We start from the raw sequence: 55,114 nt of genomic DNA, 5'->3' as shown, positions 1-55,114 counted from the left end.
AACGCCGTCCGTGATCGACTGAACGCGGCGAGCGAGTAAAGACAGGGCGACCGCTGCCGGTGCGTCAACACCGGCGGCGGTCACCGCACCCACTGATGCGACCAGTGAGCCCGACCAAGGCCCTGCCACCTTCCTAGGAGGCGGGCGAATCATATCAAAAAGTGAAAGGCTCACCACAATGGCAACACCAATCATCCCGTGGATCGGCGGCAAGCGCCGCCTGGCGGATACGCTGCTTTCGCGCTTCCCGGCGCACGAGTGCTACGTCGAGGTCTTCGCCGGCGGCGCGGCGCTGTTCTTCATGCGCCCGCCCGCCAAGGTCGAGGTGATCAACGACATCAACGGCGAGCTGGTCAACCTGTATCGCGTCGTGCAGCATCACCTTGAGGAGTTCGTGCGCCAGTTCAAGTGGGCGCTTACGAGTCGCCAGGTGTTCGACTGGCTCAAGGCGACGGCGCCGGCGACGCTCACCGACATCCAGCGCGCCGCACGCTTCTACTACCTGCAGCAGAACTGCTTTGGCGGCAAGGTGTCGGGCCAGACCTTCGGCACGGCCACCACCACGCCGCCGGGGCTGAACCTGCTGCGCCTCGAGGAGACACTGTCGGCCGCGCACCTGCGCCTGGCCGGCGCCTTCGTGGAGCACCTCGACTGGGCCGCGTGCCTGGCGCGCTATGACCGGCCGCACACGCTGTTTTACCTGGACCCGCCTTACTGGGAAACCGAGGGCTATGGCGTGGACTTCCCGCTCGCTGAGTACGAGCGCATGGCCTCGCTGTTGCGCTCGCTCAAGGGCAAGGCCATTGTCAGCCTGAATGACCACCCGGAGATTCGCCGCGTGTTCGCCGGCTTCGAGATGGAGTCGCTTGCCATCGACTACACCGTCGGTGGTGGCAAGGGCGTGGCCAGTCGCGAGGTGATCATCTACAGCTGGGATCGAAGTGCAGAACCAGGGGGACTGTTCTAGTTCGGGTGTCCATGCCGATTGGAGCAGTTATCGGCATGAACGGAGCCGGCGAAAGAGCCGCCCGCGGGCGGCCCTGTCGTGGAACTTGTCGCTTTGTCTATGGTCGCTTGATCATGGCTTGGGCGAACACTATGCTCGCTACCTCCTGCCCGTCTCGCTGGCCTATTCCCGCAGTGCAAATGCCGCCCTGCGGTTCCCAGCCATTCTGAATGTTTTCGTTAACAATCCCTTGAAGATTATCGAAGGCGGTTCTCATGTCGTGACCGGTTCCCCATGTGATCATGTATTCCATATACACCTCCCGATGTGTAAGAGTGAGTCACTATATTCATTGCCGCGAAGTCCGCATCCCCGCGCTAGGGGGGATGCGTTGCGTATTGTGGCGGTCAGCGCAGAATCGCGGAGCGCACAAGGCGCATTCGCTACATTTGGTCTGTCATTCCTGCAAGGTTCAGCGGGCTGCTTTTCGTGCGAGGCGGTAGCGGCGCTGGCTCGGCCATCATCTGGTCAGCCGGCAGCAGCCGAAGGAAGGTCCGTGCGCGCTCTGGGTCACGGCAGGCCAGCCACTCGGCACAAGATTCGCAGCAATTTTCAGGTGTGTCCGAACATAAACAATTGGCAATGGCGGTCGCATTTGCCAGGAGTAACATACTCGTCCTGCTTCTCCTTGGTGAGCCACGCGCCCTTAATTAGCAACTGATCCGGGATTGGACATCGCACCCCTTGGAGTGCGGCGGAGTGGCGATCGTAGTCATCATTGAAGCTGCCAGCCTTGAGGGCTATAGCAATATCAAGCCAATCGTTCTGCAATTCGGTTTTAGAAAGCGTTGAGTCCCCGTCGCGAATGAGCCTCTTTCCTGCTACCGTCGTCTCCGAGATCCATGCTTTTGCCGACGGCCTGGATAAGGATCTCTCCAGCCAAGTCTTCGATACCGAACAGTTCGTATCCAAAGCTAGCTCAACAAGCCGACTCCGAAGGGTGGAAAGTAGCAGGTGGTTCATGCGTAGCCCATGGTAGGGGCATCTGTAGTACTGCGCTCGAATGCCCATCCGGCCGTTAAAGAACTGGTCTAAGAGCTTTGGCGCCATCAGAATACGCCACGATGGGCGCTCGCAACTCAATCGCTTGAGGAGAGGGTCCTCACACTTGCCGTCCTCAGGGTCTATACAAAAGATCACGGATGACTGCTCAATCCCCGATAACACTTCTCGCAGCTCTTTCACAAGGGATTCGAATGAGTCGTCTTGTTTCAAGTAGTCACGGCCGATGACAGCATCTCCGTAGGCCCAAGGTTTGCGGGTGATCATAGGATTGATACGCGTGTTTGGAGCGAGCTTGTGGACGTGGGGCACCGAAGAAGTCTTGGCATTACAGATATTAATATGGACGGGCATGGGGGGCGTCTGGCGACTCCTGCGGCACGATTCTGCCAGTCCATGCCGTGCGGCTTATCCGGGGCTCGACGAGGAAGATATCGCGCATGACTTGGCGTTGGGCGGGGTGTAGCTGACGCACATCGGCTATCTTCTCGAGCGCGCTCGCGCTTGGCGCTCGGCGATTCTCGCGTTGCTGGCGCGCAGCATCTCGGCGAATCTTTCTTCATGTTCCGGCGGCCGTACCTCGCCCCCGTGGCCGCGGCTCCCGGGTACCAGGCTGCCGTAGTCCAGTTCGAATGCCTCAATCACGCATGGCTCGCTCATCAAGTGTCGGACCCAGCACTCGTACTCGAGGTTTCCCGAGAGCTTGTTCTGGAATCGCTCCGCATGGTGATGGGAGTGAAGCACGACATTCCGCAGCCGGGCAATCTCCCACAGCAAGTCGCGGACGTCGGGCGACCTGTTCCGCGTCCAAATATCCCGAAACTCGTCGCGGGCGAGTGGGGGGTGACTTGGGCCTACGAACTTTCCAAGCATGACGCGACTCAGGCTGGCGTAACCCGCACGGCGTGCTGACGGTCAATGTCAATTCGTGCTGTATAGCCATAGGCACGTAGGCGGCGGATGTCCTCGCGGGCCGACGCTGGGATGTCCTGGCGGCAGCGCAGCGCGACGCTGCTGATGTGAAATGAGCCGCACGAGGGACAGGTATAGCGGTAGCCACGTGGGGCGGCGCGGACGCGCTCGGCGGCTGCAGAGCAGAGAGGGCAGTCGGCGGGCTGGGGCTGGGCAATCATTTCGCGCTCCTTGGATTACTGTATTTATATACAGTACATACCAATTTGTGAGCGACGTGGAATGTCCGAGTTAACTGTATGGATATACAGTGTTAGCTGTGCAGTACCTGCGCGGGAACCTGAGTGAATGGTATGGAAATACAGCCCTGTATAGCGACTGGATATTAGGCAGGCGGGGCCACCGAATTAGGCATGCCGTTAGGGGAATGAAAAAACGGCCTAGACATTTCTGTCTAAGCCGTTGATTCATCAAGCCAAAACTGGTCGGAGCGATAGGATTCGAACCTACGACCCTCTGATCCCAAAGCAGATGCGCAGCTGTCAGAGTGGCATGAGCCGTTAGCGTAGGTTTTAGCGTAGGTTTGGTATCAAAGCCTTATCTGGTACCGCACATGCGCTGCTGCATCATCGGAGTGTGTTTCTCCGCAAGGGGCTTCGCAACTTCCTGATTCAATTCGATTTTCTCCTGCATTCCCTTGTCTGGCGTGGCCTTGCGGCGTAGCCGGCAGCGTGGCCCGCACGACGTTGCGGGTCGTTGCCGTCTCTTCGCCGGCATGTGATTCCGCAGCGTGCGGATGCACGCCCGGATTGTGTCCGGGCGGCCAAAGCAGGGAGTCTACCGCAGGCGGGCTTGTGGCCGCAGCGGCTGTGGTCGGGAAATCTTGGAGAAGACCGGCACAGCGGCCGCTATGCCGGTCGTGGTCACGCGGAGGAGGGGCGGCGAAGGCGCCCCGACGACATCAGCGGAACACGAGCACCGGAATCGTGCTGTGGGTCAGTACCTTCTGGGTCTCGCTGCCGAGCAGCAGGCCTGCGATGCCGCTGCGGCCGTGCGATGCCATGAAGATGACGTCGCAGGCGCGATCCTCTGCGGCATTGATGATCCCGCGGAACGGCGCCGCTGCCGTGGAGACGTGCCCGGTGCAAGGCACGCCCGCCAGGGCCGCGGCGGCTTCGACGCGGGACAGTTCCTGCCTGGCGGCGGCTTCCATGCGTTGCTGGAACACGTCTCGCTTTTCATGGCTGGAATCGGTCGACAGCACGTAGGGATACTCTTCCACGGACATATAGGGTGTCAGCCTGGCGCCGGTCGTGCGCGCGAATTCGATGGCGGCGGAAACGGCCTTGTGCGAAAGCTCGGAGCCATCGACCGGGAGCAGGATGTGCTTGAACATGGTTTTCCTTTCAATGACAGAAAGAGGGGGAGGGCGGGAAGGACTGGTCAGTTGGCGAGTGCGCGTCCGACGATCAGTGGGTCCGGCTGGCCGATCGCCGTGGTGTCGCGGTTGCCGTAAGGAAAGCGCGACAGGATGAAGCGCAGCGCATTCAGGCGCGCGCGCTTCTTGCAGTCCGAGCGGATTACCGTCCACGGTGCATCGGCGGTATCCGTATGGGCAAACATCGCTTCCTTGGCGCGCGTGTACGCATCCCACTTGTCGAGTGAGGCGATATCGACGGGGCTCAGCTTCCACTGCTTGAGCGGATGGACTTCGCGTTCCTTGAAGCGGCGGCGCTGCTCGTGCCGGCTGACCGAGAACCAGAACTTGAACAGGTGGATGCCGCTGCGGACCAGATGGCGCTCGAACTCCGGGGCCTGCTGCAGGAAATCCTGATACTCCTGCGGCGAGCAGAAGCCCATCACGTGCTCCACGCCCGCGCGGTTGTACCAGGAGCGATCGAACAGCACGATCTCGCCGGCGGATGGCAGGTGCTGCACGTAGCGCTGGAAGTACCACTGGCCGCGTTCGGACTCCGTGGGTTTTTCCAGTGCGACCACGCGCGCGCCGCGCGGATTCATGTGTTCCATGAAGCGTTTGATGGTGCCGCCCTTGCCAGCCGCGTCGCGGCCTTCGAACACGATCACGACGCGCTGGCCGGATTCGCGCACCCAGGCCTGCAGCTTCAGCAGTTCGACCTGCAGGCGGTACTTCTGCTTCTCGTAGTTGCGGCGCAACATCAGGTTCTGGTACGGATACGCGCCGTCGCGCCAGGCGGCAGACAGCTCTTCGTCCGGATGTCGGTTGCGGCCGGCCTGCCAGGCGCCCGGATCGCCTTCGAGGATCAGGCTGCGCAACTGGCCGGCCTCGTCGGGCGACAGCCCGTCCATCAGTGCGCGGATCGAATCTAGCACGCTGTCCTTGTCCTGATGGGCAAGCACGTCCTGCATGCTGTTCGCCGCGAGTTGAACGGCGGCGCCGATGGCATCGTTCACCTCGTTGCGCTCGGCCGAGCGGGCCGTATTGGTGGGCAGCACGTCGCCGCGTGCGGTGGCGCGGACTGCGTCGGCCGCGCTGGTGTCTTGGTTGGTTCCTGCCATGATCAAGCCTGCGTCTTGCGCAAGATGACGTAGAGCTGGTCCTTGAGCTGAAGCTTTTCCTTCTTGAGTCGCTCGATCTCCATGGACGTGCCGCGCAGGATGCCGGCCTCCATATTGTGGATTTCCTGGTCCAGCTGGTTGTGGCGGTCGAACAGCCGTGCGAAGTGGGCGTCCTGCGTCTTCAGCAGGGAAATCTGGTCGCGGTACTCAGGGAACATGCGGGGCCTCCTCAGAAATGTGCTATGGCATTCCCATTCTGAGCAAGCACCGTTGCAGCGACCTTGACGTGGATCATCGCGGCCCGACGTCGCGGGCCGCGCCCAAACAAAAATGCCCGCCGGAGTGGCGGGCATTCTTGCGTTTTTGCGTTCAAGCCGGCGGGGCTCAGGCCGTGGTGGCAGGCTTGGCGTTGTCCAGCGAGTACGGCGACAGCAGGCGAACCATCTGCGCAAAGGCCTTGGGGTTGCCTGCCAGCACTTCGCCTTGTTCCATCTGGCGGGCTTCGCCGGCGTAGTTGCCGACCAGGCCGCCCGATTCGGTGATCAGCAGCATGCCGGCAGCCATGTCCCACGGCTTCAGGCCGCTTTCGAAGAAGCCGTCCAGGCGGCCGCAGGCCACGTAGGCCAGGTCCAGCGCGGCGGCGCCCGGGCGACGCAGGCCGGCGCAGCTGCGCGTCATCAGCGCGAAGATTTCCAGGTACTCGTCCACGCCTTCCATGTCGCGGAACGGGAAGCCGGTACCGATCAGGCAGTCGGCCAGCTTGTCGCGGCGCGTGACGCGGATGCGGCGGTTGTTCAGGAACGCGCCCGTGCCCTTGCTGGCGGTGAACAGCTCGTCGCGGGTCGGATCGTAGACTACGGCCTGCGCGGGCACGCCGCGGTGCAACTGGGCGATGGAAACCGCGTACTGCGGGAAGCCGTGGATGAAATTGGTGGTGCCGTCGAGCGGGTCGATCACCCAGGTGTACTCGTGGCTGTCATCGCCTTCGGCCCAGGACTGGCCGGACTCTTCCGCTAGAATGGCGTGCTCGGGGTAGGCAGTGCGGATGATCTCGATGATCGCCGCTTCGGCAGCCTTGTCGACCTCGGTCACGAAATCGTTGTGTTGTTTGCGCGAAACGCGCACCAGATCGACGTCGAAGGACGCGCGGTTGATGATGGAACCCGCTTTGCGGGCCGCCTTGATGGCGATATTGAGCATCGGATGCATGAATCTCTCCAGGCCGCACCGGATTTTCGCCAGGGCGCGAACGATTTCGCGCACCGGGGTCCGGGCAGCTGACAACACAACGAATTGTAGAAGAACGTGGGGCGTCGCCATATGTGCTGCAAGCGTCTCGCTGGCAAGCAAAATATCGGCGCCGCGCCGAAGAAGAAGCTGAATTGTATATGAACCCGGCAAACGAGACGAGCCAGGCCGCCGGAACGGCCGCGCTGGCCATGCCTGCGGACGGCATGTTCGCCCGCGTGCGCTTTGTGCTGGTCGAAACCAGCCATCCCGGCAATGTCGGCTCGGTGGCGCGCGCGATCAAGACCATGGGCTTTGGCAGCCTGGTGCTGGTCTCGCCACGTGAGCCTGGCGTGCGCGAGCACCCGGATGCTGTGGCCATGGCCAGCGGCGCTGACGACGTGCTGGCCGGCGCGTTGATCGTCGACAGCATCGAAGCCGCGCTGGAGGGGGCCACGCAGACCGTGGCGATGACCGCACGGCAACGCGAGTTCGGCCCGCCCCGGCTGCTGCCGCGTGACGCTGCCGCACGCGGTGCCGAGTCGCTGGCTGCCCGGGCCGGGGACGAGATCGCATTCGTATTCGGCAACGAGCGCTACGGCCTGCCCAACGAGGTCGTCGAGCGCTGCGTGGCGGTGACGCATATCCCCGCCAATCCGGTCTATGCCTCGCTCAACCTCGCCCAGGCCGTGCAGCTCATTGCCTACGAGATGCGCCTGGCGCTGCTGGACCGCGCGCAGGCCGCGCCGGACGACAGTGGCAATATCGGCTATGCTGGTGAGCCAGCGACGGCGGAGCAGGTCGAATCGATGTTCGGCCATTTGCAGCAGGGGCTGGAAGCGATCGGCTTTCTCGATCCGGGCCACCCGCGCAAGCTGATGACGCGGCTGCGACGGATGCTTGCACGTGCCGGGCTCGAGCGCGAGGAAGTGAATATCCTGCGCGGCATCGCCAAGCATATGCTGGTCGCCGTGCGAGGCGGTAGCACCAAGCCAGAACCATCAGGGCCGTCCAAACCGGCCCAGCAAGAGGAACATTGAACAGTGACGCAGAACCAGGCCCAGTCACCGAGTTTCCCCACTGCGACGCGCCGCGGCGCACGCAGGCCGGTGGCTGGCCGCGCGTCCCTGTCCGGGCGATGTTGAACCCGCGTCGAAGCCAATGTCCCTGACGGCATCGGGGCCGCAAATCTCTTACACTCCCTGATCCCGTTTCCACCGGCCAATGACCACGCCGGCGACCGAGCCCACGGCAGATGCCGTCGCGGCTGGCGCACGGCGCGGCAACACGACACGACCAAGATGTTCTCTCGTCTGAAGGAAGATATCGACACCATCATGCTGCGCGATCCCGCTGCGCGCAGCCGCCTTGAAGTCCTGACTTGCTATCCCGGCCTGCATGCCGTGGTGTTCCACCGCTTTGCCCACGCCTGCTGGAATGGCGGTTTTCATTGGCTTGGACGCTGGATCTCGCACTGGTCGCGTTTTCTCACCGGCATCGAAATCCATCCTGCGGTCAAGCTGGGCCGTCGCGTATTCATCGACCATGGCATGGGTGTGGTGATCGGCGAGACCGCGGAGATCGGCGACGACTGCACGATCTACCAGGGCGTGACGCTGGGCGGTACGTCGCTGTACAAGGGCCAGAAACGGCATCCCACGCTGGGCGCCAACGTGGTGGTCAGTGCAGGCGCCAAGGTGCTCGGCGGTTTCGTGGTCGGCGATGGCGCTCGTGTGGGCTCCAATGCGGTGGTGCTCAAGCCCGTGCCTCCCGGTGCGACGGCGGTGGGCATTCCGGCGCGTATCATCCTGCCCGATGCGCCGACATCGCAGCAGGGTGCGAAGCAGGAGTTCTCCGCCTACGGCATCACGCCTAATGCGGATGATCCGGTGTCGCTCGCGCTCAAGGGGCTGATCGACAATGCGGCCAAGCAGAATGATCGTATCGAGACCGTGCTCGCCGCGCTCGACCGCCTGGGCGAGCATCTCGAGAACACGCCGAACGACCGCTTCGATGCCAGCGAATTGCGCAGGCTGATGAAGTAGGCGACAGGCGACGTAGTAAGAAACAGGGGCAGCCGAGGCTGCCCCTTATGTCGTCTGCGGCAGCACGTGAAAGCCGCCTTCGTCGAGTTGCAGCACCGCAGCGCGCGGCTGGCTGCCATCAAGATCCCAATCGGTCAGCACCCAGCGCACGCCGGCGGCGTCCTGATGCCGTGCGGGCCGGTGGGTATGGCCATGTACGAGCAGCCGGGCATCGCTGGCCTCAAGCAGGGCCGTCACCGCAGCCGGCGAGGCATCTCCGTACACGACATGGGTCGGCTGGCCTTGCTCGATCCGGCGCTGGCGGCCGGCTTCGCTGTCGGCTCGCAGCCGACGGGCCACGCCCAGCCGTGCGGACAGCGGCAGGGCGAGGAATACGCGTTGCACCCAGCGCTTGCGGGTCCAACGGCGGAAACGGTTGTAGCGCTCGTCGTCGGTGCACAGCATGTCGCCATGGCTGAGCACCACGCGCTGGCCGGCGCACAGAATGACGGTCGGGTCGGGCAGCAGGGTAGCCCCCGCCGCGGCGGCAAAGCGCTTCCCGAGCAGGAAGTCGCGATTGCCGTGCATCAGGTAGACCGGCACGCCGCGTGCTGCCAGCGTGTGCAGCGCCGTGGCCACGCGTGCGGCGAACGGCGAGCTGGTTTCTTCGTCGCCGACCCAGAATTCGAAGAAATCGCCAAGGATGAATAGTGTGCGCGCTTCGGTGGCGGCGCGTTCGAGCACGCGCTCGAACGCGGCCAGCGTGCGCGGCATGCCTGGCGTCAGGTGCAGATCGGAAATGAACCACGCCGGCGCCTGTACCTCGAGGGGACCGGCCACCGGCGTGGTGGGGATTGCGGTCATGCGCGCGGCCTGGTCGATGTGGTTGTCGGCAGGGAAGGGTGCATGAAGCCGCAATCGCAAGACATGGGTCTTGGGCTTACTCGACGACCACGGCCTTTTCGATCACGACGTCTTCCAGCGGCACGTCCTGGTGGAAGCCTGAGCTGCCGGTGCGCACGCCCTTGATCTGGTCGACCACGTCGGTGCCTTCGACGACCTTGCCGAACACGGCATAGCCGAAGCCTTGCGGGGTCGGCGAGCTGAAGTTCAGGAAGTCGTTGTCGACCACGTTGATGAAGAACTGGGCCGTGGCCGAATGCGGCGCGTTGGTGCGCGCCATGGCCACGGTGTACTTGTCGTTCTTCAGGCCGTTGCCGGCTTCGTTCTCGATCGGGGCGTCAGTGCCCTTTTGCTTCATGCCCGGTTCGAAGCCGCCGCCCTGGACCATGAAATTCTTGATCACGCGGTGGAAGATGGTGTTGTCATAGTGTCCCTTGCGGACATACGACAGGAAATTCTCGACCGACTTCGGAGCCTTTTCGGCGTCGAGTTCAATGGTGATGACACCCTGGTTGGTGTGGAGCTGGACCTTGGACATGGGCATTCCTCTGTACGGTGGTGATTATTGAATGATGCTGGCTGACTCGATCACGATGGGCGTGGCCGGCACATTGCGCATGGGGCCATAGGCCGTGGTCGGCACGTTCTTGATCTTTTCGATCGTATCCATGCCTTCGACCACCTTGCCGAATACTGCGTAGCCGTTGCCGTCCGGCTGCGGGTAGTCGAGATTCGGATTATCCACCACATTGACGAAGAACTGCGCGGTGGCAGAGTTCGGGTTTGCGGTGCGTGCCATGGCCACGGTGCCGGCCTTGTTCTTCAGGCCATTCTGCGCCTCAAGCGGGATCGGCGCGCGCGTGGCCTTTTCCTTCATCTCGCGGTCGAAGCCGCCGCCCTGAACCATGAAGCCATTGATGACGCGATGGAAGATGGTGCCGGTGTAGAAGCCGCTCTTCACGTATTCCATGAAGTTGGCGACGGTCTTGGGCGCCGCGTCGGGATAGACCTCGACGGTGAACTTGCCCTGGCTGGTGACGAACTGCACACGTTCGGCCTTCTGCGTCTGCTGTGCCATGGACGGCAATGCGGACAGCGCCAGCGCGGCGGCGCTCAGGCCGGCCAGGAGGATGCGGCGGGAACGGATCATGACTGAGGCTCCGGTAGTCTTGATGATTGCGCCGGGCCTTGGCGGCCCGGCGGCGGAAGCAATGTCTGGTAGCGGGTGTCAGCGCGCGGCAGGAGCGCTGGCCGGGGCGGTCACCGACGGGGTGGCCGGCTTCGGCTGGCTTCCGGCCGGCCGCAGCTGCCGCATGGCCGCTCCGGCGCGCGCGTCGCCGGGGTTGCGGCGCAGCGCTTCGGCATAGGACTGCTCGGCCAGGCGGCGGTAGACGTCGCCGAGGTTGGTGTACCCGATGGCGAAGTCTGGCTTGACCTCCGTGGCGAGGATCAGCTCGGCCTCGGCACGCTTCAGATCACCGCGCTTCGCGTAGAGCAGCGCCAGGTTGTTGTGCGGCTCGGGCAGTTCGGGAAAGTCCTGCGCCATCTCGGCGAAAGCCTGGATTGCCTGGTCTTCGCGGCCGGCCTGGGCCATGGCCCAGGCGCGCTCGAAGCGGGCCTGCGCATTGCGCGGGTTGGTGGCCAGCACGCGGTCGAAGCCGGAGATGGCTTCGTCGTAGCGTTTATCGGCGGCGGCGCGTTCTGCCTTGTTCATCCCGGGATCGGCCGAGCGCGGGCCCGAGGGCGGTGCGGTCGGGGCTGCCAGGGACAGCGGGCCGTTCTGCGCATGGGCGGTGCCTGCCAGCGCGGCAAGCACGGCCAGTGCGGTCATGGCGCGGCGCGCCGGGGCGAGGCGCCGGGAGGGCAGGGGCAGGCTCATCGAGAATGGGTCCGTTATACTCCGCGGCATTCTAGCAAAGCGCCACCGCCGGTACGACGCACGTGCGCGCTGCGGCACCGTGTTCGCGCCAGGCGGCCGTTCGCCATGGGTGGGGGCAAGGCGCTTCCGGTAAGATATGGGGCTCCGGTGTTTGCGCGCGTGCGCTACCGCTTGGCGCCCGTGAAGGATCCAGGGCCGGGCGGCGGCATGCCGGCAGTCACCTCACATCACACACATTGCTTCATGCAGCTTCTGAACATCTACAACACGCTCGCGCGTGAGAAACAGCCTTTCGTGCCGATCGAACCGGGCAAAGTCCGCATGTATGTGTGCGGCATGACCGTGTACGACTACTGTCACGTTGGCCACGCGCGCGTGATGGTGGTGTTCGACATGGTGCATCGCTGGCTGCGCGCCGCGGGCTATGACGTGACCTTTGTCCAGAACATCACGGACATCGACGACAAGATCATCCGCCGCGCCGCCGAAAACGGCGAGACCATTGGCCAGTTGACCACGCGCTTCATCCAGTACATGCATGAGGATGCCGACGCGCTGGGCATCGTGCGCCCCGACCACGAGCCGCGCGCGACCGATTACGTGCCGCAGATGCTGGACCTGATCGGCAAGCTGGAAGCCAAGGGCCTGGCCTATCAAGCCACCGACGGCGACGTGAACTACTCGGTGCGCAAGTTCGACGGCTACGGCAAGCTGTCCGGCAAGTCGCTGGAAGATCTGCGCGCCGGCGAACGCGTGACCGCCAACGACGCCAAGCAGGACCCCCTCGATTTCGTACTGTGGAAGTCGGCCAAGGAAAGCGAGCCGCCTGAAAGCAAGTGGAATTCGAAGTGGGGCATGGGCCGCCCGGGCTGGCACATCGAATGCTCGGCCATGAGCTGCACGCTGCTGGGCGAGCATTTCGACATCCACGGCGGTGGCGCCGACCTGCAGTTCCCGCACCACGAGAACGAGATCGCCCAGTCCGAAGGCGCGAGCGGCAAGCCGTTCGTCAATATGTGGATGCACAACGGCTTTGTGCGCGTGAATGACGAGAAGATGTCGAAATCGCTCGGCAACTTCTTCACCATCCGCGAAGTGCTGAAGGAATACGACGCGGAAGTCGTGCGTTTCTTCATCCTGCGCGCGCACTACCGCAGCCCGCTGAATTACAGCGATGCGCACCTCGACGACGCACGCCATGCGCTGACCCGGCTCTACACGGCGCTCAAGGACACGCAGCCCGGCGGCTATGCCGTGGACTGGGAAGAGGCGCATGCAAAGCGCTTTGCCGAAGCCATGTGCGATGACTTCAACACGCCGATCGCGGTGTCCGTGTTGTTCGACCTGGCCAGCGAAGTCAACCGTACCGGCTCTTCCGTGGCCGCTCGCCAGCTCAAGGGGTTGGCCGGCACGCTGGGCCTGCTCGAACGCGACCCGCACACGTTCCTGCAAGGTGGCAAGAAGTCCGACGGACCGACGCCGGATGAAATCGAAGCACTGATTGCTGCGCGCAAAACTGCCAAGGCCGAGCGCAACTTCGCCGAAGCGGACCGCATCCGCGCCGAACTGCTGGCCGCGGGCATCGTGCTGGAAGACAAGCCGGGCGGCGCGACCGAATGGAGGCGTGCTTGAACGCTGCCGCGCGCAAGCCCGCCGCACCGTCCAAGACCACCAGCGCCCGTGCCGCCAAGGGCAGCGCAAAGGAAGGGAAGGTCGCGCTGCCGGAGGCCGAGGCATTGCCGCTGCCGGTCGAGACCGTCATCGACGCCGTGCGTCCAGCCTATTGGGATGAGGCCTGCGCCGACCTGATGAAGCGCGATCGGATCCTGCGCAAGATGATCCCGACCTATGGTCCGGCGCATCTGGTGTCGCGCGGGGATCCATTCATCACGCTCGCGCGCTCGGTCGTCGGCCAGCAGATTTCCGTCAAGGCGGCGCAATCGGTCTGGGAGCGGCTGGTGGCCGCATGCCCCAAGCTGACGCCGGCACAGTTCCTGCGAGCGGGTCCGGAGAAGCTGGCTGCGTGCGGGCTGTCGCGCCGCAAGGCGGAATACATCACCGACCTGGCCGACCACTTCAAGGCCGGTCGCGTTCACGTGAATGAATGGGCGGTGATGGACGATGAAGCGGTTATCGCCGAACTGACGCAGATCCGCGGCATCGGTCGCTGGACGGCCGAAATGTTCCTGATGTTCAACCTCATGCGGCCCAACGTGCTGCCCCTGGACGACATCGGGCTGATCAATGCGATTTCGGCAAATTACTTCAGCGGCGAGCCCGTGACCCGTAGCGAAGCGCGCGAAGTCGCGGCAAACTGGGAGCCCTGGCGAACGGTAGCCACATGGTATATGTGGCGGAGTCTCGATCCGCTGCCGGTGACGTATTAGGCATAGCCGTAAGAAAAAGTAGCTGCAGGTGCAGTAAAGGCTATCTGCCCGGCGCAAAGATAGCGGCTAAATTCCGGTAGAATGCGCCCCTTCACAGACAGGTACGTGTGATTTTATGAAAACCACCTTCCTGGATTTTGAGCAGCCCATTGCCGAACTCGAGGCAAAGATCGAAGAACTGCGTTTTGTGCAGGACGATTCGGCTGTCGATATTTCCGAAGAGATTTCGCGGCTGGCCGGCAAGAGCCAGCAGCTGACCAAAGACATTTACGCCAACCTGACCCCGTGGCAGGTTGCGCAGATTGCCCGCCATCCGCAGCGCCCGTACACGCTCGACTACGTGCGCGAAATCTTTACCGATTTCCACGAGCTGCATGGCGACCGCACCTTTGCCGACGACCTTTCGATCGTCGGCGGCCTGGCCCGCTTCAACGGCCAGTCGTGCATGGTGATCGGCCACCAGAAGGGCCGTGACACGAAAGAGCGCGCCCTGCGCAATTTCGGCATGCCCAAGCCCGAGGGCTACCGCAAGGCCAAGCGCCTGATGGAACTGGCCGACAAGTTCGGCCTGCCGATCTTCACGTTCGTCGACACGCCGGGCGCGTTCCCCGGCATCGACGCCGAAGAGCGCGGCCAATCGGAGGCGATCGGCCACAACCTGTATGTGATGGCCGGCCTGAAGGTGCCCCTGATCGCCACCATCATCGGCGAAGGCGGCTCGGGCGGTGCCTTGGCCATTGCCGTGGGCGACGTGGTGCAGATGCTGCAATTCGCGACCTACGCAGTGATTTCGCCCGAAGGCTGCGCGTCGATCCTGTGGAAGACCGCCGAGAAGGCCCCGGAAGCCGCGGAAGCGCTCGGACTGACCGCGCATCGCCTGAAGGCGCTGGGACTGATCGACAAGATCGTGAGCGAGCCGCTGGGCGGTGCCCATCGCGACGTCAAGGGCATGGCCGCCATGCTAAAGCGTTCGCTGGCCGAATCCTTGCGCCAGTTCCAGGGCGTGAGCGTGAAGGAGCTGCAAGCGCGCCGCTACGAGCGCCTGCTGGCCTATGGCAAGTTCAAGGAAACCGGCGCCCAGGAGTGATCCGTCCGATCGCCTGACCGACAAGGTCGCACAGGCTCTTCAGGCCAGTGCGGCCTTTGTTGTTTCTGGCGGGGCGGGCGCAAGCGCTACCGACATGGTGGTGGCCGTGGCGCTGTCGGGCGGCCGCGACTCGGTGGCGCTTCTCCATGCCGCGCAGGCGGCCGTGTCCGCGTGGCGCCTGCCGGCCCGCGTGGTCGCCCTGCATGTCCACCATGGCCTGCAAGCCCAGGCCGATGAGTGGGATGCATTCTGTGCGGCACTGTGCGCGCGCTGTGACCTCGGTTACTTCGTGCGCCGCGTGTCGGTGCAGGCCGGCACGGGGGAGGGCATCGAGGCCGCTGCCCGCCGCGCCCGCTACGAGGCACTCGGCGACATGTGCCGTGCGAGCGGTGCACGCCTGCTGCTGTTCGCGCACCACCTCGACGACCAGGTCGAAACCGTGCTGCTCCGGCTCTTTCGCGGCGCGGGCGTGGCCGGTATGGCCGGCATGCCCGCGATGCGAAAGCTCGATGAGGCGGCCGACATCATGCTGTTGCGGCCGTGGCTGGAAGTGCCGCGCGCCGACATCGACAGCTATTGCGCCGTCCATGGGCTTGCTTGGATCGATGACCCGTCCAACGACAGCACGCGCTATGCGCGCAATGCCTTGCGTGCGCAATTGCCGCTGCTGGAGCGGGATTTCCCGGCACTGCGCGCGAGCGTTGCCCAGGCCGCCACGCACTTTGCCCAGGCAGCCCGCATGCTCGATGATCTCGCGGGCACCGAACTGGCGCGGCTGGCCGCGCCCGGACGCGATCCCGACACGCTTGCGGAACTCGACCTGCGAGGGCTGCGCGCGCTACCTGGCTCCCATGCCGATGCCGTGCTGCGTCTCTGGCTGCGCGACCTCGGCGCACGCGCGCCATCCACGGCCCGGTTGGCAGCCATGCGCGAACAGTTGCTCGACCACGGCGGTGGCGAGCCGGCCATCGCCCATGACGACCTGGTGCTGCGCAGATTTCAGGGCAGGGTGCTGGCCTGCGTGCGCGAGCCGGATTCGCTTCCGGCGGCGCAGGTGCTGACCTGGCGCGGCGAGCCGCGCATCGTGGTACCCGCGTGGCGCGGCGAACTGCGCTTCACGCGTGACGATACGTTCGGCGTGCCGGAGGCTGTGCTGCAGCAGCCGCTGCGGATCGCGCAGCGCACTGGCGGCGAGCGCATCGTGCTGCGGCCCGGCGGCCCGGCGCGCGCGCTCAAGCAGGCTTATCAGGAGGCCGGCGTACCGCGCTGGCGCAGGTGCTGGCTGCCGCTGCTGTGGGCCGGCGACACACTTGTCATGGCGGCAGGACTAGGCATGCACCGGCGCTGGACAGCCGCGCCGCACGCGCCGCGCTGGCGTGTCGAGTGGGTGCAGGCAGCCGCTTGCACACGCAGCAACTAGCCAGCATTTTTCAGCGTCAACATCACATTCCATCCCCTCGCAAAGCCACTGCGCCTTGCCTGATGGTCGCGGTTCGTGTATTTTCAAGAGCTTTGCACAATCGCTGGCGTCGACAAGAAGATGGCTCTCATCGTTCACAAATACGGCGGCACTTCGATGGGTTCCACGGAACGCATCAAGAATGTCGCCAAGCGCGTGGCCAAGTGGCACCGCGCCGGTCACCGCGTAGTCGTGGTGCCTTCGGCCATGTCAGGCGAAACCAATCGCCTGCTGGGACTCGCCAAGGAAATTTCGGCACAGCCGAATCCGCGTGAGCTGGATATGCTCGCCTCGACCGGCGAACAGGCCAGCGTCGCGCTGCTGGCCATCGCGCTGCATGGCGAAAATATCGACGCGGTCAGCTACACGGGCTGGCAGGTGCCGGTGAAGACCGATTCGTCCTATACCAAGGCGCGTATCGAGTCGATCGACGACGAGCGCATCCTCGCCGATCTCGACGCGGGCCGCGTGGTGGTGATCACCGGCTTCCAGGGCATCGACGACGACGGCAACATCACGACGCTGGGCCGTGGCGGCTCGGATACCTCGGCAGTGGCCATCGCCGCCGCGATCGAGGCCGATGAGTGCCTGATCTACACCGACGTGGATGGCGTCTACACGACCGATCCGCGCGTGGTCGAAGACGCGCGCCGGCTGGACAAGATCACCTTCGAAGAAATGCTGGAAATGGCCAGCCTCGGCTCCAAGGTGCTGCAGATCCGCTCCGTGGAGTTCGCCGGCAAGTACCGCGTGAAGACCCGCGTACTCTCGTCGCTGACCGACCCGCTTATGCCGCTCGAGAACGAAATCAACTCGGGCACGCTGATCACTTTTGAGGAAGATTCCAACATGGAAGCCGCCGTTATCTCGGGCATCGCCTTCGCCCGTGACGAAGCCAAGATCACCGTTCTGGGCGTGCCGGACAAGCCGGGCATCGCCTACCAGATCCTGGGCCCGGTCGCCGACGCCAACATCGACGTCGACATGATCATCCAGAACCAGTCGGTGGACGGCAAGACCGACTTCACGTTCACCGTGCCGCGCGGCGACTACCAGCGCACGCTGACCCTGCTGACCGACAGCGTCAAGCCGCACGTTGGCGCCGCCAACGTTTCGGGCGACCCGAAGGTGTCGAAGGTGTCGGTGGTGGGCGTGGGCATGCGCTCGCACGTGGGCGTCGCCAGCAAGATGTTCCGCACCCTGTCGGAAGAGGGCATCAACATCCAGATGATCTCCACCTCGGAAATCAAGATCTCGGTGCTGATCGACGAGAAGTACATGGAACTCGCCGTGCGCGCGCTGCACAAGGCGTTCGAACTGGAACAGGCCTGATCCGTTCGAAAGGTAAGGACTTCTGGCGACGCCGAGAATTTTTGTGTTGAGTTATCGATTTTTCGTTGACTAACCAGGAAGGTGTCGCTAGAATTTGCGCTTCGTTGTTCGGCTCCCTCGAACAACGCAAGTTTGGGAGACGTGGCCGAGAGGTCGAAGGCACTCCCCTGCTAAGGGAGCATCTGGGCCAAAACCTGGATCGAGGGTTCGAATCCCTCCGTCTCCGCCACTACATCTGTATTGGCGGCGAACCCCGGAAGATCGCGGTCTTCCGGGGTTTTGTTTTTTGTGCGGCTGTTTTTTCGGTGGGCGCATCACTTCGACGCAAATTCAGACAGTGCAATGCATCGGACACGCGTGCATGCGCAGCTCGTCTGTGGCGCGTGCTCTCCCCACATCTTCGATACGCTACCGCGCACGCGGTACACCGGCACACTCCTTGCTGCCTTCGCTGTCAATGTCCAACAGCGGAGAAAGGTATGACTTCCAGCAAGGACCACAAGCCCCGCGAGCGCAGCACCGCCGCGCACACCAACCCAGGTGTGCGCACCGACCGCAAGGCGAACGAGATCCGCAGCCGCAGCGAGGATCCCGGCCAGAGCAGCTATGGCGGATTCAAGAACGAGAATCCCGGCAAGCAGCACCAGTCCACCCCCGATACGCCGCCCAAGCGCCAACGCTGAGCGGCTGCTTGATGTCCACGCAGACGGGAGCATGAACCCATGGAACAGGAACAGCGCATCACGGGCCCCAAGGGCTATGTCCGTTCGGATGAACGCATTCACGACGATCTCTGTGGCCGCCTGGCCTATTCGGACCGACTGGATGTCCACGACGTCGAGGTCACGGTGTCCAGCGGCGTGGTGGCATTGAGCGGGACGGTGGAAGATCGCTGGCAGAAGTACTGCATCGAGGAGATTGCGGACCATGTCCTCGGCGTCAAGGATGTCGACAACCGTATCCGCGTAGCTTCCATGGACGGCGCCGCTGCGCAGCGCACGCAGTATGGGCTGGCAGGGCAGTTGGGCAAGGCCGGGCAAACGGCAAGCCAGAACGTGGCCGGCGCGGAGCATGTAAGCGGCTTGAGCGCCAGCGGAAGCTCGACGGGCTCGTCCGCCAGCAGCTATGCCGGCGGCCTTGAAACCGGCAAGGGCACTGCCGCCGGCGGTGCCGACTCTTATGGCGGTACCACGTCGCCGGGCAGAGGTGCCCCCGACGCGACCACGCCGCGCTGATCTGCTGAGGCGACTACCACTTGAATACCACGGCAGCGTTGCCGTGGTATTCCCATTGCAATACTTGCAGCGCTTCCGGTCAAACCTGCAATCGCGCATGGCCGGCGCCACTTCCCGGCCGCGTGCCCGGCAACCCACTGGGTGGCGTCTGCCGACGCGTTAGACACCTGACGGAGCTGTGCGGTAATGCAGTCCCGCGCGCTGGACGCTGCGCATAGTCAACGCAGTGGCGCGGGTTCTGCAAATACGCGCAGGATTTCGAGCGCCGGCCGGTTCGCCACCAGCTGGCTGAATCCGGCCTCAAGATCCGCAACGGCCAGGCGCGGATAGGGCAGGGAGGTTTGCAACATGGCCAGCGCCTCGGCGCCCGGATCATCGATGACGTCCATGCGGTCGATATGGATGTGCAGGCTCGCGATCCGGGGGTGCTCGTCCGTCCCGGTGAAACTCAGGCGGTAGTAGCCGCGGCCAACGCGCAACTTGCTTGCCGCCGTCTCGCGCATGGCGACCAGCCACGGGATCGTCATGGCGCCGTCTTCCCATGATTGAGCATCGCCCAGGTAGTACGTGCGGCAACGGTCGAAGGTGAGCGCAAAGTCCGATACGAGCGTCTTCGCGATGGCCGCTGCGCCTTCCGTCTTCGACGGAAAGCTGATGGCGTCGGTATTGAGTGAAATCGTCAGCGACGCATCTAGCGCGAACGCCTGGTGGATGATGTCGGGCTGATTGTTGTCCTTGGCTTCGATGTACTGATTCAGCAAGGCTTCTGCCGCAGCGGGTGCGATCGTGGTCACGATGATCTCCAGGTCAAGGAAGAGGCGCGGGTAGCGGGCTGTTCCGATACCGGTTGCGCACGTTTGCTAGAATTTGATGCAAAGCTTGCTTAAAAAGCTAAGTGGAGCATACCGTGGCGTCCAAATTGTCCAGCACGTCCAGCAAGACCCTGACCATCACCAATCCGGCCTGCCTCGTCGACGGCTCCGATACCGAGTTCCGCCATCTCGTCAATGGCCTGCTGCCCTTTGCAGCGCGCCTGCTCACGGTGCGCGATGGCTTCGGCAGCCTGATCGGACTCACCGGCGTACAGTATTCGCTGATCCGGTCGATCGCGCACCTGTCCCAGCAGGGCGACGTGACCGTGAACCAGCTTGCCGATCACCTGCACCTGAGCGGGCCCTTCATCACGATCGAAACCGGCAAGCTCAAGAAGCTCGGCCTGATCGACAAGAAGGCGGACCCCGAGGACCGTCGCAAGATGCGGCTGACGATCACGCCAGCCGGCACCAGGCTGCTTGGTGAACTGCTGCCTGTGCAGCAGCGCATCAACGACGTGTTGTTCGACGGCGTCACGCGCACGGAGTTCAAGGTGCTGTGCTCCATCGTCGATCGCCTCGTCGCCAACGGGGACCGCGCTGCGCTCGATCTCGATCACCTGCACGCGCGCCGGCAGGCAGGATAGCCGGCGCCGCGCCGCCACCATCAGTGGTCGGCCCACTGGATCGTGCGCAGGTCGATGCCTTCCTTGTGCATGTCCCACAGCGGGCTCAGTTCACGCAGCTTGCCTACCGTAGCGTTGACAACGCGGATGACCTCGTCGACCTCCGCCTCCGTCGTAAAACGGCCCAGTGTGAAGCGGATCGAGCTATGCGCGAGTTCGTCGCTGCGGCCAAGCGCACGCAGCACGAATGACGGCTCCAGAGACGCCGACGTGCACGCCGAGCCCGATGACACCGCCACGCCTTTAATCCCCATGATCAGCGATTCGCCTTCGACATAATTGAAGCTGACGTTCAGGTTGTGCGGGATGCGCTCCGCAAGGCTGCCGTTGACGTAGACCTCTTCAAGCTGCGTGAGGCCGGCGAGCAGCCTGTCGCGCAGCGCGCCGACCCGGCGCGCTTCCTCCTCCAGTTCAAGCCGCGCAATCCGGAACGCTTCGCCCATGCCGACGATCTGGTGCGCCGGCAGCGTGCCCGAACGCATGCCGCGCTCGTGACCGCCGCCGTGGATCTGCGCTTCGAGCCGGATCCTGGGTTTGCGGCGCACGTATAGCGCGCCGATGCCCTTGGGACCGTAGACCTTGTGCGCGGTCACGGTGAGCAGGTCGATCTTGAGCGCTTCAAGGTCGATTGCAATCTTGCCGGCAGCCTGCACCGCGTCGCAGTGAAAAACGACGCCCTCGGCGCGGCAGATCTCCCCGATTTCCGCCACTGGCTGGATCACGCCAATCTCGTTGTTGACCATCATCACCGACACCAGGATGGTGTCCGGGCGCATCGCGCCGCGCAGTGCATCGAGGTCGATCAGGCCATCTTCGCGCACATCGAGATACGTTACCTCGAATCCCTGGCGTTCGAGTTCGCGGCAAGTGTCGAGCACGGCCTTGTGCTCGGTCTTCACCGTGATGATGTGTCGCCCTTTGCCACGGTAGAAATGCGCCGCACCCTTGATGGCGAGGTTGTTGCCCTCCGTTGCGCCGGAGGTCCAGACGATCTCGCGCGGATCGGCATTCAACAGCGCGGCGACATGGGCGCGTGCGGTTTCCACGGCGTCTTCCGCGTGCCAGCCATACGCATGACTGCGCGAGGCCGGGTTGCCGAAGTGCTGGTGCAGGAAGGGAACCATTTTCTCGACGACGCGGACATCGACCGGCGTGGTCGCGCTGTAGTCCATATAGATCGGGAAGGTCTGGGGCTCGGCTTGCATGATGTTTCTGCTCTGGTGTCGGTAGGACGGGGCACGCGGCGAACGAAGGCTCGTGCGATGGCGCGGGCCGAGTCTAGCACCGGGATCGCGAAAATTTCCGACGCTCCATGCCGGCGATAGGGTTGTTGTCCGGTCATCGGCACACGCACGCCACGGCTCGCCGGTCAGTCGAAAAAGCCCGGAAATCCTTGTCTGGAAAGGTTTTCCGGGATGCATGTTTTCGCCGTTGACACAGCTTGCATCCGTCGCCTAGGTGTTTCCACTAACTTGAATAGCCAAATTTATTAGCGTTGAATAATATCTAACAAACAAAGCTAACAACGAAAGCAAACGAGTCAGGTCGACAACATGCGTAGGAGTAGTGATGTCTGAGTCATCCGTTGTGGGCGGTATCGATCCCGATGCCCAACGCCATTTCCGCAGCACGCTGGCCATGTTCGCCACCGGTGTCGCCGTCATCACCGCGCCGCGGGAGCAGGGCTCGCCTGTGGGCATCACGGTGGCGTCGTTCAATTCCGTGTCGCTGGACCCGCCGCTGATCCTGTTCTCGGTGGACCGCCGTTGCCAGAGCCTGGACGACTTGTGCGCGACGCCGCGCTACGCGGTGAACGTGCTGGCCGAGGCGCAGCAGGATATCTCGAACCGTTTTGCCCGTGCGAACTCGGGCAAGTGGGAAGGCATCGACTTCGGCGCACGCGATGCGGCGAACCACGTGCTGCTGCCCGATGCGCTGGCCACGTTCGAGTGCGAGCCGTATGCACAGCACGATGGCGGCGACCACGTGATCTTCATCGGACGCGTCATTCGCCACCAGGCCCGGCAGGACGGGCGCCCCCTGATCTTCTTTGGCGGCAAATACCGCGCGCTGGATCCCAGCCCGGCTGCCGCCTGATTCCACCACAAGCACCCAATCCAGCAGTCACCAGGAGAAAGAACATGGTCAAGACCGGTACCCAGCATATCGCTATGCTGCGCGATGGACGCGAAGTCTATCTGGACGGCAGGCGCGTGACCGATGTCACCACGCATCCCGCCTTCCGCAATTCGATCGGCAGCTACGCGAGTCTCTATGACTTCCAGGCGCGGCCAGAGAACCTCGACCGGATGACATTCCAGCCAGAGGGCTCACCCAACCAGGTCAGCCGGATCTGGCAACTGCCAACGAGCTACGACGAACTGGTGCAGCGCCGCGATGCACTGGAGGCCTGGACCGAATTGCACTACGGCTTCATGGGCCGTTCGCCCGATCACGTCGCATCGTGCATTTCGGGCATGTACATGGGTATCGATGTGTTCGAGCAGGCCGATCCGAAACGTGCCGGCGCGCTGCGCGACTACTACCGCTATGCGCGTGACAACGATCTGTTCCTGACCTATGTGATCGTGAACCCGCAGGCCAACCAGTCGAAGTCCGCGCATGAGCAGGAAGACAAGTTCCTGGCCGTGGGCATTGTCGACCAGGACGCGGAAGGCATCACCGTGCGCGGCGCGAAGATGCTGGCCACCAGCGGCATCATGGCCAACGAGGTGTTCTGCAGCTGCATCCAGCCGCTGCGCGAAGGCGACGAGATGTATGCGCTGTCGTTCGCGATCCCGATGAACACCAAGGGGCTGAAGGTGATGTCGCGCAAGTCATACGAGGCCAACGCGACGTCGGTGTTCGACAACCCGCTCGCGAGCCGTTACGACGAGAACGACGCGGTGCTCTATTTCGACGACGTGAAGGTGCCTTGGGAGCGCGTTTTCGTCGCCGGCAATGTCGCGATGTGCGCAAAGCAGTTCCACGCCACGCCGGCGCACAGCTACCAGAACTACCAGTGCCAGGTGCGGCTGATGGTCAAGCTGCGCTTCCTGGTCGGCATCGCGCACAAGATCACCGAAGTCAACGGCACCAGCAATTTCCCGCAGGTCAAGGAGATGCTCGGCCAACTGGCCGCCGAGGCTGGCATGGTGGAAGCGTGGGTCTATGCGATGGAAGCCAAGGGCCAGATGGTCAACGGCTACTACGTGCCGGACCGCAGCATGCTGTACGGCTCGCAGGTGCTCACACAGCAGCTCTACGCCAAGGTGCTCAACACGCTGCGCGAGCTGGCCGGCGGCGGCATGATCATGCTGCCCTCCAGCATCGATGACTTCGCCAACCCGGTGCTGGCCGAGATCATCGGCAAGACGCAGAAGTCACCGGTCTGCAGCCCGGAAGAGCGCGTCAAGTTCTTCAAGCTCGCGTGGGACGCCGTGGGTTCCGAGTTCGCATCGCGCCACAACCAGTACGAGATGTTCTATGCCGGCGCGTCCTTCGTCACCAAGGGCCATGCCTACCGCACGTACGACTGGAAACGCGCCGCGCACCTCGTCGACAACATGCTCGGCAGCTATTCGCTCGAAGCGGAACTGGGCGCCACCGCACGCGCTGCCTGAGGCCGGTCCTTCCCCCCTACTGAAGATCCACCCCACAAGGAGATGATCATGGCGATCAACAAGCTTCACGACGAATTCCACACGCTGGACCTGCAGTCCGGCTGGGAAGTGCCGCACGGCTATCCGGCCGGCATCCAGCAGAAGATCCTGTCCGGCGAACTCGACGAGCCGGGCCGCAGCGGCAGCCGCACGCGCCTGCTGCGCTTCGAGCCGGGTGTCTTCACGACCAAGCCGTTCGTGCACGAGTACTGGGAAGAGGTCTACCTCATCAGCGGCGACCTGACTGTTGGCAACGACGCGGAAGGCGAGGGTGGCGAAGCGTTCGTACCCAACACCTACGCATGCCGCCCGCCCGGCGCATTCCACGGCCCGTTCAAGTCGAACACGGGCTGCATGCTGCTGGAAATCCACTACTACGACCCGGCCTGATCATGACTGCCACCGTACGAGCCGCCTTGCGGCAACTGGCTGACGGCAGCGCGAACGCCGCGTCGCTGCTGGCGTCCTGCGTGGAGCGCATCTGCAACCCGGGCGGTGAAGGCGCACGCGTCTTTCCGCACGGCGTGAGCATGGCCGCGTGCAAGCAGGCGCATACGAGCGACTTGCTGCGCGAGTACGGTATCGCCGGTCCGCTCGCAGGGGTGCCCATCTCGGTCAAGGACCTGTTCGATGTGCAAGGCGATGTGACTCGGGCCGGTGCGCGCGTACTGCCGGAGCGTCCGGCCGTTGCCGACGCGGCGGTCATCGCACGGCTGCGGGCGGCTGGTGCGGTGCTTGTCGGGCGGACCAACATGACCGAATTCGCCTATTCGGGCGTCGGCATCAACCCGCACTACGGCACGCCGCGCAATCCGTACGACCGTACGTCGGAACGCATTCCGGGCGGCTCGTCGTCGGGCGCCGCGGTGTCGGTGACCGATGGTATGGCGCTCGCCGCGATCGGTTCCGATACGGGCGGCTCGTGCCGGATTCCGGCGGCACTGTGCGGCATTGCGGGGTTCAAGCCCACGGCAAGCCGTATTCCGCTGGACGGCGCGGTGCCGCTGTCGTCGAGCTACGACTCCGTAGGCTGCCTGGCCAATTCGGTCGCGTGCTGCGCCGACATCGACGCGGTGATGGCGGGCGAGGATACGACGCCACTGGCCGCTGCGCCGCTCGCCGGGCTGCGCCTGGCCGTACCGGTCGGGCTCGTCTTCGAAGGCGTCAGCGATGAAGTGGCCGAGTCGTTCAGCCGTGCATTGCGGCAGCTTTCGGCCGCCGGTGCGCGGTTGCAGGATGTGCATTTCGACAGCTGGGACCAGCTTGCCGAACTCGGCGCCAACGGCGGCCTGGTAGCCGCCGAGGCCAGCGCGTGGCATGCGGAACTGCTGTCGGAACAAGCCGGCGCCTACGACCCGCGTGTGCTGTCGCGCATCCGCCTGGCCGATGCGCAGCGTGCTTCGGACTACGTGCGCTCGCTCGGCCGCCGGGCCGCGTTGTGCCGACAGGCCGATACGGAGCTGGCTGGCTTTGACGCCGTTGTGCTGCCGACTGTACCGATCGTCGCCCCACGGATTGCCGACCTCGACGATGACGAAGCGTTCTTCCGCATCAACCGGCTGCTGCTGCGCAACCCGGCCATCGCCAACATGCTGGACCTTTGCTCGCTGTCGGTGCCGTGCCATCGCCGCGGCGAAGCGCCGGTGGGCCTGATGCTGTTCGGTCGCCGCCTGAGCGACCGGCGGCTGCTGGCGATCGGTATGGCGGTGGAAGCCGCCCTGCAACGGTAGTCACAACGTATTCAGATTCCTCAAGAGAATCCAACCTGGAGTAGACAACATGCCTGCAATGCCTGCAATGCGAATGGGCGCGGCCGTCCTGGCCAGTGCCATGCTATGTGCCGCCCCTGCGAAGGCCGCGGAATCGCCCCGGATCAGTGACGGGGTCGTCAAGATCGGTGTCCTCACCGACATGTCATCGATCTTCTCCGACATCGGCGGCAAGGGCTCGGTCGTGGCCGCGCAGATGGCCGTGGAGGACTTCGGCGGCAAGGTCCTGGGCGCGCCCGTACAGGTCGTCAGCGCCGATCACCAGAACAAGACCGACGTGGCTGCCACACTGGCGCGCGGCTGGTTCGACAACCAGAAGGTCGACGTGATCCAGGACGCGCTGCCGTCGTCGGTGGCACTGGCCGTGTCCAACCTCGGCAAGCTCAAGCACAAGATCGTCATGGCGAGCGGCGCTGGCACCACGCGCCTGAGCAACGAGGACTGCTCGCCCTACACGGTCCAGTATTCCTACGACACCTACGCGTTCGCCGCAAACACCGTCAAGGCGCTGACGAAGGCGGGCGACAAGAGCTGGTACTTCCTGACGGTCGACTACGCGCTCGGCGCATCGCTTGAGAAGGATGCGACCGACGCGCTGTCGGCTTCGGGTGGCAAGCTCGCGGGCAAGGCGAAGCACCCGATCAATTCGGCGGACCTGTCCTCGTACCTGCTGCAGGCGCAGGCATCGGGCGCGAAGGTCATCGGGCTCGCCAATGCCGGTGCCGATACCGTCAACGCGATCAAGACTGCCGCGGACTTTGGTATCGGCAACGGCGGCAAGCAGAAGCTCGCGGGGCTGCACATGTTCATCAGCGACATCCATAGCCTCGGGTTGCAGGCCGCGCAGGGCATGCTGCTCACGACGTCGTTCTACTGGGATCGCGATGATGCGACGCGCGCGTGGTCAAAGCGCTTCTTCGAGCGAACGAAGCGCATGCCGACGCTCGTCCACGCCGGGGTGTACTCGTCGACGCTGCACTACCTCAAGGCCATCCAGGCCGCGCAGACCGACGACAGCGACGCCGTCATGGCGAAAATGCGCGACACGCCCGTCAACGACTTCTTCGCGAAAGACGGCAGGATTCGCGCCGACGGCCTGATGGTGCACGACATGTACCTGGTCGAGGTCAAGCGCCCGGAAGAATCGAAGCGTCCGTGGGACTACTACAAGATCAAAAGCGTGATTCCCGCGAACGAAGCATTCCGCCCGCTCAGCGCCAGCGCCTGCGCACTCGTGCACAAGTAAGCACTGTCCGTTCATCTCTCGAAACAGGATTCCGCCCCATCATGAAAACACTCAACTTCAATATCGACAGCCGCGATGCCCGTGACTGCGGCGCAAGCCGTGCCTTCAACATCCGCCAGCTCGTCGTCGCCGGATGGACCGGACGCGACGTCGCCGCCATGGAAGCCCATATTCGCGAACTGGAAGAACTCGGCGTCAAGCGTCCGCCATACACGCCGGTCTTCTATCGCGTAGCCGCCGAGCGTCTCGGCGCGCCCGAGCAGATCCAGGTCAGCGGCCAGGCCAGCAGCGGGGAAGCGGAGTTCCTGCTGGTGAAGGATGGCGGCGAGGTGCTCGTCGGCATCGCATCCGACCATACCGACCGTGAGGTGGAAACCTACGGCATCACCGTGTCCAAGCAGATGTGCGAGAAGCCTTGCGCTGCGACGCTGTGGCGCCTCGCTGATGTGGAGGGCCACTGGGATGCACTGATGCTGCGCTCATACGCGACCATCGACGGCGAGCGCGTGCTGTACCAGGAAGGCCCGGTGACGGCCATGCGGGCGCCCGCCGATCTGATCGCGCGGTTTGCCGAACATGGCGGCGAGTTTGCGGATGGCACCGCGATGCTGTGCGGCACCTTGCCGGCGATCGGCGGCATCCGGCCGGCCCAGCGCTTCGAGATCGAGCTGGAAGACCCGATCCTGGGCCGCACGCTGCGACATGGCTACGAAGTCGTCTCGCTGCCGGTGCAGGGCTGATGCGCGCCCAGTATCGCGGGATTCCGCCACACTTCACCGGATCCGTCCATGCTTCATGAAGATCTGATACTCGAAACCCGCAGCCTGGCGAAGTCCTTTCGGGGCTTCACCGCCGTGAACGGGGTCAACTTGCGCGTGCGCCGCGGCTCGATCCATGCGCTGATCGGGCCCAACGGCGCCGGCAAGACCACCTGCTTCAACCTGCTCACCAAATTCCTGGAGCCGACCACCGGCACCATCCTCTTCAACGGCATCGACATTACGCGCGAAAAGCCCGCGCAGATCGCGCGCCGCGGTGTGATCCGCTCGTTCCAGATCTCGGCCGTGTTCCCGCACCTGACGGTGATGGAGAACGTGCGTATCGGGTTGCAGCGCCAGCTTGGCACTGCGTACCAGTTCTGGCGCAGCGAGCGTTCGCTCGACGTGCTCAACGACCGCGCGATGGAGCTGCTCGACCAGGTCGGCCTGACCGAGTTCGCGCAGACCGTCACGGTGAACCTGCCGTACGGGCGCAAGCGCGCGCTGGAGATCGCCACCACGCTTGCGATGGAGCCCGAGCTGATGCTGCTCGACGAGCCGACGCAGGGCATGGGCCACGAGGACGTCGATCGTGTCACGCAGCTGATCAAGAAGGTGTCGGCGGGCCGCACCATCCTGATGGTCGAGCACAACATGAACGTGGTGTCGTCGATCGCCGACAAGATCACGGTGCTCCAGCGTGGCGCCATCCTGGCCGAAGGTCCGTATGCGGAAGTCTCGAAAGACCCGCGCGTGATGGAGGCCTACATGGGCACCGCCGACGCCGAGTTGCAGGGCGCGCACTGAGGAGGCCATCGACAATGACGACATCCAACGTACCCGCGCTCGAAATCAAGGACCTGCACGCCTGGTACGGCGAATCGCACATCCTGCACGGCGTGGACCTGACCGTGAACCGCGGCGAGGTGGTCACGCTGCTGGGCCGCAATGGCGCGGGCCGCACCACGACGCTGCGCGCGATCATGGGCCTCACTGGCGCGCGCAAGGGCTCGATCAAGGTCAACGGCCACGAGACCATTGGACTGCCCACGCACAAGATCGCGCACTACGGCATCGGCTACTGCCCCGAAGAACGCGCGATTTTCTCTAGCTTGTCGTGCGAAGAGAACCTGATGCTGCCACCGGTGCTCAAGGGCGCGGACAGCAGCAAGGGCATGAGCGAGGCCGAGATCTACGAGATGTTCCCTAACCTGAAGGAGCGCCGCCAGAGCCAGGGCACGCGTTTGTCGGGCGGCGAGCAGCAGATGCTCGCCGTAGGCCGCATCCTGCGCACGGGCGCGAACCTGCTGCTGCTCGACGAGATCTCGGAGGGCCTTGCGCCGGTGATCGTGCAGGCGCTCGCGCGCATGATCCTGATGCTCAAGAAGAAGGGCTACACGGTGGTGATGGTGGAACAGAACTTCCGCTTCGCCGCGCCGCTGGCTGACCGTTTCTATGTGATGGGGCACGGCGGCATCGTCGAGCGCTTCGCAGCGAGCGAGCTGCAGGCCAAGATGCCGGTGCTCAATGAATTGCTGGGCGTATAAGGAGCCATAGGGGACATTTCATGGAACTGTTCAATATCCCGCTTTCCGCGCTGCTGTCCCAGCTTTTGCTGGGGCTCGTCAACGGCGCGTTCTATGCAATGCTGAGCCTCGGGCTGGCCGTGATCTTCGGCCTGCTCAATGTCATCAACTTTGCGCACGGCGCACTGTTCATGCTCGGCGCGCTGCTCGCGTGGGCCGGCATGGCATACGCCGGGCTCAGCTACTGGGCCATGCTGTTGCTGTCGCCGCTGGTGGTCATGGCGCTCGGTGTCGTCATCGAGAAGACGATGCTGCGCTGGATCTACAAGCTCGATCACATCTACGGTCTGCTGCTCACGCTCGGTATCACGCTCGTGATCGAAGGCGTGTTCCGCTCAGCGTATGGCGTCTCGGGGCTGCCGTACGCGCCGCCTGCCGCGCTGCAAGGCGCAACCGACCTCGGGTTCATGCGCTTGCCCAACTACCGCGCCTGGGTCGTGGCCGCATCGCTCGGGGCATGCTTCGGCACGTGGTACCTGATCGAGAAGACCAAGGTCGGCAGCTTCCTGCGCGCCGGCACCGAGAATGCCAAAGTCGTGGAAGCGTTCGGCGTCAACGTGCCGCTGATGGTCACCATGACCTACGGCTTCGGCGTCGCGCTGGCGGCGTTTGCAGGCGTGCTGGCCGCGCCGGTGATGCAGGTATCGCCGCTGATGGGGCAGAACCTGATCATCGTCGTCTTCGCGGTGGTGGTGATCGGCGGCATGGGCTCGATCACAGGATCGATCGTGACCGGTCTCGGGCTTGGCGTGATCGAAGGCCTGACCAAGATGTTCTATCCCGAAGCATCTTCGACCGTGGTGTTCATCATCATGGCGCTGGTGTTGATGGTGCGCCCGGCTGGGCTGTTCGGAAAGGAGAAATGATGCAAGAACCATCGATGATGGCAGTGGTGCTTCAGCCGCAGGCGCCTGTGTGGCGCGTGTCGAAAACGGCGTTGTACGGCCTGCTTCTGGTTGCACTGGTCTCGGCGCCATTCGCCGGCGCGTATCCGGTATTCGTGCTGAAGGTGCTGTGCTTCGCGCTGTTCGCGTGTGCGTTCAACCTGCTGATCGGCTACACGGGGTTGTTGTCGTTCGGGCACGCCGCGTTCCTGGGCGGCGCCGGCTATGTCGCGGGACATGCGATGAAGGCCTGGGGGGTGACGCCGGAAGTGGGGCTGCTGCTCGGCACGGGCACCGGCGCGCTGATCGGGCTGGTGATGGGTATGCTGGCCATTCGTCGCCAAGGCATTTATTTCGCGATGATCACGCTGGCGCTCGCACAGATGCTGTACTTCCTCTGTCTGCAGGCACCATTCACAGGAGGCGAGGATGGCCTGCAAGGCATCCCGCGCGGCCGGCTGTTTGGTGTGCTGTCGCTGGAGAACGACCTCACGCTGTATTACGTGGCACTGGTCATCGCGGTGGCGGCGTTCGTGCTGATCGTCCGCACCGTGCATTCTCCGTTCGGCCAGATCCTGAAGGCGATCAAGGAGAACGAGCCGCGCGCGGTGTCGTTAGGCTACGACGTGGATCGCTTCAAGCTCGCCGCATTCGTGCTGTCGGCCGCGCTGTCTGGCCTGGCCGGCTCGCTCAAGGCGCTGGTGCTCGGCTTCGAGACGTTGACCGACGTGCATTGGTCAATGTCAGGCGCCGTGATCCTGATGACGCTGGTCGGTGGCCTCGGCACGCTTGCCGGGCCGATTGTCGGCGCGTTCGTGATCATCGCGCTGGAGAACAAGCTCGGCGATATCGGCAGCTATCTGGCCGCGGCAACTGGTGTGGAGTGGTTCAACGGCCTCGGTGAATCGGTATCGATGGTGACTGGCCTGATCTTCGTGCTGTGCGTACTGGCGTTCCGCAAGGGCATCGTCGGACAGTTCAGCGGGGGAGGGCGCGAACGCGGATAGGGGGGCATAGGCCTCATGCACGCTTGACGCCCTTCTCGAGCAGCAAGGCGGTATTGACCAGCGCGATATGCGACAGCGCCTGCGGAAAGTTGCCAGCCATGCGGTGCCTGGCAGTGTCGTACTCCTCCGACAGGAGACCGACGTCGTTGCGCAGCAGGAGCAGTCGCTCGAACAGTTCGTGCGCTTCCTGCCAGCGCCCGGCCATGGCATAGGCGTCCGCGAGCCAGAAGCTGCAGGCAAGGAAGGTTGGCTCGCTACCGGGCAGGCCGTCCTCGGTACGGGACGGCAGGTACCGGCGCACCAGCCCGTTCGCGAGCAATTCCTTCTCGATGGCCTCGATCGTGCCAAGCATGCGCGGATCCTTGCCATCGATGAAGCCCACCATCGGCAGCAGGAGCAGGCTTGCATCGGTGGTGTTGCCGCCATAGGTCTGGACGAAGCTGTTGCGCTTTGTGCTGAAGCCGTTCGCCAGCACGTCGGCGTGGATGGCGTCCCGCACCGTGCGCCAGCGCGATGCCGGACCTTGCCAGTCGTGCATCTCGACGGTCTTGATGGCACGGTCCAGTGCGACCCACGCCATGACCTTGGAAAACGTGAACGGCTGCGGTCCGCCGCGAACTTCCCAGATGCCCTCGTCCGGTTGCTGCCAGATGGCGGCGAGATGGTTGACCAGCGCGCGCTGCAGCGCCCACGAATCGCGATCACGGGGCAAGCCGCCGAGGCGCGCCTGGTACAGCGCATCTATGAGTTCGCCGTAGACATCGAGCTGGAGCTGGGTCGCGGCCAGGTTGCCGACGCGGACTGGCCGGGCGCCTTTGTATCCCGGCAGCCAGTCCAGTTCCCATTCCCACAGGTGGCGCTCTCCGCCGACGCCATACATGATCTGGGCCTGCTCGGGGCTGCCTGCGACCGCGCGAGTGAGCCAGCCCTGCCAGGCCTGGGCTTCGTCGTAGTAACCGGCAGCCATGAGCGCCAGCAGGGTTCGGGTTGCGTCGCGCAGCCAGCAGTAGCGGTAATCCCAGTTGCGCACGCCCCCAGGCGCTTCGGGCAGCGATGTGGTGGGAGCCGCGACGACGCCGCCGGTCGGCCAGTAGGTCAGTGCCTTGAGGGTCAGCAACGAGCGCCGGACTGGCCCTCTCCAGTCGCTGCCGACCTTGCACCGGCCAGACCAGTCCCGCCACCAGCGCTCCGTTCGTTCCAGTTCCAGGTGTGCATCGAGCGGGGGCGGTTCGGCAAGGTGCGAAGGACAGTAGGTCAGCACGAACGGCTTCATCTCGCCGGCTTTGATCTTGAACTCGCAGGTCGTGGCCAGCCCCTTTCCTTGCAGCGGTTCGGGCGAGCGCAGGATGGTCATGGCGGGCCCCGCCACCGCACGGATGCCGTCGTTCTGTTCCAGGCGCGTCACCCAGGGCACCGTCGCGCCGTAGTCGAAGCGCAGCGTCAGGTCCATTTTCATGTCGACCGTGCCGCTGCGGCCGCATACGATGCGGACGAGGTCCGAACGCTCCCCGCAGTTGGCCATGCCATGGCGGATCGGCATGAAGTCGATGACCGACGCTACGCCTTGCGGATGGACGAAGACGGTTTCGAGGACAACGGTCCCGGGCAGATAGTGGCGCCGGCTCCGGCCACCTCGGGCTGCCGGGGCGATCCGCCAGCGTCCGTGCTCGCGCGTGCCCAGCAGCGCGGCCAGGCAGGCTGCCGAATCGAAGCGGGGCAGGCACAGCCAGTCGATGCTGCCGTCGCGGCAGACGAGTGCCGCCGTCTCGCAATCGCCGATCAGTGCGTAATCCTCGATGGAAGCAGGCACGGCAGTCCGGACTCTTGTTGTTGGGCCAGCCGGCCCACACGCGTGGACCCGCCTGTCTTGTTGGAGGCCCACGGGAAGTCATGGTTCCGTCACGTAACGATGGCCGGACAGGCCGTGCATCCCAAATGCCTTCCTGTGCACGCTGCGTGACGTTGCGCACCGCAGGTCACGACATGGCGTGACGTCAGGCGGGCTTCCACACCGGCGATGCCGCCACCGTCACCTTGCGTGGCAGGATGCCCTGTGCAGTGAAGGCATCGGCAATGCGCTGCTGTTCGTCGAGCGCCAGGGTATCGACGGGCTGGACGTGATACGTGCGCCGCTGGTTGGCGGCCTCGACCGTCGCGGCGTCCAGCCCGATCAGCGGCGCATGCCAGGCCGCAGCCTGCCCGGGGTTGGCTTTGATCCATTCGCCGGCGCGGCGCAGTTCACCATAGACCAGCGCCAGCACGTCCGGCCTGCGCTTTGCGTAAGGCGTGGCGGCCAGGTAGAAGCGGCGGTAGCTCGACAGCTTCGTGCCATCGCGCAGGATGCGCGCATTGGCCTGGCGCTGCACGGCGGCCAGGAACGGGTCCCAGATGACCCAGGCGGCCACGCTGCCGCGCTCGAATGCGGCGCGCGCGTCGGCGGGCGTGAGGTAGGCCGGTTCGATGTCACGCATCGTCAGGCCGGCTTCGGCAAGCACTTCCAGCAGCAGGTAGTGGGCGCCGGCGCCTTTCGCGAATGCCACGCGTTGTCCCTTCAGTTGCGCGAGCGAGCGGATCGGCGAATCCTGCCGTACGACGATGGCCTGTGCCGTCGGCGATGCCGATTCGATCGCGTAATACGTCATGCTGGCGCCCGCGGCCAGCGCAAACGGCGGCACGGCGTCGGCGACATCGGCGCTCAGGTCGAGATTGCCGACGTTGAGCGATTCGAGCAGTGGCAGGCCAGAGGTAAATTCGTGCCACTGCACGTTGACCTTCAGCGGCGCCAGCGCGGCTTCGAGGGTCTGGCGTGACTTCAGCCAGATCATCAGCGTCGAGGATTTCTGGTAACCGATGCGCACCGTCTCGGTGTCGGCGGCCAGTGTGATGGCCGGCAGCGCGGCGGCGCCAAGGCTTGCCATGCCGGCGAATACGATACGGCGGCGGGTAGGGTCGGACAGGGATGACATGCGGGTGTTCCTTCGTTCTGGGCAGCCTGCCAGCGTAAGCGCGGTGCCGGCGCGCGCGAACGAATGATGTCGCCTATGTTTATGCGAAGGCCGCCTATGTTGCGGGTGCGCGGATTTCCGCGCCTGCACGGGCTTTTCGCCGATGCGGCACCACCTCGTCCCGCCCGCTACAATGCGCGCTGAACCCCGTTTCACACATAACAAAGAACCCGATGACTTACATCGTTGACGCCGTCGACGAGGCGCTTGGCCTGCTGATGCTGGTGGCCGAGCATCCGTCCCTGGGCGTGACCGAGCTCGCGCGCCGGGCCGGGCTGACCAAGGCGCGCGCGTTCCGGCTGCTGAGCACGCTCGAGCATCGCGGCATGATCGCGCGCGAAGCGCCGGCCGCGGTCTACAAGCTCAGCTATAACGCCTTGCTGGTCGGCAATGCCGCGCGCGAGCAGGTCGACCTGATCAAGCTCGTCACGCCGAGCCTGGCCGCGCTGGGCGCCGCCTGCGGCGAGAACGTGATCGTGCGCGTGCGCGACGGACTGGAATCGGTCTGCGTGGCGCGCCATGAATCGTCGCAATCGGTGCGCGTGCATACCGAGGTCGGCAACCGACGTCCGCTGCACGTGGGGGCGTCGGGCAAGCTGTTGCTCGCCTACGGCGGCGACGTGCTGATCGATGCGGTGCTGGCCAACGCCCTGCAGCGCTTCACCGACAAGACCATCGTCGATCCGCAGGCGCTGCGCGACGAACTCGCGGCCATCCGTGCTGCGGGCTATGCGGTGTCGCTCGGCGAGCGCGAACCGGACGCCGTGTCCGCCGCGGCGCCGCTGCGCGACCACAGCGGCAGCACCGTCGCCTCGCTGAGCATTGCGAGCCCGGCCAGCCGCACGACGCAGGAAGTGCTGGACCGCCACGTGGCCATGGTCGTCGAACAGGCGGCCGTGTTGTCGCGCTCGCTCGGCTACACGGGCACCTGATCCTACCGGCCGGCAGGCCAGCAGGTTGCCGCAGCGGCGGCAACAAACTCCCGATTTCCTCCCTCCCTCACCCCGGCCACGACGTGTTGCCGGGGTGCCTCCCTTTTGGCTCGTGCGTTGCAACACGGGCTGACTCACTCTTCGTTTGTTCACTTCGGTAGCGGGTAAACCCTGCTTACTCGTGCCACTTCTTTGTCTTATTCTTCGATACACAGTATCACTGAATGAAACAATGTTTCAGCAAACGAAAACTACGACCCCTGCAGGAGGCCGCCGTCACGGGGCGGCCATGCTCGTTCTGGCGGGCATGCTCGTGTTTGCCGGCGCGGGTCCGGCGCGCGCGGCGGACTTGCGCATTGGCTACAAGGCGGAAATCAGCGCTGCGGATCCGCATGTGCTGGACGCGGCGGGACGGAATCTCTGGGGCCATGTCTACGAGACGCTGGTCGGCCTGGATAACGAACTGCACCCCGTGGCCCAACTCGCCACCGGCTGGCGGCAAGTGGACGCACGCACATGGGAGTTCCAGCTTCGCCCGGGCGTGCGCTTCAGCAACGGCGAGCCGTTTACCGCCGAAGATGCGCGCTATTCGATCGAGCGCGCACGGCATCTGGCTGGCGCGCGCACGTTCCGCACGTACCTGAAATCGATTGCCGAAGTGCAGGTCACCGGGCCGCTGACGCTGCGTGTCGTGACGCGCACGCCTAACCCGGTGCTGCCGCAGAACGTGGGACTCGTGGCGATGCTGCCGCGCTCGCTTGGCGGCGCGGTGAAAGAAGCGGACTTCGCCACGGGCCGGGCGGCCATCGGCACGGGTCCATACCGTTTCGTCGCGTGGGAGCATGGCCAGCAGCTCACGTTTGCGCGCAACCCGACCTACTGGGGTGGGCTGGAGCCTTGGGGTCACGTGATCTTCCAGTTCATCGCCAAGGAGCCGGCGCGTGCCTCGGCGCTGCTGTCGGGGCTGGTGGACATGATCGACGCGTCGTCGGCCAGCATTGCCGATGCCTTCACGCGTACCAACGGGCGCATCCGCACCGTGTCGGCCACGTCGTACATGCTGAATTACCTGCAGCTCGACCAGGCGCGCAAGGTGTCGCCCTACGTGAGCGACAACGAAGGCAAGCCGCTGGCCGCCAACCCGCTGCGCGACGCAAAGGTGCGCCAGGCCATCAGCGTGGCGATCGACCGCGACCTGATCGCCGCGCGCGTGACCAAGGGCGATTCCGTGCCGGCCGGCCAACTCGTGCCGCAGGGCTTCTTCGGCTTTGCACGCGCCGTGGCCGCGCCGCACGGCGACGCGGCGCTAGCCCGCCGGCTGCTTGCCGAAGCCGGCTATCCGTCGGGCTTCCGCCTGACGCTGCATTGCCCCAACGACCGCTACCTGAATGATGCCAAGACCTGCGAGGCGATCGGCCAGATGCTGACCCGCGCCGGCATCCGGACCGAGGTGCGCACGTTGCCCTATTCGGTGTACATCACGCGCGCCACGTCGGGCGGGGAGGGCGGCAAGCCGGAGTTCAGCGCCTTCATGCTTGGCATCGGCGCGGTCAGCGGCGATTCGTTGGAACCGCTGGTGGCAGCCGCCCACTCGCAGGACAAGAAGGCCGGCCTGGGTGCCAACAACCGCAGCGGCTATGCGAACGCCGCCGTCGACACGCTGGTCGATGAAGCCATGCGCACGATGGACCCGCCCGCGCGCGAGCAGGTGCAGCGCCAGGCGGCCGTGACGCTGGCCGAAGACGTTGGCGTGGTGCCGCTGCACCACCTGCGCGCGACTTGGGCCTACCGCAACGGCCTGGCCGTGAAGCCGCGCAGCGATGGCTTCACCTACGCCATGAACATTCGACCGGCCGCACGCCCCTGAGGCACCGCAGCCATCCCCGGAAGCAACCATGCTGGAAACCCTTCTCAAACGGCTGCTGCAGAGCATTGTGGTGCTCTGGATCATGTCCGTCCTGACCTTCTGCGCCGTGAACCTGATCGGCGATCCGGTGCACCTGCTGGTGAGCCCGACGGCGACCGAGCAGGAGATTGCCGAGGCGCGTCACTCGCTCGGGCTGGACTTGCCTGTGGAGCAGCAGTACCTGCATTTCGTGCAGGGCGCGCTGCATGGCGACCTCGGCGATTCGTTCATCTACAACCGGCCCGCGATCGAGTTGATCGTCAGCCGCGTGCCAGCCACGCTGGAACTGGCGGTGACCGCGCTGCTGCTGTCGCTGGCCATCGGCATCCCGATGGGCATCTTCGCGGGCCTGAAGCCTGCCAGCCGGCTGTCGCGGCTGCTGATGGCGTGCTCGCTCGGCGGCGTGATCATGCCGACATTCTGGATCGGCATGATCGGCATCCTCGTGTTTTCCGTGAATCTGGGCTGGCTGCCCTCAGGCGGACGCGGGCCGGTCAGCACGGTGCTCGGCATGCCACTGTCCGTGACGAGCTGGGAAGGCATCCGCTTCCTGCTGCTGCCGGCGCTGACGCTGTCGCTGTTCAAGATCTCGCTGGTGGCACGCCTGACCGAAGCCGGCACGCGCGAGGTGGCGGGGCAGGAGTACATCAAGTTCGCCCGAGCGAAGGGCGTGGGCGGTGCGCGGCTGGTGCTGCGCCATGTGGTGCCCAATGTGCTGATCCCGATCGTGACCGTGGTCGGGCTCGAGTTCGGCCATCTGATCGCGTTCTCGGTCGTGACCGAATCGGTGTTCTCGTGGCCCGGCATGGGCAAGCTGATCATCGACTCGGTGCTGGCGCTGGACCGGCCGGTTGTCGTGGCTTACCTGCTCGTTACGCTGGTGTTATTCGTGGTGCTCAACCTGATCGTCGACCTGCTTTACGTGTTGCTCGATCCGCGCCTGCGCCACAAGGCAGCCTGAGCCTTTTTCCTGAACCTGTCATTCGCCAAGTTTCCCGATGTCCATCCCTGCAACTGAACCCGGTACGACGGGTGCGCCGCTGGCGTCTGTGAACGCGCCGGGCACAGCGTCCGCGCGGCCGCATCGGCCGTCTTTTCTCTCACGCTTCGCACGCAACCGCGTGGCGGCGGCAGCGCTGGCGCTCTTGCTGGCGCTCATGCTGGTCGCCGTGTTCGCCGGCGTGATCAGCCCGCAGAATCCATATGACCTGGCCACCGTGTCCGTCATCGATTCCGAACTGCCGCCCGGCGCGGTTGGCTATGACGGCCAGATGCGCTACTGGCTCGGCACCGACGGTGCAGGGCGAGACCTGGTCAGTGCCATCTTCTATGGCATCCGCATCAGTGTTGGCGTCGGTGTGATCAGCGCCGTGGTGGCGCTTGTGCTGGGTGCGGCGATCGGCCTGATCGCAGCCTACTGCGGCGGCGTGGTCGACGCGGTGATCATGCGCATCGTGGACCTGCAGCTGAGCCTGCCGGCGATTCTCGTCGCGCTGATCCTGCTGGCGGTGCTCGGGCAGGGCGTGGACAAGACGCTGATGGCGCTGGTGATCGTGCAATGGGCGTACTTCGCGCGGACCGTGCGCGCATCGGCACAGGTCGAGCGGCGCAAGGACTACGTCGAAGCGGCGCTCGGCCAGGGGCTGCCCGCGTGGCGTGTGATGTTCCGCCACATCCTGCCGAACTGCATGGCACCGCTGGTGGTGACCGCGACGCTGCAGATCGCGCACGCGATCACGCTGGAAGCGACCATGAGCTTCCTAGGCATTGGCCTGCCGCGCACGCAGCCGTCGCTGGGCATGCTGATCGCCAATGGCTTCGAATACATGCTGTCGAACAAGTACTGGATCAGCATTTTCCCGGGCGTGGCGCTGGTGCTGCTGATCGGCGCCATCAACCTGGTGGGCGACCGGCTGCGCCGCGTGCTCAACCCGCGCAACGAGGGCTGAGGAGAGAAATCATGGCACTGCTGGAAGTCAACGGCCTGACCACGCGCTTCGCCCTGGAGCACGGCGCGGTCACTGCGGTCGACAATGTTTCTTTCTCGCTGAACGCGGGAGAAATCCTCGGCATCGTCGGCGAGTCCGGCTCGGGCAAGTCGGTTACGGCGTTCTCGCTGATGAACCTGCTCGATCCGCCTGGACGCGTCACTGACGGCACAGTCCGCTTCAAGGGGCAGGACCTGCGCGCGTGCACGCCGCGCCAGTGGCAGGCGCTGCGCGGCGACCGTATCGCGATGGTGTTCCAGGACCCGATGATGTCGCTCAACCCGGTCATGCGCATCGGCGCGCAGCTGATCGAGACGGTGCGCGTGCATCACCGCTGCTCGCACACGGAAGCGCATGACCGTGCCGTCGATGCGCTGAAGAAGGTGGGCATTCCCGCGCCGCAGGAACGCATGCAGGCGTATCCGCACGAGCTGTCGGGCGGCATGCGCCAGCGCGTGGCGATTGCCAATGCGCTCATCAACCAGCCAGACCTGATCATCGCCGATGAGCCTACGACCGCGCTCGACGTGACCATCCAGGCGCAAATCCTGTTCGAGATGAAGCAGCTCGTGCGCGAGACCGGCGCGGCCGTGATCTGGATCAGCCATGACCTGGCCGTGGTCAAGGATCTCGTCGACCGCGTGTGCGTGATGTACGCGGGGCGTGTGGTGGAGCAGGGGCCAGTGGCGGACGTGATCCGGCAGCCGATGCATCCCTATACGCGCGGCTTGCTCGATTCGCTGCCCGCGCACGAGACGCGCGGCCGCACCTTGCGCGCAATTCCCGGCGCCGCGCCGGCGCTGTATGCCTTGCCGCCCGGTTGCGCATTCGCACCACGCTGCACGCGCGCCAGCGACAGCTGCGCGCAGGCGCCTCTCGAAGTTTCCGTGCGCGGCCGGTCGCTGCGCTGCGTTCACCCCCTGGAGGCGGCATGACTGTCCTGCTCGAAGCGCGCCATCTGCAGAAGCAGTTTTCCCAGAAGCCAGGCCTCATTCGCCGCGTGACGGGACGCGGCAGTGCACAGCCAGCGGTGCATGCGGTCAATGATGTCTCACTGCAGGTTCACAAGGGTGAAGTGCTGGGCGTGGTTGGCGAGTCCGGCTGCGGAAAATCGACGCTGGGCCGCATGCTTGCCGGTCTGCTCGCGCCCAGTGGCGGCGATGTGCTGTGGGAAGGCGAGCGCGCAGACACGTCCACCGCGTCCTACCACCTGGCGGTGCAGATGGTGTTCCAGAACCCTTATGCATCGCTCAACCCGCGCCTGCGCATCGGCCAGGCCATCACGGAAGGGGCGTTGCATCACGGGCTGATCGGACGCGGGCAGGCGGCGACTTTTGCACGTGAAATGCTTGCGATGGTCGGGCTCGATGCCTCGTATGCCGAACGCTATCCGCACGAGTTCTCCGGCGGCCAGCGCCAGCGCGTGGCCATTGCGCGCGCACTCGCCTTGCAGCCGCGTCTTGTGGTGTGCGACGAGGCCGTGTCCGCGCTCGACGTCTCGGTGCAGGCCCAGGTCATCAACCTGTTCATGGACCTGCGCCGGCAGCAGGACCTGACCTACGTCTTCATCAGCCACAACCTTGCGGTGGTGGAGCACATGTCGGACCGCGTGGTGATCATGTACCTGGGCCGCATCGTCGAAATGGGCGATGCGCGCATGGTCTTTGCGCAACCCAGCCATCCCTACACGCGCGCGCTGCTGGCCGACGCGCCGCGCCTCGACGGCAGCTCCGCGAGCCACCAGCCGATCCAGGGCGAGTTGCCTAGTCCGCTCGCGCCGCCGTCCGGCTGCGCGTTCCATCCGCGTTGCCCGCATGCGAGCGCGCGGTGCGCAGCGGAGGTGCCGCTGTTGCGCGATATCGGTGGCGGCCGCGTGTCGGCGTGCCACCTCAACGAAACAGGCCAGATGAAGGCGGCCTGATCGCGCGCCGCCACGGCGGCGCATTCCACGGGGTTTGCCGCATGGCATCCGTTCCGGTCAACGGCGCGGAGGGCGGCGCTCGCGCTCATGAAGCGTGGCGCATGGCGGCGGGGTTGTTTCGCAAAAAGGGAGAAGGAGAACAGCATGAAGTCATTCAGTTTCATTGGACGAGCGTGCATGGGCGCCGCACTGCTGGCAGCATCGGCCGGCGCGGACGCCGCCATGACGCTCTACGGTCGCATCGATACCGATATCGAATATCAGCGCGGTCCGCGCGGCAATGCGGCGCAGATGGTGGACAACGCATCGCGCTGGGGCATGCGCGGCAACGAGGACCTTGGCGGTTCGCTGCGTGCGGATTTCGGCCTGGAGCAAGGCTTCCAGGCTGACAACGGCACTCCCACCAATCCGCAGTTCCGCAATGCCTTTGTTGGCCTGAGCGGCGTGTTTGGCGCGTTTGCGCTGGGGCGGCTCGATTCCGCGACGTCGGTCGGTTCGCCGATCTATTCGCAAATCACGCAGAACGTCGATTTCGTGATCCACGATGCCGGCGCCACCGCCATCGGCACCAAGGTGCTCAACGCGCGCAACCGCGTATCGAACGCGCTTGGCTACGCGACGCCAGATTTCGGCGGCTTCTCGCTGCGTGCGCGCGTCAACCTGGCCGGGCCGGATCCTGCTACGCCTAATGCCAATTCGCCGGTCAAGTTCGAGGACGATTTCCGCCAGTACGACACGGGGCTGAACTATGCCTCGGGCAACTTCTCCGCGGGCCTGGGCTATTCGCGCGATGCCAAGACCGGCGGACTCGTCGCCAATGATTTCCGCGACAAGATGCAGGCCACGGCCGCCTATGACTTCAAGTTCGTCAACGTGTACGGCGTGTACGGGCGTGACCGCTATGTCGGCACGGCCAGTACGCGCACCGACGTGCGCTACTGGCTCGCCGGCTTCACGGTTCCATACGGCGCGCACAGCCTGACCGTGAACTACATGGAGCGCGACGTGCAGAACAGCACCAGCGGCAGGCTGCGCAAGGCGCAGGCCGGCTATGGCTACCGCCTCAGCAAGCGCACCATGCCTTACGTCTTCTTCGACTACGAAGACGGCAACAACCGCAAGGCCGGAGATACCGTGGTGACCTACGGCATCGGCATCCAGCACAAGTTCTGAGCGGCCGCGCGCCGCCCGCCGTACCGCCATTTCGTACCCGTCTGTCCGTTACATGCCCCATCCCTACACCCTGATCGAACCTGTCGTCGCTGCCTTGCCGCTGGTGGTGGATTCTCCGCACAGCGGTCTCCATCACGACGAGATCCTGCCGATGTCGGCGACCCCGGACCAGTTGCTCACCGGCTGGGACGCCTATGTCGAAGAACTCTTCGGCCACGTACCGCAAGTCGGCGGCACGCTGCTGCACGCGGGCTTTCCGCGCTGGCTGGTGGATGCCAACCGCGCGCGCGACGACCTGGACCCCGATCTGCTGGAAGGACAGATGCCGTATCCGCTGCGCCCCAGTGACAAGGCCCGCAGAGGCATGGGCGTACTACGCCGGCTGGCACTGCCGGGCGTGCCGGTCTATGCATGCAGGCTGCCGGCCGCATTCGCCGAGCAACTGCTCAAGCGGTATTACGATCCGTATCACGCCGCGATTGCCGGTTTGATCTGCACGCAGCACGCGCAGTTCGGCGCGGTCTGGCATATCGACTGCCATTCGATGAAGTCGCGCGGCAATGCGATGAATATCGACAACGGCGCCGCGCGGCCGGATTTCGTGGTGAGCAACCAGGACGGCAAGACCAGTTCGGCCGAGTTCATCGAAGTGGTGGCGGGGTGCCTGCGCGAACTCGGCTACAACGTGTCGGTCAACTGGCCATACAAAGGCGCCGAGCTGATCGGCGCCTACTCGGACCCTGCGCGCGGCCGGCACAGCTTGCAGATCGAGGTCAATCGCGCGCTGTATCTGGACGAGGCACGATTTGTCCGCAGCGAAGGGTTTGCGAGGCTGCGCGCGCACCTCGACCTGCTGCTGGAGGTCGTGGCCGCCTATGTGCGCAGCCAGGTGCCGGCGTTCAGATGACCTTGCCGGGGTTCATCAGCCCCTGCGGGTCCAGTGCCTGCTTGATGGCACGCATCATCGTCAGCTCTACCTCGCTCTTGTAGAGGCGGTTCTCTTCGCGCTTGAGCTGGCCCAGGCCGTGCTCGGCGGAGATCGAGCCGCCGTGGGAATGCACGCTGTCGTGCACGACGCGGTTGACGGCGTCCTGGTTGCGCAGGAAGTCGTCATGATCGACGCCAGCCGGCGGCGATACGTTGTAGTGCAGGTTACCGTCGCCAAGGTGGCCGAAGGTCACCATGCGCGCACCGGGGAACGACACCTGCAAGAGCGCGTCGGTCGTCTCGATGAAGTCGGCCACGCGCGACACAGGCACGGCGATGTCGTGCTTGATGTTCTTGCCTTCCTCGACCTGCGCAAGCGGAATGTGTTCACGCAGGTTCCAGAAATCGCGCGACTGCTGCACGGATTCGGCCACTGCGGCGTCGACGACCACGCCGGCGTCGAAGGCAACCTGCATCAGCTTTTCGAAGATCGCGCGCGCGTGGTCTTCGCTTTCGCTATCGGACAGCTCCATCAGCACGAGTTGCGGATGCACCTCCGAAAACGGGTAGCGCAGCTGCGGGAAGTGCGAGGTGACGAGCTGCATGCTCAGCGCGGACATCAGCTCGAAGCCGGTCAGCATGGCCCCGGCGTGCGTTTGCGCGATAGCCAGCAGCGCCAGCGCCGCACGCGGGCTCGCCACGGCGGCCAGCGCCGTAACGCTTGCGCGTGGCAGCGGAAACAGCTTCATGACCGCAGCCGTAATGATGCCGAGCGTGCCTTCGGCGCCGATGAACAAATCGCGCAGGTCATAGCCCGTGTTGTCCTTGCGCAGGCCGCGCAGGCCGTGCCAGATTTCGCCCTTCGGCGTCACGACTTCCAGCCCCAGGCAGAGTTCGCGGGTATTACCGTAGCGCAGCACCGCGGTGCCGCCCGCGTTCGTGGACAGGTTGCCGCCGATGGTGCAGCTACCCTCGGCCGCGAGACTCAGCGGAAACAGCCTGCCGTGTTCGTGCGCCACGTCCTGCAGATGCTGCAGCACGACGCCGGATTCGACCGTGACGGTGTTATTGAGCGGATCGACCTGCCGTACGCGGTTCAGCCGCTGCAGCGAGATCACCACGGAATCCGTCGTGGCCGGCGTAGCGCCACCGCACAGGCCGGTATTGCCGCCCTGCGGCACCACGGCGATCTTGTGGGCGTGGCACGCATGCACCGCAGCGGCGACTTCCTCGGTATTGGCGGGGCGCAGTACGGCAATGGCATCGCCGGTGTAGCGCTTGCGCCAGTCCGTCAGGTAGGGCGCCTTGTCGGTGGCATCGGTCAGCACATGCTGGGAGCCGAGTGCGGCGCGGCAGAGATCGAGGAAGGAATCGTGGTGCGAGGCAGGCATGTCGTGTCCGGATGCGTCTACTTGCCGGTGTCGGCCGAGGTGGTCTTCATCGCCTTGGCCCGGCGCTTGTACGGGCGCAGGTAGAAGATGGTGCTGAAGAAGAACAGCAGGGTGAGCGCGACCTCGATCCATGCCAGCGTGGAAGAGGGCGCGCGATCGCTGGTGGCGCGCACGATGCCTTCGGTGAAGAACAGCAGGATCAGCATCGACGACCACTGCATGGTGTAGCGGTTGCGCGTGAGCACGCCGCGCAGCGGCAGCAACAGTGGCAGGAACTTGAGGACCAGCCACGAGCCGCCGGGCCGCAGCGGAGCCAGGAACCATTCCCACGCGATGCACAGCAACATCAGGGCGACCAGGCTGCCGACGCTCAGGCGATACAGCGTGGCGTTGTGCAGTGCGCCGTCGCCGATTTCGGGCGCGGCGCTCATGCGCGGCCCCCTGCCAGGCGCAGCGCGGTTTCGGCCAGCCGCTTGCCCATGGCCATGGCCAATGCGGCCTCATCATCGGTGACCGGGCCGCGGTTGTCGCCGTGCGCGTGGTGGCTCGGGCCGTACGGCGTGCCGCCGGCCGTGGTCGTCATCAGCGCCTTCTCGGAATAGGGCAGGCCCATGATCAGCATGCCGTGGTGAAGCAGCGGCAGCATCATCGACAGCAGCGTGGTTTCCTGGCCGCCGTGCAGGCTCCCGGTCGCGGTGAACACGCAGGCCGGCTTGCCGGTGAGCGCGCCCGACAGCCACTGGGCGATGGTGCCGTCGAGGAAGTATTTCATCGGCGCGGCCATATTGCCGAAGCGCGTCGGGCTGCCCAGCGCCAGGCCGGCGCATTCTTCGAGGTCGCGCAATTCGGCATACGGCGGGCCGTCGGCCGGGATGTCGGAAGCGGTGGCTTCGCAGACGGTGGAGACAGGCGGCACCGTGCGCAGGCGCGCCTGGGCGCCGGGGACACTGTCGATGCCGGTGGCGATCAGTTCGGCCAGCTTGCGGGTACTGCCGTGGCGGCTGTAATAGAGGACGAGGATGTCGGTCATGGAACAGGTCGGCGGGCGCTGCCTGAGGCGTATGGCCCGGGGTGTACGGCGGAGGAGCCGGAACAATCCGCGTATTATAGTTGTGCCCCCGCCACGTCAGCGGGGCCACCCCCTATCCACATCACCACACAGGAGCCTGCTGCCGCATGTTTGGAACCCGCGTTGCCCGCCTGCGCAGGGAATGGAGTCTGCAGAAGCTGCGCGCGCTCTCGCGCTACGCGCTGCGCCGCGCGGGCGAAGGCCGCCTGCCCCAGGTTGCCGCCAGTCTCACTTTCACCACCTTCCTGTCGGTCGTGCCGGTGCTGACCGTGGCCTTCGCCTTGCTGGCCGCGTTCCCGGTGTTTCGCGAATTCCGCTCGGACATCGAGACCTTCCTGTTCCAGAACCTGATTCCCGGCAACGTCAGCGAATCGATCTCGCGCTATCTCGGCCAGTTTTCCAAGAGCGCGCGCGGCCTGACGGCCATGGGTCTTGGCGGCCTGATGCTGACATCGGTGCTGACCATGCTGACGGTTGAAGACGCGCTCAACGGGATCTGGCGCGTCAAGCAGCGCAGACCGTTCGCGCAGCGCGTGCTGATGTTCTGGGCCGTACTGACTTTTGGTCCGGTGCTGATCGGCGCAAGCCTGTCGATCAGTTCTTACCTGATCTCGGTGTCTGCCGGCTATGTCGGCAATATGCCGATCGGATTGGGGCTGCTGGTCAGCGCGACGCCTATCGTGCTGTCGGCGCTGGCGTTCGCGTTTCTCTATACCGCGGTCCCCAACGCGTATGTCGAGTGGCGCGACGCCATCGCGGCCGGGCTTGTCGCGGCCATCGCGTTCGAGTTCGCCAAGCGTGGGTTCGGCTATTTCATCACGCATATCCCGACGTACACGGCGGTCTATGGCACCTTTGCGGCGCTGCCGATTTTTCTGCTGTGGATCTACCTGAGCTGGCTGGTGACGCTGCTGGGCGCCACCATCGCCGCCAATCTTCCGGTCGTGCGGCAAGGTCACTGGCGCCGGCGTACCTTCGCCGGCAGTGAGTTTTTCGATGCGCTCGGCGTGCTGCTGCTGCTATACAAGGCGCGCGACGAAGTTCCGCGCAGCGTGGGGGAACTGGACCTGAGCCGCAAGCTGCGCGTGGAGGCCGATTACCTCGGCGTGCTGCTCGGCAAGCTCAAGGCCATGCATCTGATCGGCAAGCTGCAGCAGGAACGCGGGCAGGCGCACTGGGCGCTGCTGTGCGATCCGTCGCAGGTGACGCTGCGGACCTTGTATGACCGGCTGGTGCTGAACCTGCCGCGCTTGCCGCGCACGGCGGTGGCGCAGCAGTTGCAGGGGGCCGAGGTGCTCAAGTCGATCCTGGTCAATCCGCAGCTGGATCAGCCGCTGGACGTGGTGTTCAGGCAGCAGGTTGCCGCTGACCCGCTGGCGAACGGGGCAAATGAGATACCGCGACCCGCCCTGGAGATGGTCCCGCCGGGCAGGCGGGGATAGCAGGGCGACGCCTCCGCCGGGGTGTTCAGAACGGAATCCGCCCCCGCAGGATATCCGCATACATGACCCAGTCCCCCATCAGGCTGTAGAAAGGGTGGCGGAACGTAGCGGGGCGATTTTTCTCGAACACGAAGTGCCCCACCCAGGCAAAGGCGTAACCGGACAGTACCGCGCCGAGCAGCCACCAGGCACTTCCGGTAACCACCAGCATCAGCAGGCAAAGCAATGCCACGGTCGAGCCGGCGAAATGCAAGCGCCGGCAGGTGCGGTCCTGGTGTTCGCTCAGATAGTAGGGGTAGAACGCCGCAAAGCTCTCGAATTCGCGCGTGGGGGCGCCGGCCATGGCTGTCTCCGAATTCTTGTTCTGACAGGCCTAAGTGTAGTCCGCCCGGCGCGGCAGGTGCGGACGGCGCCACGCGGCCCGTCCGCCGGTGGGTTCGCTCAGCGCGCGGCTACCACCTTGCGTGCGAAGGCGGCGAGGGCGTCGAGCACTTCATCCGGCCGCTCACCCATCATGGCGTGGCCGCAAGGCACCGATACCATGCCGGCATTGGCCATCTTCGCAGCGAGCGCCTGCGCGGCCTTGGGCGAGGTCATCATGTCCTTGCTGCCCGTGATGAAGAGCGCCGGGCAAGCCAGCGCCGCGGCAGCTTCCTCGCCATGCGCGTAGCGATTGCAGGCCGTGAAGTCGTTGTGGAACACGTGGACAGACGGATTGTTGCGCGACACTCGCTCCATCAACCGCTGGCTGCCGCCCTGCATCCACGCGCCGGGTCCCGGGGACGACGGCTTGTTGGCCAGGCTCGAATGCGACCACGCGTTGACCATGGCGATGGCCTGATCTTCGCGGTTCAGTGCGGCGTCCAGCAAGGCATCGGATACCTTCATCGGATAAGCCGTCGCCAGCAGCCCGATGCCGCGCACGGCCTGCGGGTGGCGCGCCGCGCATTCGAGCGCGATCAGCGAGCCCATGCTGTGGCCGAACACCAGTGCGGGCGCGGTCACGCCTGCGGCAGCCACCAGCGACATGACCCAGTCGGCCATCTCTTCGACGGTTGCCAGCGGCGCACCCTTGCTGCGGTTATGGCCGGGCAGGTCCACCGCGAGTACCGAGAAGCCGTGGTTGGCGAACCAGCGCGTCTGCAGCGCCCAGACGCTGTGGTCGTTCTGCGCGCCGTGCACGAACACGGCGCAGGGCAGGGTGGGATCGAACGGCTTGCCGCCGGTATAGGCGTAGGCCGGCTGGCCTGCGATCTTCAGTTCCATCAGGCTTGCCCTCCCTTGCCGCTCATGGCCTTCTCGGCGGCCTTCAGGCCGCGCTTGAGGTCGTCGATCAGGTCGTCGGCGTCTTCCAGACCGATCGACAGGCGGATGGTGCCCTCGGTGATGCCGGCGGCCTGCAGCGCGGCGGCATCCATGCGGAAGTGCGTGGTCGAGGCCGGGTGGATCACCAGCGAGCGCGCGTCGCCGACGTTGGCCAGGTGCGAGAACAGCGACAGGCTTTCGATGAAGCGCTTGCCGGCTTCGCGGTTGCCCTTGAGGTTGAAGCTGAACACCGCGCCACAGCCGCGCGGCAGCAGGCGCTTGGCGAGTTCGTAGTCGGGGTGCGATTCCAGTTCCGGATACGCGACCGATTCGACCATCGGGTTCGAGGCCAGGAACTGCACCACGCGCCGGGTGTTCTCGACATGGCGAGCCATGCGCAGCGGCAGCGTTTCCACGCCTTGCAGCAGTTGCCACGCGGCCATCGGGTTCATGCAGGCGCCGAAGTCGCGCAGGCCTTCGCGGCGCGCGCGCAGCAGGAACGGGGCGACCGTGCTTTCCTCGGTGAAGACCATGTTGTGGAAGCCTTCATACGGCTCCGACAGTTCGGGGAAGCGCCCGGAGGCCTCGAAATCGAACGTGCCGCCTTCCACGAGCACGCCGCCGATGGTGGTGCCGTGGCCGCCCAGGAACTTGGTGGCCGAATGGTAGAGCAGGCCCGCGCCGTGGTCGAACGGGCGCAGCAGGTAGGGCGTGGTGAACGTGGAATCGACCAGCAGCGGAATGCCGTTGTCCTGGCCGAGTTGGGCCAGCGTCGGGATGTCCAGCACATCGAGGCCCGGGTTGCCGAGCGATTCGCCAAACAGCAGGCGCGTGTTCGGACGGATGGCGGCGCGCCAGCCGTCGATGTCGCGCGGCTTGACGAAGGTGGTCTCGATGCCGAAGCGGCGCAGCGTGTAGTGCAGCAGGTTTTGCGAGCCGCCATACAACGCGGTGGACGCAACGATATGCGAGCCGGCGCCCATCAGCGTGGCCACGGCCAGATGCAGCGCAGCCTGGCCCGAGGCAGTCGCGATCGCGCCCGCGCCGCCTTCCAGTGCGGCGATGCGTTCTTCCAGCACCGCCACGGTGGGGTTGGAAATGCGCGAGTAAACGTGGCCGGCGCGCTCCATGTTGAACAGCGAGGCGGCATGCTCGCTGTCCTTGAACACGAACGAGGTGCTCAGGTGGATGGGCGTGGCCCGGGCCCCGGTGGCGGGGTCGGGGGCGGCGCCGGCGTGCAGCGCCAGCGTGTCAAAACGGGTACCAGACATGGCGATTCGGGCGAGAGTTGTCTCCGGGCTGCATCGTAGCACCGTGCGTGAGACGGTGGGGCCATCCGCCCGGAAACCGGCCTGTGCTTTACTTATGCGGCCGATTTCGGCTAGGATCGGCGCACGGGCACCCCCTTGCCCGCGCATATTCCAATTTCCCAGCAACAGAAAATATCAGGCATCAGGCCCCATCGGGCGCCATGCCGCAGGCACCGGTAGCGGAGACAAACATGAAAGTCAGCGACATCCTCCAGATCAAGGGCAATACGCTCTACACCGTGACGCCTGACACCGCATTGCTGGTTGCCGTCCACACCATGGCCGAGCACGACATCGGCTCGCTGGTGGTGATGGAATACGGCGACCTGGTCGGCATGCTGACCTTCCGCGAGATCATCGAGACGCTGGCCAAGAACGGCGGCAGCGTCGGCACTACCAGCATCCGCAAGGTAATGGACGATGCGCCGCTCACCTGCACCATGGAGACCGACGTCAACGAGGTCCGCCGCATGATGCTGGAGCGTCACACCCGCTACCTGCCGATCCTCGACAACCGCACGCTGATGGGCGTGATCTCGTTCTACGACGTGGCCAAGGCCGTGGTGGAAGACCAGAGCTTCGAGAACAAGATGCTCAAGGCCTATATCCGCGACTGGCCCGAAGAGCGCGCTGACTGAGCAACGCCTGGCCGGGCGCGTCCCGGCCCGGTGCAGTCCGGCCATGCGCTGATGGCAGGGTGGCGGCCGGAAAGCCGCCCCGGCAGAATCCCGGGGCCAACCGATCCGGGCCCGCGGGCCTGCCAACATGAGCCAACACAGCCAGTTCCGACTGCTCGGCGCGCGCCGTTTCGCCCCGTTTTTCTGGACCCAGTTCCTGGGGGCGATGAATGACAACGTCTTCAAGGTCGCCTTCACCTCTCTGGTGACCTACCACACGGCACTGTTCGAGGGCGTGGACGCCCGCAGCGCCGCGTTCCTGATCTCGGCGATCTTCATCGCGCCGTTCGTCCTGTTTTCGGCGACCAGCGGTCAGATTGCCGACAAGATCGAAAAGTCGCGCCTGATCCGGCTGGTGAAGTCGCTCGAGATCGCCATCATGGTGCTCGGCTGCGCCGGCTTCGCCTGGCACAGCGCCACGCTGCTCTATACGGGCACGTTCCTGATGGGGCTGCATTCCACGCTGTTCGGGCCGGTCAAGTTTGCCTACCTGCCGCAGCATCTGGACGAAACCGAACTGGTTGGCGGCAACGGGTTGGTCGAGATGGGCACCTTCGTCGCGATCCTGATTGGCACGCTGATCGGCGGCGAAATGGCGGGGTTTGAGCAGGGCGGCAAGCTCATGGGGCCGCTTTACGTCGGTATCGCTTGTATCGGCATTGCTGTCGCAGGGCGCGTCGTGTCCCGCGGCGTGCCCGTGTCACCCGCACCGCAGCCCGACCTGCGCATCAACTGGAACCCGTTCACGGAGACCTGGCGCAACCTGATGCTCGCTCGCGAAAACCGCACGGTCTTCCTGAGCCTGCTCGGTATCTCATGGCTGTGGTTCCTCGGCGCGACGTTCCTGACGTCGTTCTTCAGCTTTGCCAAGGACGTGCTCGGCGGCGACCAGAATGTGGTGACGCTGCTGCTCGCGGTGTTCTCGATCGGCATCGGTATTGGCTCGCTGCTGTGCGAACGGCTGTCGGGCCGGCATGTCGAGATCGGCCTGGTGCCGTTCGGTTCGATCGGCATGACGGTGTTTGCGGTGGACCTGTACTTCGCCAGCCACGGGCAGGCGAGCGGCGCGCTGACGGGCATCGGCGGCTTCCTTGCCGAGCCGCGCCACTGGCGCGTGCTGGCGGACCTGCTGCTGCTCGCGATGTTCGGCGGTTTCTACAGCGTGCCGCTGTATGCGCTGATCCAGAGCCGCAGCGCGCCGACGCACCGCGCCCGGATCATCGCCGCCAACAACATCCTCAACAGCTTCTTCATGATCGGCGCCTCGCTGCTCGGCGTAGCGCTCACGCAGGCCGGCTTCAGTATTCCGGAGCTGTTCCTGGTGGTGGGGCTGCTCAATGCGCTGGTTGCCATCTATATCTACTCGCTCGTACCGGAATTCCTGCTGCGCTTCGTGGCCTGGATCCTGGTCCATACGGTGTACCGGCTGCGTCGCGTGAATGCCGAACGTATCCCGGCAGAAGGCCCCGCTGTGCTGGTCTGCAACCACGTGAGCTTCGCCGATGCGGTGGTGCTGATGGCCGCCAGCCCGCGCCCGGTGCGCTTCGTGATGGACTATCGCATCTTCAAGGTCCCGTTGATGTCGTCGTTCTTCCGGCATGCGCGCGCCATTCCGATCGCGCCCGCGCATGAAGATCCCGCGCTGCTGGCCAAGGCCTACGACGACGTGGCCGCTGCGTTGCAGGACGGCGACCTGGTCTGCATCTTCCCGGAAGGCAAGATCACCGCCAACGGTGAGATCAATCCGTTCAAGCAGGGTGTGCAGCAGATCATCCAGCGCACGCCGGTCACGGTGGTGCCGATGGCGCTGCGCGGCCTGTGGGGCAGCTTCTTCTCGCGCAAGGGCGGCGCGGCCATGACCCGGCCGTTCCGGCGCGGCATCCTGAGCCGGCTGGAACTGGTCGTGGGCGAGCCGGTGCCGCCGGAACGCGCCACGCCGGAGGGCCTGCAGCAGATGGTGACCGCGCTGCGCGGCGAATGGCGCTAGCCGGCGCCCTGACGGAATCCTTCCCGACCTCCATGCTCACGCTCTACACATTCGGACCCGCGTTTGGCCTTCCCGACGCCAGCCCGTTCGTCACCAAGGCCGAAATGCTGCTCAAGCTCGCCGGCCTGCCGTACGAGACCAGGCGCGGCAGCCTGCGGCGCGCGCCCAAGGGCAAGCTGCCCTATCTCGACGATATGGGGCGCATCGTGGCCGATTCCACGCTGATCCGCTGGCATATCGAGAAGACCTACCATATCGACTTCGATGCCGGCCTCGACCCGGAAGCACGCGGCATCGCGTGGGCCGCCGAGAAGCTCATGGAGGACAACCTGTACTGGGCCGTGGCGCGCGTACGTTGGCTTGATGAAGCGAACTTCGAGCGCGGGCCTGCGCAGTTCTTCCGTGGCGTGCCCGCGCCGATGCGTGGGCTGGCCGAGCGGCTCGTACGGCACAAAATTCGTCGAACCTTGTGGAACCAGGGGCTCGGGCGGCACAACGAGGAAGAGCTGGTTGCCTTGGCGAACAAGGGTGTGACGTCGATCGCGGACATTCTCGGTGACCGGCAATACCTGATGGGCAACAAGCCATGCGGCGCCGATGCCACGTTGTTCGCATTCGCCGGCAGCCTGCTGTGCCCGGTGTTCGACACGCCGATCCGCACCGCCGCTGAAAGGCATGCCAACCTCGTCGCCTACGTCGAGCGCATGCGCCAGGAGTTCTATCCCGAATTCGATCCCGCCGCGGCGCTGGGCGGCGAACTGTCGCGCCGCTGAACGGCAAGCGGACGCAGAAGCGGCGGCAATGGCCTTACAATGTAGGCCGTCCCTCATTTCTGTGCGGTTTCCATCATGTCCGGCAATACCCTTGGCCTGCTCTTCACTGTCACCACATTCGGCGAATCGCACGGGCCCGCCATTGGCGCGGTGGTGGATGGTTGCCCGCCGGGCATGGATCTGACCGAGGCCGATATCCAGGGCGACCTGGACCGCCGCAAGCCGGGCACCTCGCGGCACGTCACGCAGCGCAAGGAGCCGGACCAGGTCGAGATCCTGTCGGGGGTGTTCGAAGGCAAGACCACGGGCACGCCGATCTGCCTGCTGATCCGTAACACCGACCAGCGCAGCAAGGACTACGGCAATATCGTCGAGACCTTCCGTCCCGGCCATGCCGACTACACCTACTGGCAGAAGTACGGCATTCGCGACTATCGCGGCGGCGGCCGCTCGTCGGCGCGCCTGACCGCACCAGTCGTGGCGGCGGGGGCCGTGGCCAAGAAGTGGCTGCGCGAGCAGTTCGGCACGGAAATCCGGGGCTATATGTCGAAACTGGGCGAGATCGAGGTGCCGTTCAGCGACTGGTCGCATGTGCCCGAGAACCCGTTCTTCGCCGCCAATGCGGACATCGTGCCGGAACTCGAAACCTATATGGACGCGCTGCGCCGCGACGGCGATTCGGTCGGCGCGCGCATCGAAGTCGTCGCCAGCAATGTGCCCGTGGGCCTTGGCGAGCCGCTGTTCGACCGCCTCGATGCCGATATCGCGCACGCGATGATGGGCCTCAACGCCGTCAAGGGCGTGGAGATTGGCGCCGGCTTCAGGAGCGTGGAGCAACGCGGCAGCGAGCATGGCGACGAGCTGACCGCGCAGGGTTTCCGCGGCAATAACGCGGGCGGCATCCTGGGCGGCATTTCCACGGGCCAGGACATCACCGTGTCGCTGGCGATCAAGCCGACTTCCAGCATCCGCACGCCGCGCGAGTCGATCGACAAGGCCGGCAATGCCGCGACCGTCGAGACCTTTGGCCGCCACGACCCGTGCGTGGGCATTCGCGCGACGCCGATCGCCGAGGCGCTGCTCGCGCTGGTGTTGGTCGATCATGCGCTGCGCCATCGCGCGCAGTGCGGCGACGTCAAGGTGGATACGCCGCGCATCCCCGCGCAGGCCCCTGGCCAGCCGGGCTGAGTTGGCCGCGGCGCCCGAGACCGTCAGCGCTGTTCCGGCGCGGCCCGAGTATGGCCGCTTCGGTCTCTTCTATCTGGGGTACTACGGCTACGTCGGCGTGATTTCGCCGTTCGTCAGTCTGTTCTTTGCCGCGCGTGGTTTCAACGCCGTGCAGATCGGCGTGCTGATGGCCTCGTTCCAGTTCAGCCGCATCCTGGGCCCCTACCTGTGGGGCTGGCTCTCGGACATGATGCACACGCGCGTGCGCATCCTGCGTTTCACGGCGGTCGGCGCGCTGGCGGCGTTCCTTGCGCTGCCGGCCGTGCATAGCTACGGCGGCATGATGGCGATGATGGTGGCCATCAGCCTCATCACCAGCGCAATGTCGCCGCTCGGCGATGCCCTGACCATTTCGACGCTGCGACGCTACGGCGCGTTCGACCACCGCTATGGCCGCATCCGCATGTTCGGGTCGGTCGGTTTCATCGCAGCCGTACTGGCGGGCGGCGCGCTGTTCCAGCAATTCGGCATGCAGGCCTTTCCGTGGGTCGCCAGCACGATGCTCGCGATCCTGATGGCGATGGTGTTCGGCATGCGCGACGCGCCCGACGAGGGTCCGCGCGTTCGCCCGCCGCCGGCACTGCCATTGCTGCGCCGGCCCGACGTGGCGTGGTTCTTCGCGTCCGCCTTCCTGATGATGTTCGCGCACGCGGCGCTGTACGTGTTCTATTCGCTCTACC

The 55,114-nt window shown here is 65.0% G+C and carries 56 protein-coding genes and 1 tRNA gene (2 of these 57 cut by a window edge); 37 read left to right on the top strand and 20 right to left on the bottom strand.

The genetic code is table 11. The features are described 5' to 3' along the window. Nucleotides 1-39: the 3' portion of a hypothetical protein gene (locus KHO41_RS00540; RefSeq protein WP_211951360.1), read on the top strand. It extends 507 nt beyond the left edge of the window; the window shows 39 of its 546 coding nt (coding positions 508-546); the start codon falls outside the window, past its left edge; the stop codon is at nt 37-39. 139 nt (nt 40-178) lie between these two features. Beyond that, entirely contained in the window at nt 179-967 is a 789-nt protein-coding gene (locus KHO41_RS00535) for a DNA adenine methylase (protein ID WP_211951359.1), read from the top strand. A gap of 97 nt (nt 968-1,064) precedes the next feature. Here the strand turns inward: KHO41_RS00535 and KHO41_RS00530 are convergent, their stop codons facing one another. The 6 genes from KHO41_RS00530 to KHO41_RS00505 form a co-directional block, all read right to left on the bottom strand. Continuing rightward, nucleotides 1,065-1,259: a hypothetical protein gene (locus tag KHO41_RS00530; RefSeq protein WP_211951358.1), complete on the bottom strand. Its 195-nt coding sequence runs from the start codon at nt 1,257-1,259 to the stop codon at nt 1,065-1,067. A gap of 299 nt (nt 1,260-1,558) precedes the next feature. Further along, entirely contained in the window at nt 1,559-2,362 is an 804-nt protein-coding gene (locus KHO41_RS00525; RefSeq protein ID WP_211951357.1) for a hypothetical protein, read from the bottom strand. 1,519 nt (nt 2,363-3,881) lie between these two features. Further along, nucleotides 3,882-4,316 carry a universal stress protein gene (locus KHO41_RS00520; RefSeq protein ID WP_211951356.1) on the bottom strand — a complete coding sequence of 145 codons (435 nt, stop codon included), beginning with the start codon at nt 4,314-4,316 and terminating at the stop codon, nt 3,882-3,884. Nucleotides 4,317-4,363: 47 nt separating this feature from the next. Further along, nucleotides 4,364-5,458 (bottom strand): polyphosphate kinase 2, encoded by a 1,095-nt coding sequence (ppk2, locus tag KHO41_RS00515; protein WP_244873671.1) that lies wholly within the window; start codon nt 5,456-5,458, stop codon nt 4,364-4,366. 2 nt (nt 5,459-5,460) lie between these two features. Then, a complete protein-coding gene (locus tag KHO41_RS00510; protein WP_211951355.1) occupies nt 5,461-5,676 on the bottom strand; it encodes a YdcH family protein in 216 nt (71 codons plus the stop codon). 166 nt (nt 5,677-5,842) lie between these two features. Beyond that, the gene (locus tag KHO41_RS00505) at nt 5,843-6,667 is read right to left on the bottom strand and encodes an inositol monophosphatase family protein (protein WP_211951354.1); all 825 of its coding nucleotides are present in this window, start codon (nt 6,665-6,667) and stop codon (nt 5,843-5,845) included. 179 nt (nt 6,668-6,846) lie between these two features. On the opposite strand from KHO41_RS00505, the gene KHO41_RS00500 reads away from it, so the two are divergent. Together KHO41_RS00500 and cysE are read left to right on the top strand one after the other, a co-directional pair. Then, nucleotides 6,847-7,725, top strand: coding sequence for an RNA methyltransferase (locus KHO41_RS00500; protein WP_376988934.1), 879 nt, complete (start codon nt 6,847-6,849; stop codon nt 7,723-7,725). 261 nt (nt 7,726-7,986) lie between these two features. Continuing rightward, on the top strand, nt 7,987-8,730 hold the full coding sequence (cysE, locus tag KHO41_RS00495) for a serine O-acetyltransferase (protein ID WP_211951352.1): 744 nt from the start codon (nt 7,987-7,989) through the stop codon (nt 8,728-8,730). A gap of 45 nt (nt 8,731-8,775) precedes the next feature. On the opposite strand, the gene KHO41_RS00490 is transcribed toward cysE, so the two are convergent. The 4 genes from KHO41_RS00490 to KHO41_RS00475 form a co-directional block, all read right to left on the bottom strand. After that, on the bottom strand, nt 8,776-9,573 hold the full coding sequence (locus KHO41_RS00490; protein WP_211951351.1) for a UDP-2,3-diacylglucosamine diphosphatase: 798 nt from the start codon (nt 9,571-9,573) through the stop codon (nt 8,776-8,778). A 76-nt stretch (nt 9,574-9,649) separates the two neighbouring features. Then, complete coding sequence (locus tag KHO41_RS00485) at nt 9,650-10,150, bottom strand: peptidylprolyl isomerase (RefSeq protein WP_211951350.1); 501 nt, start codon at nt 10,148-10,150, stop codon at nt 9,650-9,652. 24 nt (nt 10,151-10,174) lie between these two features. Further along, nucleotides 10,175-10,762, bottom strand: a complete 588-nt coding sequence (locus KHO41_RS00480; protein WP_211951349.1) for a peptidylprolyl isomerase — start codon at nt 10,760-10,762, stop codon at nt 10,175-10,177. Nucleotides 10,763-10,840: 78 nt separating this feature from the next. Beyond that, complete coding sequence (locus KHO41_RS00475; RefSeq protein WP_211951348.1) at nt 10,841-11,491, bottom strand: tetratricopeptide repeat protein; 651 nt, start codon at nt 11,489-11,491, stop codon at nt 10,841-10,843. A gap of 243 nt (nt 11,492-11,734) precedes the next feature. On the opposite strand from KHO41_RS00475, the gene cysS reads away from it, so the two are divergent. From cysS to KHO41_RS41760, 8 genes are all read left to right on the top strand, one after another. Beyond that, a complete protein-coding gene (gene cysS, locus KHO41_RS00470) occupies nt 11,735-13,123 on the top strand; it encodes a cysteine--tRNA ligase (RefSeq protein ID WP_211951347.1) in 1,389 nt (462 codons plus the stop codon). After that, nucleotides 13,108-13,878: a DNA-3-methyladenine glycosylase family protein gene (locus KHO41_RS00465; RefSeq protein ID WP_211951346.1), complete on the top strand. Its 771-nt coding sequence runs from the start codon at nt 13,108-13,110 to the stop codon at nt 13,876-13,878. The genes cysS and KHO41_RS00465 overlap by 16 nt, the downstream gene beginning before the upstream one ends. Nucleotides 13,879-13,993: 115 nt before the next feature. Further along, on the top strand, nt 13,994-14,965 hold the full coding sequence (locus tag KHO41_RS00460; protein WP_211951345.1) for an acetyl-CoA carboxylase carboxyltransferase subunit alpha: 972 nt from the start codon (nt 13,994-13,996) through the stop codon (nt 14,963-14,965). Beyond that, on the top strand, nt 14,931-16,385 hold the full coding sequence (tilS, locus tag KHO41_RS00455) for a tRNA lysidine(34) synthetase TilS (protein WP_244873669.1): 1,455 nt from the start codon (nt 14,931-14,933) through the stop codon (nt 16,383-16,385). The genes KHO41_RS00460 and tilS overlap by 35 nt, the downstream gene beginning before the upstream one ends. A gap of 120 nt (nt 16,386-16,505) precedes the next feature. Then, nucleotides 16,506-17,756, top strand: coding sequence for an aspartate kinase (locus KHO41_RS00450; RefSeq protein WP_211951344.1), 1,251 nt, complete (start codon nt 16,506-16,508; stop codon nt 17,754-17,756). 135 nt (nt 17,757-17,891) lie between these two features. Continuing rightward, a tRNA-Ser gene (locus tag KHO41_RS00445) sits at nt 17,892-17,985 on the top strand. 250 nt (nt 17,986-18,235) lie between these two features. Next, nucleotides 18,236-18,439, top strand: a complete 204-nt coding sequence (locus tag KHO41_RS00440) for a hypothetical protein (RefSeq protein WP_211951343.1) — start codon at nt 18,236-18,238, stop codon at nt 18,437-18,439. Between the two features lie 39 nt (nt 18,440-18,478). Next, nucleotides 18,479-18,991: a BON domain-containing protein gene (locus tag KHO41_RS41760; RefSeq protein WP_211951342.1), complete on the top strand. Its 513-nt coding sequence runs from the start codon at nt 18,479-18,481 to the stop codon at nt 18,989-18,991. Nucleotides 18,992-19,209: 218 nt separating this feature from the next. Here the strand turns inward: KHO41_RS41760 and KHO41_RS00430 are convergent, their stop codons facing one another. After that, complete coding sequence (locus KHO41_RS00430) at nt 19,210-19,785, bottom strand: hypothetical protein (protein WP_211951341.1); 576 nt, start codon at nt 19,783-19,785, stop codon at nt 19,210-19,212. 113 nt (nt 19,786-19,898) lie between these two features. Between KHO41_RS00430 and KHO41_RS00425 the strand changes: the two genes are divergently transcribed. Continuing rightward, the gene (locus KHO41_RS00425) at nt 19,899-20,450 is read left to right on the top strand and encodes a MarR family winged helix-turn-helix transcriptional regulator (protein WP_244873668.1); all 552 of its coding nucleotides are present in this window, start codon (nt 19,899-19,901) and stop codon (nt 20,448-20,450) included. 20 nt (nt 20,451-20,470) lie between these two features. On the opposite strand, the gene KHO41_RS00420 is transcribed toward KHO41_RS00425, so the two are convergent. Next, the gene (locus KHO41_RS00420) at nt 20,471-21,694 is read right to left on the bottom strand and encodes an IscS subfamily cysteine desulfurase (RefSeq protein ID WP_211951340.1); all 1,224 of its coding nucleotides are present in this window, start codon (nt 21,692-21,694) and stop codon (nt 20,471-20,473) included. A 364-nt stretch (nt 21,695-22,058) separates the two neighbouring features. On the opposite strand from KHO41_RS00420, the gene KHO41_RS00415 reads away from it, so the two are divergent. Genes KHO41_RS00415 through KHO41_RS00370 form a run of 10 tightly spaced genes read left to right on the top strand, consistent with a single transcriptional unit; the run spans nt 22,059 to nt 31,401 of the window. Continuing rightward, on the top strand, nt 22,059-22,586 hold the full coding sequence (locus KHO41_RS00415) for a flavin reductase family protein (protein WP_211951339.1): 528 nt from the start codon (nt 22,059-22,061) through the stop codon (nt 22,584-22,586). Between the two features lie 44 nt (nt 22,587-22,630). Further along, nucleotides 22,631-24,112 carry a 4-hydroxyphenylacetate 3-hydroxylase family protein gene (locus KHO41_RS00410; RefSeq protein ID WP_211951338.1) on the top strand — a complete coding sequence of 494 codons (1,482 nt, stop codon included), beginning with the start codon at nt 22,631-22,633 and terminating at the stop codon, nt 24,110-24,112. 48 nt (nt 24,113-24,160) lie between these two features. After that, a complete protein-coding gene (locus KHO41_RS00405) occupies nt 24,161-24,541 on the top strand; it encodes a cupin domain-containing protein (protein WP_211951337.1) in 381 nt (126 codons plus the stop codon). A 2-nt stretch (nt 24,542-24,543) separates the two neighbouring features. After that, the gene (locus tag KHO41_RS00400; RefSeq protein ID WP_211951336.1) at nt 24,544-25,881 is read left to right on the top strand and encodes an amidase; all 1,338 of its coding nucleotides are present in this window, start codon (nt 24,544-24,546) and stop codon (nt 25,879-25,881) included. Nucleotides 25,882-25,939: 58 nt separating this feature from the next. Beyond that, a complete protein-coding gene (locus tag KHO41_RS00395) occupies nt 25,940-27,166 on the top strand; it encodes an ABC transporter substrate-binding protein (RefSeq protein ID WP_211951631.1) in 1,227 nt (408 codons plus the stop codon). A gap of 41 nt (nt 27,167-27,207) precedes the next feature. Continuing rightward, nucleotides 27,208-27,906, top strand: a complete 699-nt coding sequence (locus KHO41_RS00390) for a DUF2848 domain-containing protein (protein WP_211951335.1) — start codon at nt 27,208-27,210, stop codon at nt 27,904-27,906. Nucleotides 27,907-27,954: 48 nt separating this feature from the next. Next, nucleotides 27,955-28,731, top strand: coding sequence for an ABC transporter ATP-binding protein (locus KHO41_RS00385; RefSeq protein ID WP_211951334.1), 777 nt, complete (start codon nt 27,955-27,957; stop codon nt 28,729-28,731). Nucleotides 28,732-28,745: 14 nt separating this feature from the next. Beyond that, the gene (locus KHO41_RS00380) at nt 28,746-29,471 is read left to right on the top strand and encodes an ABC transporter ATP-binding protein (RefSeq protein WP_211951333.1); all 726 of its coding nucleotides are present in this window, start codon (nt 28,746-28,748) and stop codon (nt 29,469-29,471) included. Nucleotides 29,472-29,491: 20 nt separating this feature from the next. Further along, on the top strand, nt 29,492-30,376 hold the full coding sequence (locus tag KHO41_RS00375; RefSeq protein ID WP_211951332.1) for a branched-chain amino acid ABC transporter permease: 885 nt from the start codon (nt 29,492-29,494) through the stop codon (nt 30,374-30,376). 17 nt (nt 30,377-30,393) lie between these two features. Then, entirely contained in the window at nt 30,394-31,401 is a 1,008-nt protein-coding gene (locus KHO41_RS00370) for a branched-chain amino acid ABC transporter permease (RefSeq protein ID WP_244873680.1), read from the top strand. A 13-nt stretch (nt 31,402-31,414) separates the two neighbouring features. On the opposite strand, the gene KHO41_RS00365 is transcribed toward KHO41_RS00370, so the two are convergent. Continuing rightward, nucleotides 31,415-33,211, bottom strand: a complete 1,797-nt coding sequence (locus tag KHO41_RS00365) for a glycoside hydrolase family 15 protein (protein ID WP_211951331.1) — start codon at nt 33,209-33,211, stop codon at nt 31,415-31,417. A gap of 184 nt (nt 33,212-33,395) precedes the next feature. Continuing rightward, on the bottom strand, nt 33,396-34,367 hold the full coding sequence (locus KHO41_RS00360; protein WP_211951330.1) for an aliphatic sulfonate ABC transporter substrate-binding protein: 972 nt from the start codon (nt 34,365-34,367) through the stop codon (nt 33,396-33,398). 212 nt (nt 34,368-34,579) lie between these two features. On the opposite strand from KHO41_RS00360, the gene KHO41_RS00355 reads away from it, so the two are divergent. The 8 genes from KHO41_RS00355 (at nt 34,580) to KHO41_RS00320 (ending at nt 43,233) form a co-directional block, all read left to right on the top strand. Continuing rightward, nucleotides 34,580-35,338, top strand: a complete 759-nt coding sequence (locus tag KHO41_RS00355) for an IclR family transcriptional regulator (protein ID WP_211951329.1) — start codon at nt 34,580-34,582, stop codon at nt 35,336-35,338. Nucleotides 35,339-35,627: 289 nt separating this feature from the next. Further along, nucleotides 35,628-37,205: an ABC transporter substrate-binding protein gene (locus KHO41_RS00350; RefSeq protein WP_244873667.1), complete on the top strand. Its 1,578-nt coding sequence runs from the start codon at nt 35,628-35,630 to the stop codon at nt 37,203-37,205. A gap of 28 nt (nt 37,206-37,233) precedes the next feature. Continuing rightward, nucleotides 37,234-38,205 (top strand): ABC transporter permease, encoded by a 972-nt coding sequence (locus KHO41_RS00345; RefSeq protein ID WP_211951327.1) that lies wholly within the window; start codon nt 37,234-37,236, stop codon nt 38,203-38,205. Nucleotides 38,206-38,242: 37 nt separating this feature from the next. Further along, on the top strand, nt 38,243-39,193 hold the full coding sequence (locus KHO41_RS00340; RefSeq protein ID WP_211951326.1) for an ABC transporter permease: 951 nt from the start codon (nt 38,243-38,245) through the stop codon (nt 39,191-39,193). 11 nt (nt 39,194-39,204) lie between these two features. Continuing rightward, nucleotides 39,205-40,167 carry an ABC transporter ATP-binding protein gene (locus KHO41_RS00335; RefSeq protein WP_211951325.1) on the top strand — a complete coding sequence of 321 codons (963 nt, stop codon included), beginning with the start codon at nt 39,205-39,207 and terminating at the stop codon, nt 40,165-40,167. Beyond that, nucleotides 40,164-41,153: an ABC transporter ATP-binding protein gene (locus KHO41_RS00330; protein WP_211951324.1), complete on the top strand. Its 990-nt coding sequence runs from the start codon at nt 40,164-40,166 to the stop codon at nt 41,151-41,153. Before KHO41_RS00335 ends, KHO41_RS00330 begins: the two co-directional genes overlap by 4 nt. A 144-nt stretch (nt 41,154-41,297) precedes the next feature. Continuing rightward, nucleotides 41,298-42,326 (top strand): porin, encoded by a 1,029-nt coding sequence (locus KHO41_RS00325; RefSeq protein WP_211951323.1) that lies wholly within the window; start codon nt 41,298-41,300, stop codon nt 42,324-42,326. 52 nt (nt 42,327-42,378) lie between these two features. After that, entirely contained in the window at nt 42,379-43,233 is an 855-nt protein-coding gene (locus KHO41_RS00320; protein WP_211951322.1) for an N-formylglutamate amidohydrolase, read from the top strand. Here the strand turns inward: KHO41_RS00320 and KHO41_RS00315 are convergent. Genes KHO41_RS00315 through wrbA form a run of 3 tightly spaced genes read right to left on the bottom strand, consistent with a single transcriptional unit; the run spans nt 43,226 to nt 45,674 of the window. Beyond that, nucleotides 43,226-44,644: an FAD-binding oxidoreductase gene (locus tag KHO41_RS00315; protein WP_211951321.1), complete on the bottom strand. Its 1,419-nt coding sequence runs from the start codon at nt 44,642-44,644 to the stop codon at nt 43,226-43,228. The genes KHO41_RS00320 and KHO41_RS00315 overlap by 8 nt on opposite strands. A gap of 17 nt (nt 44,645-44,661) precedes the next feature. Then, on the bottom strand, nt 44,662-45,075 hold the full coding sequence (locus KHO41_RS00310) for a DUF2069 domain-containing protein (protein WP_211951320.1): 414 nt from the start codon (nt 45,073-45,075) through the stop codon (nt 44,662-44,664). Then, entirely contained in the window at nt 45,072-45,674 is a 603-nt protein-coding gene (wrbA, locus tag KHO41_RS00305) for an NAD(P)H:quinone oxidoreductase (RefSeq protein WP_211951319.1), read from the bottom strand. The genes KHO41_RS00310 and wrbA overlap by 4 nt, the downstream gene beginning before the upstream one ends. A 146-nt stretch (nt 45,675-45,820) precedes the next feature. Here wrbA and KHO41_RS00300 point away from each other — a divergent pair, with 146 nt between their 5' ends. Continuing rightward, the gene (locus tag KHO41_RS00300; protein ID WP_211951318.1) at nt 45,821-47,155 is read left to right on the top strand and encodes a YihY family inner membrane protein; all 1,335 of its coding nucleotides are present in this window, start codon (nt 45,821-45,823) and stop codon (nt 47,153-47,155) included. Nucleotides 47,156-47,180: 25 nt separating this feature from the next. On the opposite strand, the gene KHO41_RS00295 is transcribed toward KHO41_RS00300, so the two are convergent. The 3 genes from KHO41_RS00295 to KHO41_RS00285 form a co-directional block, all read right to left on the bottom strand. Next, a complete protein-coding gene (locus tag KHO41_RS00295) occupies nt 47,181-47,498 on the bottom strand; it encodes an Mpo1-like protein (RefSeq protein ID WP_211951317.1) in 318 nt (105 codons plus the stop codon). 98 nt (nt 47,499-47,596) lie between these two features. Continuing rightward, the gene (locus KHO41_RS00290; RefSeq protein WP_211951316.1) at nt 47,597-48,421 is read right to left on the bottom strand and encodes an alpha/beta fold hydrolase; all 825 of its coding nucleotides are present in this window, start codon (nt 48,419-48,421) and stop codon (nt 47,597-47,599) included. Beyond that, nucleotides 48,421-49,731, bottom strand: a complete 1,311-nt coding sequence (locus KHO41_RS00285; protein WP_011297425.1) for an O-acetylhomoserine aminocarboxypropyltransferase — start codon at nt 49,729-49,731, stop codon at nt 48,421-48,423. Before KHO41_RS00285 ends, KHO41_RS00290 begins: the two co-directional genes overlap by 1 nt. 230 nt (nt 49,732-49,961) lie before the next feature. On the opposite strand from KHO41_RS00285, the gene KHO41_RS00280 reads away from it, so the two are divergent. From KHO41_RS00280 to KHO41_RS00260, 5 genes are all read left to right on the top strand, one after another. Next, nucleotides 49,962-50,408 (top strand): CBS domain-containing protein, encoded by a 447-nt coding sequence (locus KHO41_RS00280; protein ID WP_011297426.1) that lies wholly within the window; start codon nt 49,962-49,964, stop codon nt 50,406-50,408. Nucleotides 50,409-50,535: 127 nt separating this feature from the next. After that, on the top strand, nt 50,536-52,434 hold the full coding sequence (locus tag KHO41_RS00275) for an MFS transporter (protein ID WP_211951315.1): 1,899 nt from the start codon (nt 50,536-50,538) through the stop codon (nt 52,432-52,434). Nucleotides 52,435-52,466: 32 nt separating this feature from the next. Beyond that, entirely contained in the window at nt 52,467-53,207 is a 741-nt protein-coding gene (locus KHO41_RS00270; RefSeq protein WP_211951629.1) for a glutathione S-transferase C-terminal domain-containing protein, read from the top strand. Between the two features lie 75 nt (nt 53,208-53,282). Beyond that, entirely contained in the window at nt 53,283-54,395 is a 1,113-nt protein-coding gene (gene aroC, locus KHO41_RS00265) for a chorismate synthase (protein WP_211951314.1), read from the top strand. A gap of 1 nt (nt 54,396) precedes the next feature. Continuing rightward, nucleotides 54,397-55,114, top strand: partial view of an MFS transporter gene (locus tag KHO41_RS00260; RefSeq protein ID WP_211951313.1) — the 5' portion only. Its footprint extends 476 nt past the window's final position; the window shows 718 of its 1,194 coding nt (coding positions 1-718); its start codon is at nt 54,397-54,399; the stop codon falls past the right edge of the window.

The organism is Cupriavidus numazuensis (genome assembly GCF_905397435.1).
Classification (GTDB): domain Bacteria; phylum Pseudomonadota; class Gammaproteobacteria; order Burkholderiales; family Burkholderiaceae; genus Cupriavidus; species Cupriavidus numazuensis.
This window is presented reverse-complemented; position numbering and strand designations above follow the sequence as displayed.

Excerpts from the sequence above, each read along its gene's own strand:
- KHO41_RS00535 (WP_211951359.1), top strand. The coding sequence starts at position 179 with ATGGCAACACCAATCATCCCGTGGATCGGCGGCAAGCGCCGCCTGGCG.
- KHO41_RS00530 (WP_211951358.1), bottom strand. The coding sequence starts at position 1,259 with ATGGAATACATGATCACATGGGGAACCGGTCACGACATGAGAACCGCC.
- KHO41_RS00525 (WP_211951357.1), bottom strand. The coding sequence starts at position 2,362 with ATGCCCGTCCATATTAATATCTGTAATGCCAAGACTTCTTCGGTGCCC.
- KHO41_RS00520 (WP_211951356.1), bottom strand. The coding sequence starts at position 4,316 with ATGTTCAAGCACATCCTGCTCCCGGTCGATGGCTCCGAGCTTTCGCAC.
- ppk2 (WP_244873671.1), bottom strand. The coding sequence starts at position 5,458 with ATGGCAGGAACCAACCAAGACACCAGCGCGGCCGACGCAGTCCGCGCC.
- KHO41_RS00510 (WP_211951355.1), bottom strand. The coding sequence starts at position 5,676 with ATGTTCCCTGAGTACCGCGACCAGATTTCCCTGCTGAAGACGCAGGAC.
- KHO41_RS00505 (WP_211951354.1), bottom strand. The coding sequence starts at position 6,667 with ATGCATCCGATGCTCAATATCGCCATCAAGGCGGCCCGCAAAGCGGGT.
- KHO41_RS00500 (WP_376988934.1), top strand. The coding sequence starts at position 6,847 with ATGAACCCGGCAAACGAGACGAGCCAGGCCGCCGGAACGGCCGCGCTG.
- cysE (WP_211951352.1), top strand. The coding sequence starts at position 7,987 with ATGTTCTCTCGTCTGAAGGAAGATATCGACACCATCATGCTGCGCGAT.
- KHO41_RS00490 (WP_211951351.1), bottom strand. The coding sequence starts at position 9,573 with ATGACCGCAATCCCCACCACGCCGGTGGCCGGTCCCCTCGAGGTACAG.
- KHO41_RS00485 (WP_211951350.1), bottom strand. The coding sequence starts at position 10,150 with ATGTCCAAGGTCCAGCTCCACACCAACCAGGGTGTCATCACCATTGAA.
- KHO41_RS00480 (WP_211951349.1), bottom strand. The coding sequence starts at position 10,762 with ATGATCCGTTCCCGCCGCATCCTCCTGGCCGGCCTGAGCGCCGCCGCG.
- KHO41_RS00475 (WP_211951348.1), bottom strand. The coding sequence starts at position 11,491 with ATGAGCCTGCCCCTGCCCTCCCGGCGCCTCGCCCCGGCGCGCCGCGCC.
- cysS (WP_211951347.1), top strand. The coding sequence starts at position 11,735 with ATGCAGCTTCTGAACATCTACAACACGCTCGCGCGTGAGAAACAGCCT.
- KHO41_RS00465 (WP_211951346.1), top strand. The coding sequence starts at position 13,108 with ATGGAGGCGTGCTTGAACGCTGCCGCGCGCAAGCCCGCCGCACCGTCC.
- KHO41_RS00460 (WP_211951345.1), top strand. The coding sequence starts at position 13,994 with ATGAAAACCACCTTCCTGGATTTTGAGCAGCCCATTGCCGAACTCGAG.
- tilS (WP_244873669.1), top strand. The coding sequence starts at position 14,931 with ATGGCAAGTTCAAGGAAACCGGCGCCCAGGAGTGATCCGTCCGATCGC.
- KHO41_RS00450 (WP_211951344.1), top strand. The coding sequence starts at position 16,506 with ATGGCTCTCATCGTTCACAAATACGGCGGCACTTCGATGGGTTCCACG.
- KHO41_RS00440 (WP_211951343.1), top strand. The coding sequence starts at position 18,236 with ATGACTTCCAGCAAGGACCACAAGCCCCGCGAGCGCAGCACCGCCGCG.
- KHO41_RS41760 (WP_211951342.1), top strand. The coding sequence starts at position 18,479 with ATGGAACAGGAACAGCGCATCACGGGCCCCAAGGGCTATGTCCGTTCG.
- KHO41_RS00420 (WP_211951340.1), bottom strand. The coding sequence starts at position 21,694 with ATGCAAGCCGAGCCCCAGACCTTCCCGATCTATATGGACTACAGCGCG.
- KHO41_RS00415 (WP_211951339.1), top strand. The coding sequence starts at position 22,059 with ATGTCTGAGTCATCCGTTGTGGGCGGTATCGATCCCGATGCCCAACGC.
- KHO41_RS00410 (WP_211951338.1), top strand. The coding sequence starts at position 22,631 with ATGGTCAAGACCGGTACCCAGCATATCGCTATGCTGCGCGATGGACGC.
- KHO41_RS00405 (WP_211951337.1), top strand. The coding sequence starts at position 24,161 with ATGGCGATCAACAAGCTTCACGACGAATTCCACACGCTGGACCTGCAG.
- KHO41_RS00400 (WP_211951336.1), top strand. The coding sequence starts at position 24,544 with ATGACTGCCACCGTACGAGCCGCCTTGCGGCAACTGGCTGACGGCAGC.
- KHO41_RS00395 (WP_211951631.1), top strand. The coding sequence starts at position 25,940 with ATGCCTGCAATGCGAATGGGCGCGGCCGTCCTGGCCAGTGCCATGCTA.
- KHO41_RS00390 (WP_211951335.1), top strand. The coding sequence starts at position 27,208 with ATGAAAACACTCAACTTCAATATCGACAGCCGCGATGCCCGTGACTGC.
- KHO41_RS00385 (WP_211951334.1), top strand. The coding sequence starts at position 27,955 with ATGCTTCATGAAGATCTGATACTCGAAACCCGCAGCCTGGCGAAGTCC.
- KHO41_RS00380 (WP_211951333.1), top strand. The coding sequence starts at position 28,746 with ATGACGACATCCAACGTACCCGCGCTCGAAATCAAGGACCTGCACGCC.
- KHO41_RS00375 (WP_211951332.1), top strand. The coding sequence starts at position 29,492 with ATGGAACTGTTCAATATCCCGCTTTCCGCGCTGCTGTCCCAGCTTTTG.
- KHO41_RS00370 (WP_244873680.1), top strand. The coding sequence starts at position 30,394 with ATGGCAGTGGTGCTTCAGCCGCAGGCGCCTGTGTGGCGCGTGTCGAAA.
- KHO41_RS00360 (WP_211951330.1), bottom strand. The coding sequence starts at position 34,367 with ATGTCATCCCTGTCCGACCCTACCCGCCGCCGTATCGTATTCGCCGGC.
- KHO41_RS00355 (WP_211951329.1), top strand. The coding sequence starts at position 34,580 with ATGACTTACATCGTTGACGCCGTCGACGAGGCGCTTGGCCTGCTGATG.
- KHO41_RS00350 (WP_244873667.1), top strand. The coding sequence starts at position 35,628 with ATGCTCGTTCTGGCGGGCATGCTCGTGTTTGCCGGCGCGGGTCCGGCG.
- KHO41_RS00345 (WP_211951327.1), top strand. The coding sequence starts at position 37,234 with ATGCTGGAAACCCTTCTCAAACGGCTGCTGCAGAGCATTGTGGTGCTC.
- KHO41_RS00340 (WP_211951326.1), top strand. The coding sequence starts at position 38,243 with ATGTCCATCCCTGCAACTGAACCCGGTACGACGGGTGCGCCGCTGGCG.
- KHO41_RS00335 (WP_211951325.1), top strand. The coding sequence starts at position 39,205 with ATGGCACTGCTGGAAGTCAACGGCCTGACCACGCGCTTCGCCCTGGAG.
- KHO41_RS00330 (WP_211951324.1), top strand. The coding sequence starts at position 40,164 with ATGACTGTCCTGCTCGAAGCGCGCCATCTGCAGAAGCAGTTTTCCCAG.
- KHO41_RS00325 (WP_211951323.1), top strand. The coding sequence starts at position 41,298 with ATGAAGTCATTCAGTTTCATTGGACGAGCGTGCATGGGCGCCGCACTG.
- KHO41_RS00320 (WP_211951322.1), top strand. The coding sequence starts at position 42,379 with ATGCCCCATCCCTACACCCTGATCGAACCTGTCGTCGCTGCCTTGCCG.
- KHO41_RS00315 (WP_211951321.1), bottom strand. The coding sequence starts at position 44,644 with ATGCCTGCCTCGCACCACGATTCCTTCCTCGATCTCTGCCGCGCCGCA.
- KHO41_RS00310 (WP_211951320.1), bottom strand. The coding sequence starts at position 45,075 with ATGAGCGCCGCGCCCGAAATCGGCGACGGCGCACTGCACAACGCCACG.
- wrbA (WP_211951319.1), bottom strand. The coding sequence starts at position 45,674 with ATGACCGACATCCTCGTCCTCTATTACAGCCGCCACGGCAGTACCCGC.
- KHO41_RS00300 (WP_211951318.1), top strand. The coding sequence starts at position 45,821 with ATGTTTGGAACCCGCGTTGCCCGCCTGCGCAGGGAATGGAGTCTGCAG.
- KHO41_RS00295 (WP_211951317.1), bottom strand. The coding sequence starts at position 47,498 with ATGGCCGGCGCCCCCACGCGCGAATTCGAGAGCTTTGCGGCGTTCTAC.
- KHO41_RS00290 (WP_211951316.1), bottom strand. The coding sequence starts at position 48,421 with ATGGAACTGAAGATCGCAGGCCAGCCGGCCTACGCCTATACCGGCGGC.
- KHO41_RS00285 (WP_011297425.1), bottom strand. The coding sequence starts at position 49,731 with ATGTCTGGTACCCGTTTTGACACGCTGGCGCTGCACGCCGGCGCCGCC.
- KHO41_RS00280 (WP_011297426.1), top strand. The coding sequence starts at position 49,962 with ATGAAAGTCAGCGACATCCTCCAGATCAAGGGCAATACGCTCTACACC.
- KHO41_RS00275 (WP_211951315.1), top strand. The coding sequence starts at position 50,536 with ATGAGCCAACACAGCCAGTTCCGACTGCTCGGCGCGCGCCGTTTCGCC.
- KHO41_RS00270 (WP_211951629.1), top strand. The coding sequence starts at position 52,467 with ATGCTCACGCTCTACACATTCGGACCCGCGTTTGGCCTTCCCGACGCC.
- aroC (WP_211951314.1), top strand. The coding sequence starts at position 53,283 with ATGTCCGGCAATACCCTTGGCCTGCTCTTCACTGTCACCACATTCGGC.